Source organism: bacterium, from assembly GCA_024226335.1.
Classification (GTDB): Bacteria; Myxococcota_A; UBA9160; order SZUA-336; family SZUA-336; genus JAAELY01.
The window spans coordinates 1-56,422 of sequence record JAAELY010000494.1 but is presented as its reverse complement, the minus strand read 5'-3'; the positions used below and the strand labels follow the sequence as shown (position 1 = coordinate 56,422).

Genomic DNA, 56,422 nt, shown 5'->3' with positions numbered 1-56,422 from the left:
TGCGCTGCGTCGCGCGACCCTCTGCAGATCTACGGATCTGCGATCGGATCACGCTTCTTGCTCAGGCGGCGACTCCCGCTTCTCGCTCGAATCCTCCCTGTGCAGAGATTCCCTAGAGGGCCAGAGCTTCAGTGCATCTCGGCTTCGACGGGAAAACGTTCGAAGTAGAAGCCAAAGCGCTTGCGCAACTCATCGGGATCGATGCCGAAATCACCGCGCAGGTCGTAGCGGACTCGCCCGTACTTGCCGCGCGGGTTCTCGGCCATGTATCGAGCGAGCATCTCGCGGGCCGCGTTCGTCATCGGGTGTCCGGCCAACTCGTAGATGCGTTCGACCATGCCGATGTCATCGGCCATGAACTCCTTGAAAGGCACGTCGATGCTTTGCTCGGGCGGAAGCACGTGACGATCGCGCACACAACGGCTCAGGAGTGTTTCGATGCGATTGCACCAGTACGTCGAAATCGCGTCGAGGTCGACGCGTTTGCGCAGCAGGCGTGCGGAGTAGGCCTCCATGGTGATCGTGGAGGCGATCACCGACACCGGATCCCTTGCGGTGATCGCGAAGGTGGCATCGGGAAACGTCTTGTATAGCGGTACCAGCTGTTCCAGATGCTGCGGGGACTTCAGAACCCAGCGATCCGGCCCGCGCTGCCACTGGATGGCCTGGAGTACCTTCTTCATATAGCCGTAAGAAGCCGTCTGATCGCTCGCCAGGTAGGCGTCCCTCAGACGGGGAACGTGCGCAATCCACTCCAGCACATAGGAGGAGAAATCGATCGCCTGCAACTCGATCTCCTCGTGGATGTGCTCGGGAGTCATGTAGTGCATGGCGCGCACGTGCGGAAGCAGGCCGTCGGTTCGTTCGAAGCGCGCCCGGTTGCGGACGTGCCGGGGATCGCGTCCATCGGGCCCGGGCTCCTCTCCCTGGATCTGGATCGGTTCGACGCTCTCCCAGTAAGGCAGTGAACGCAGGCGAGTATCGGCCGAGATCAGGTTCAAGAGGTGGGTCGTACCCGAACGGGGCAGACCGATGATGATGATCGGGCGACGGATTTCGACGTCGAGGATCTCCGGATGTCGCGCGATCAAGTCCTCGACGCGCAGACGATTGAGCGCGTAGCGCACCGTGTCCGAGCGCGCGCCGAGTTGTCCCACCACGCTGAGATTCTCATCTTCCTCGAGACTCTGGCACCAGATTCGCAGACGCTCGCGAAAATCATCCGGGCCGAAGTTCGACAGACCCGTGCGCTGCATCGCTTCGCCGAGGATCGACTCTTCGTCAAACTCGACCTGCAAGCCACTCACTGCCGCGAGTACCTGCTTCTGTGCCTCGTCGAGTACGGGTTCCGCGAGGTCCGTGATGCGGATGTCGGGTCTGCGGCTCATCTTCGTTCCAATAGCTCGCGGTACGAGCGCTCAGACGAAACGCCGAAAATCCGGATCGCGCTTCTCGTTCAGAGCGGCGCCTCCTTCTTCGGATTCCTTCGTGCCGTAGTACAGGGAGAGACCGACGAAACCCATGCCTCCGATCCCGCGAATGCTCTCCGAATCCGCGTTGAAAGAACGTTTGGCCAGTGCAATGGCCGTCGGGCTGCGTTGGACCAGTTTCGCGCACCAGGCCGCGGCTTCCGCGTCGAGTTCGGCTTCGGGAACCACCTTGTTCACCAGGCCCATCTCGAGAGCTTCTGCGGCACTGTAGCGTTCGCACAGATACCACATCTCGCGCGCCTTCTTTTCTCCGATCACGCGGGATAGATAGGCCGTGCCAAAACCCGGATCGACCGAGCCCATTTTCGGTCCGACTTGACCGAAGATCGCATTGTCGGCGGCCAGGGTCAGATCGCATAGCGTTGCCAGGACGTTACCGCCGCCAATCGCATAACCGCGCACCTTGGCGAGAACGGGCTTCGGGACATCGCGGATGACCGAGTGAACCTCGTCGATCGGCATACCGAGGATACCGCGATCCCCCTCGTACTGGCCGTCGTGTTCGGACTGATCTCCGCCGGTGCAGAACGCCCGATCACCCGCGCCCGTAAGAACGATCGCCCCTATGTCCTTGTCGTAACCGGCGTCAGCCAGCGCGCGGACCAGTTCCGCACAAGTCGTGCCTCGGAAAGCGTTGTAGACCTTGGGGCGATTGATTGTGATCGTCGCGACGTGATCGCGTTTCTCATACAGAAGATCTTCGAAATCCATGGAGAGGCTCCTCATCCGTGCATGGTAAGACCGCCCGAGACGCTGATCGTCTGGCCGGTGATGAAGCCGGCGTCATCGCTGATCAGAAACGCGATGATGCCGGGATAGTCGTCGGGTCGCCCGAGGCGGCGCATCGGGATCGCGCGTTCCAATGCACTTGCCAGTCGTCCCGTCTCGTCAAAACGCGCGAACAGCGGAGTGTCACTGGGTCCGGGAGACACGATATTCAAGCAGATTCCGTGGCGGGCGACTTCACGCGCGACCGACTTCGAAAAAGCGATGATGCCGCCTTTGCAGGCCGCGTATACCGACTCGCCCGAGGATCCCACCCGGCCGGCATCGGAGGCCAGACTGACGATGCGTCCGGCGCCGCGTTCGATCATTCCGGGCAGAACGGCCTTTGTCAGATTCAGTGGACCGTAGAGATTGATGTCGATCACTTTGCGCCAGAAGTCGGGTTCGCTGTCGACGAAATCACAGGCGAGGTCCCAACCCGCATTGTTGATCAGCGCATCGACGGGCCCGAACTCGCTTTGAAATGCTTCGAGCGCGACTTCGACCGCCTTCCGATCGACGATGTCGACCTCGAAAGCCCGAGCACTCGAACCACTCGAGCGCAGGGTTTCGGCGGTAGCCTCGGCACCTTCTCCATCCAGGTCGAGGATTCCGACCACGGCGCCCTCTTCGGCCAGTCGTTGCGCGGTTGCGCGACCGATGCCGCTCGCGGCACCGGTGATCAAGACGCGTCTGCCCGTCAACCCCCGAAATCCCGGCATGCCTTCCCCGTCTACCCTATTGACGTTCTCACTATACGCGCCAGGGGCAGAACGAACGACATCGCACTTCAGCGGCGTGATCGGACCGGCGAGGTGATCGAAACCCGCTAGTATCCTCTCATGATCGAGCGAGAAGGGAAGTTCGGAATCGGCCAGGTGGTGCGGCACCGCGTGTACCCGTTTCGCGGCGTGATTTTCGACGTGGATCCGGAATTCGCCAACACGGAAGAATGGTGGCAATCGATTCCCGAAGAAGTTCGACCGCACAAAGAGCAGCCCTACTATCACCTGCTTGCGGTCGGCGAGCGCGGATCCTATGTCGCTTATGTTTCGGAGCAGAACCTGGTATCGGACCCGGAGGGAGGCCCTGTGGCACATCCGCAGGTGGACGAGATCTTCGGTGAGCTTCGCGACGGCTCGTATCAATTGCTTCGACATCGAGCAAACTGAGCGGACTCGGAATCCGGCGCGTCCGAGACAAGAATGATGCTCCGACCGCACTGGATCGCAATCGCTTTGATGCTGGTGGCCTTCCTGGCGCACGGACGCATCCTGAGTCACGATTTCGTCAGCTACGACGATGATACGTACGTCACGGGGAATGCGCGCGTTCTCGCAGGAATGACGCCGGAAGGAGTGCGTTGGGCTCTGACGTCGACGGCCGCCAGTAACTGGCATCCACTCACCTGGGTTTCCCATATGCTGGATGTCTCGCTCTTTGGGCTCCGGGCTTCGGGGCATCACGCAACCAGCCTGGCCCTGCATCTGGCGAATACTGGCTTGTTGTTTGTGTTGCTGATTGCGGGCACCGGCGCTACCGCGCGCAGTGCATTTGTGGCGGGGCTCTTCGCATTGCATCCCCTGCACGTCGAGTCAGTGGCCTGGATTGCAGAGCGCAAGGACGTGCTCAGTACACTGTTCTGGTTTCTCTCGATCCTGGCCTGGTTTCGCTTTGCTCGGATGCGTTCCAGTGCCGCCTACATCGCCGCACTGGGTTTCTTCACTCTGGGTCTGGCTTCAAAGCCGATGCTCGTCACCGCACCCTTCGCGCTGATCCTGCTGGACGTGTGGCCGCTGGGAAGGAGCGGACTGTGTGGACCCGCGCGCAACGATCATCCAATCGAAAAGCAAACGCTGATGTGGCTCGTAGCGGAGAAGATTCCTTTCCTTCTGCTCACGATCGCCTCGATCCTGATCACTCTGAAAGCCCAGGAACTCTCGATCGCGACGACGGAAGCGCTTCCGGTCGCCCAGCGCATCGCCAATTCGATCGTGGCCTATCCGCGTTATCTCCTGCTCACGATCTGGCCTCACGATCTCAGCGCGCTCAACCTGCATCCCAGCCACTGGCCGGCTCAAACGATCGCAATCAGTGCCTCGGTTCTTGCGGCGATCTCCCTTCTGGCCGTCGCCAGTGCTCGGCGCTACCCGTTCCTGATCATCGGATGGCTCTGGTTTCTCGGGACACTCGTACCGGTGATTGGCATCGTTCAGGTGGGAGAGCAATGGATCGCCGATCGCTACAGTTATGTTCCACTGACGGGTATCTTCATCTGCGTATCTTGGGGTGCCGCGGAGTTCTGGAAGCAACGCGCATGGCCGAAGACCTGGGCAATCGTTCTGGCCGCACTCGTTCTGGCAGCCTGCAGCGGCGCGAGTTTCGAGCAGGCGCGCCACTGGCGCGACAGCAAAGCCCTGTTTTCGCGAATGGTCGAGATCGATCCGGGAAATTCAATCGGGCACAATGGTCTCGGTCTTGCGCTGGAACGGATCGGGGCCGGAGATGACGCGCTGGGGCACTACCAACTCGCGACCCGCGGTGCTCCCTATGCGGATGGCGAGTACAACCTCGGTCGATTCCTGATGGACCGGGGCAAGACAGGGAGAGCCATTCCGCATCTCGAGCGCGCCAGCGATCTGGACCCAGACCGAGCCGAGACACATTTCTATCTGGCACTCGCATCGGTGCGCGAAGGTCGCGACCCCGATGCGGTTCGCCACTACGAAGCCGGACTCCTGCGAAAACCCGATGAACTCGGTGCGCGCGAGCAGTTCGTGCTCATTTTGCTGAGGCTTGCAGAGGCCAGCGCCAGAAGAGGAGAGTTTGAAGCCGCCGTTTCACTCGCGGAGCGGGCGGCGGGAGCGTCTGGCAATCCCGCACTCGACGATTTGAAGACCGAAGCCGAAACTCGGCTTGCGCTGTACCGCGAAGCCCTTCGGGAGATCGGATCGGTTCAAACTGAACGTGTATCCCGACCAAAGGCCGAGGACTGATTTCGAGTGAATGGATTTCGACGATTTCTGATCGGGTTGCCCTTCCTGCTAGTCGCGTGTTCGCTCGAGAGCGAACGCGGACGGGAAGAGATCGCCTATGTGAATGCGCGCGTGTACACACTCGATGCCGAACGACCTTGGGCAGAAGCGCTCGCGGTGAGGGATGGCACGATCTTCGCCGTTGGCTCCGAGGCGCAGGTACGGGCCGTCATCAGTGAGCGGGCCGAGGTGATCGACCTCGATCAGCGAATGGTGATTCCCGGACTTCACGACGTCCATGTTCACGCACTCGAGGCGGGTTTGAACCGCGCGACCTGTGAGTTCCCTCCCGTAGCCGAACTGCAGGACCTGGAGGGTATCGCCAGAGAATGCGCGAACGAGCAGGCGGGTCAGACCTGGGTGATCGGTTCGGGCGTTCATCTGACGGCTCTGCGGGAAAAACTCAAACCGGGTTGGAACCCGCTCGAGCGGGCCGTCCGGTATCGCCCCATGCTGGTCCTCGACGACCTCGGCCACGGCGCGTGGATGAACTCGCAAGGACTCGAACTCGCGGGCTTTCGTGCGAATTTCACTGATCCTCCCGGTGGCATCCTGGATCGCGATCCGCGAACCGGTGCACTGACGGGAGTGGTGTTCGAGAACGCCCAGCAAGCCGCCCGCGACGCCGCCCGGAAGCCCAACACCGAGAATCGCGCGGCCAGTTATCGGGGATTGCTTGGCAGCCTGCGCGAACTGAACGCAAACGGCATCACTTCGGTGAGCGACGCTGGAGGATTCTGGACTCGCGGCTATCACGAAGCCTGGAGGCGCGCAGCGTTGGAGGGCAGGCTGACCGTGCGCGCCAGCAATTCCCTGTACCTCTACCCCGATCGCCCGCTCGATGCGCAGGTCGCAGAACTACGGGAAATCGCGGAGAGTCAGGTGTTGAACTCGAACCCCGCGGGCGGACAGTTGCGCTTCGACCAGGTGAAGATCTATGTCGACGGCATCCTCTCGCAGGGAACCTCTGCGCTGAACTCGCGCTATCGGCGCAGGATCGGGCCCGCGTCGGTTTCCCCGCGGGGTTTCCTGTACTTCGAGCCCGATGCTCTGAAGACCTACGCGCGAGAACTCAGCAAAGCCGGTTTTCAGCTCCACTTTCACGCGACCGGAGACCGGGGAGTCGCGCTGGCTCTGGATGCACTCGAGGCCGCGGGAAAAGCAGGTTCGCGACATCGCATCTCCCACCTCTACCTGGTCGATCCCGCGGACTGGAAGCGTTTTGTCGAACTCGAAGTCATCGCCGACTTCCAGCTCTCGCCCGGTTCTTTTGATCCGGAATACCGCGCCCAGCTGAGCCGTATCCTCGGCCGGCGCCGCGCAGCGCAACTCCTGCCACTTGGAGCCGCTCTGGATGCCGGAGTCCACACCGTATTGAGTAGCGACTGGGACGCGGGTCCGCTTTCCCCTTTCGGCACGATCGAGCGCGCACTGCCGTTCTTCGAAACGCGCGAGCAGGGCATCGCACGGAGTCTGCGCATGCTCACACTCGACTCGGCCTATGTCCTGCACCAAGAGCAGCAGACCGGATCGATCGAAGTGGGAAAGTGGGCGGACCTCGCGATCCTGGACCGAGATCTTTTCACGACACAGGATCTCGATGGCACCCAGGTGGTTCTGACCCTGTTCCAGGGTGAGGTCGTGCATCGGGCCGAAGACTGTCTGTTCTCCGCTCCCTCACCCGAATCGGGCGAGGTTCGCTTCGTGTGTCCCGGCCCCTGATACGCGCATCAAGCGAGAAGTTCGAGAGCCCATGAGGCGCTCGGAACGCCGTGCTTCAAGCCAGAGCGATGATCTCGTCAAACGATTCCTGCAGGCATGCGTGCAGGCGCTCTGGTTCCTTGACAGCCAGTCGATCGGAGTTGATGCCTACCTGCAGCACGCCGTCGTAGCTGAACAATGTGACGTTGACTGCGGCTCCGGCCAGCGGTCCGAAGGGGAACATCTGTTCGATCAGCGCACCGCCCATGTACACGGGGAAGGGCGGACCGGGTACGTTGCTGGTCACGAAGTCGACCGCTTTCATCATTCCGCCGACAAAAGCGGTGGCCCCGAGAGCGCCGAGGCGATTGATGGCACCGGACACCTCGTCGATGAAGGGTAGACCCGGTTCTTCACGTTGCTCGCGCACCAGGCGCTGGACGGCTCGCATTCGTTCGCTCGGATCTTCCAGAGCCACGGGAATGATGATACGTGCGGGTACGAACTGATTACCCGCCTGGTCCCCCTTCTCGCCCGTACGCACATCGATCGGCATGCTCATGCGCAATTCCGGGGTCGCCTCACCGAAACTGCGATGGTAGCGATGGAGTCCGCCCGCAATCGCGGCCACGAAAGCGTCGTTCAGAGTCCCGTCCACGGTCTTTGCAGCGGCTCGAAGATCGGCGAAGGCCACCAGCAGGACGTCGAGGTTCACCGAGATCGAGCGGTCCGTCCAGATCGGCGATAGCGGCGCGCTCGCCGGTTTGACCAGCCTCCCGACTGAACCCGCGGTTTCGGCCAGAGAGCGCGCACCGTCCAGGGGGTGCTTCGCCAGTTCGATCAGGCCGCGGCGCAGGGCATCGCCGACTCGCAGACCGCGCTCGGCAGTCGTGCGCACCCGGTGCTGAATCGCCGAGGCGAAGTGTTCCATGTCACCGGTGCGGTTCTGCGGTCCGGGTTCCTCGGCGAGCGTCACGGCGCGTGTTCGCCCGGGGCGCGGCTCTCGCGTGCGTTCGATCAGTGATGTGGTCATGCGAACCATGCCCACGCCATCGGAAATCGCGTGGTGTAAGCGCATAACGACACCGGCCTTGCCGCCTTCGAGTCCCTCCACCACGTGGAATTCCCAGAGGGGGCGATCCTTGTCGAAGGCCTGGCCCGCGAGAGGTCTCGCGTAATCGAGCAGATCGCGGATGGTGCCGTTTCCCGCGGCGCGAACGCGGCGCACGTGAAAATCGCGATCGAAAAGCGGGTCGTCCTCCCAGCGCGGCGGCGAGACGCCGAACGGATCGGCAACCACGCGCTGTCTCAAACGCGGGATTTTCTCGAGCGCGCGGGAAAAGGTCGCGTCGAAGCGCTTGAAATCCGGAGACTGGTCCAGGATCCACACACTCGTGATCGTGGAGCGCAGGACCGGATCCCGTTCGATCTGCCACATCACGGCATCGCTGTCGCTCATCCAGTCTTCGAATACCAGGGCCATCTGCGCTCCGCTCTCTCAGTTGACGGCTCCATTCTACCTCGATTCTGCCTGAGCCATCGGTCTGAATCCGAAGCCGCAGGGACCGAATCGGGCTCCCAGGATGAATTTCCTGAATGAGTACTCCATGACCGGAGCCCGGATGAGCTCCCGGAAGCCGCCTGCCTCCACTTTCTTCTGATCGCCATTCTGGTGCACAATGCGATCTGGACGGAGCGGGATCCGAACGTGAGAAGGAGAGATGAGATGGCGAATGAAGGCGGATGCTATTGCGGGGCCGTGCGTTTCCAGGCGGGAGGCGACGCGCTTTTCCAGGGGCAGTGCCACTGTCGCGAATGCCAGTACGTCTCAGGCGGGGGCCCGAACTTCTTCATGGCCCTACCCGAGAGCGAGTTCGAGTTCACCAAGGGAAGTCCCAAGGACTTCCAGCGCGGGGATCTGGACAATCCCGTCACTCGTCAGTTCTGCGCGGAATGCGGCACTCATCTTCTGAGCAAGGCGCCGACCGTACCGGGAGCCGTGCTCATCAAGGTCGGGACGCTGGACGATCCAGGCGTCTTTGGTGCGCCGCAGATGGCGATCTATACGTGCGACAAGCAGAGTTTTCACCACGTACCGGACGGACTCGCCGCGTTTGAGCGCACTCCCGGCTGAGCCTTCGTCTCAGCCTCATTGCAGGTCTTTTCGCCGTCCGTCGTACTCCGCCAGATCGGCACGAACGGCGTGGGGGCGTATCATGAAAGGTATGCGACGTCTCTGGTTCCGGATCTACTGGCCGCTGCTTCAAGCGTGGGATCGCTTTCGCCTGCGGCGATTGATGCAGCTGCATCCAGGTCTCGAAATCCATCCCGAGGCGAGCACCAATCTGGTGCAGGCCGAGTTCGAACTCGCGCCCGGCGCCCGGCTGCGCATCGGCAAGGGTGTCGTTACCGAGCGCCGCCGCCACGCAGTTCGCTTCAGGATCGGAGAAGGCGGAGAGATCGATATCGGTGAAGACACCTGGCTCTACACGGATCTGGGAACCATGCATCTGCGCGCCTTCGACAATGCTCAACTCTTGATCGCTCCGCGCGGCTGGTTGCACGCGTGCCATCTGAGCGCCAAGAAGCGCATGGAAATCGGCGAGAACGCCTGGATCGGCCCCGGGAGTCGGGTGCTCGATTCAGATCAACACGCGCTCGACGATGCGAACCCGGAGCAGACGGCCGCCATCCGCATCGGAGCTCACACCTGGATCAGCTCGGATGTCTTTGTAATGAAAGGTGTCGAGATCGGAAGCCACTGCGTGATCGGAGCTCGCTCGCTGGTCAACCGATCAATTCCCGACCACTCGCTCGCATTCGGTACACCGGCACGCGTACACGGCCCGGTGGGGGATCGTTCCAAAGTCTGAGCGCGATTCGCATCGCGAATCAGGGGGAGGGGCGTTTGAAGTGCATCAGGAACAACACGTTCGTGTGACGGTGACCGTCCTCGATTCTTTGACTGAAGAGCGAGCCAATCAGCGGGAGATTCAGGACTCCCAGGTGCGAATCGTCTCCGTCTCTTTCCATCTCGAAAAGACTGGCGAGCGGCAGATCCAGGACGCGTAATTCGCGACGATCCGCGGAACGCCGGCTCTCGAAGCCTTTGATGAAGGGGACGGTCAGCACTTCGATGTGCGAATTGTCGGTTCCGTGTCGGCGCGCGTCCAGGAGCGAAACCAGGAAGAGATCCAGGACCTGGATGCGCCGCTCATCGGGGTTGGATTCCCAGTCGAAAAGAGCCAGGTCGAATCGGTGGCGGTGATCGCAATCGTGCCCCTTGTGACGATCGTGGAGCTTGCAGCGTTCGTGATCCCCGGTCTGCTTGCAGCGCTTACAGCGTTCGTGATCCCCGTGAAGCTTACAGCGTTCGTGATCCCCGTTCTGCTTGCAGCGCTCGCAGCGCGGTTCTTGAGCTTCTTTCTCGCAATCCACTTCTGCAAGTACTGCTGAGGGCAGGCCGGACAGGAGCCCGATGAGGCCGATGAGTAGTGCCAAGCGCATGCGAATCTCCTTCATGGTTCCGAGAGTTCGACCGAGCAAACTGCGTGCCGATTCGAAATGTCCGAACGCCGCCTCGCCCCCGATTCGAGTGCAGTGAAATGCCGACAAGTGAATGCCGGGGACTGCCGAGCCTAGCTGACCTCGCGCACGATCGCGATTGAATCGTCCAAGGGCATGCGTTCTCGTACGAAGCTCGCGATTGAATTCAGGGCTTCATCGGCCTCGGGAAGGTCCGGTGAAAAGACCTGGAAAACGTGTACCAGTGTGGGCCAGACTTCGAGCCTCACCGGCGAGCCCGCGGCGCTCGCCTTGTTTGCGTAGCGGCGCGCATCGTCGAAGAGCAACTCCTGCTCGCTCACCTGGATCAACGTAGGAGGCAATCCGGACAATTCGCCGAGCAGGGGCGAGACTTCCGGATTGTTCGGACGACAGCGATTGGACGCCGCCATGCCAACCAGCAGCAACGGTCGCGGAATGCGCATCAGCGGGCCGATCATGGGGCCCAGAAATGGATCGCTCGCGCGATTGCTGCGCCAACTGGGGCTGCGCATGGTGCCATCTGTCGTCGGGGCCATCGCGACCGTGGCGTTTGGCGCGCGCAACCCTCGATCCCGGATCCAGGCGTTGAGCGCGAGTGTCAGATTGCCTCCCGCGGAGTCACCGGCCACATACAAGCCCCGCGCTTCCGAGCGGCCCTCGGGTCCGTTCTCGAGTATCCAACGGTACGCCTTGCGGGCGTCTTCGTGGCACGCCATCAGGGGATGTTCGGGCAGCATCCGATAGTCGATTGCGAGCACCGACGCCCCCGTGAGGCGCGACAGACTGTCGGTCATGCCTCTGTGACTCTTCGGACTGCCGACGCGAAAAGCTCCACCGTGCAGGTAGAGCAAGCGCTGTTCCGAACGTGAGCCTTCGGCTTGCACCCATTCAGCGGCAACGCCATCGACATCGACCGGAGTCACCTGCGACTCGACCTCGCGCCCGAAGAGTTCCTCCGTGTGCAGTCGCTGGGCCGCGACGTCGCGAGGACTCGGCGCCGTCTCGTGGAAAACGCCGAGAGTCTTCACGACATCTTGATGCTGGGGACTGATCGCATGCGCCGGTTTGATCAGTTCGTGTCGAGGCCGGTCGTGCTGGCTGTGATCTGAGGAGTCCAGCAGAACCAGGACGAGCGCGACGACGCCCGCACACAGCAGTAGCACGATCAATCCGATCCACATGGGTGTCTCCTCGCCGATAGCGCCGATCGCTCGATGGACGACAGTGTACCAGCCGGGAGCACTTGGCTGGAAATTCCCATCTGAGCCACAATGCGTGTCACCGAGAGAAGGAAGGTGCCTTGAACCTGGTTTTCGAGTCGCAGTGGGTATGAGACGGCTGATCCTCGGTCTTGCGCTCTTTGGCTTTGCACTTCTGGTGGCCGATGTGTGCACCCGGGTCGATGATCCGTCGCTGCTCGGAGTCAATCCGTCGACGGATGCCTTCGAACCGCCCGAGCCACTTCCTCATTCCGAGTTGCGCAACGTCTTCTGGGGAGACTTGCACATCCACTCCAGCTATTCCTACGACGCGTACACCTTTGGCGTGCGCGCGATGCCCGATGACGCATACCGTTTCGCCAAGGGAGCTCGCATCGAACACGGGGCCGGCTACCCGGTGCAATTGTCGCAACCCCTCGACTTTGCGGCGGTGACCGATCACGCCGTGTATCTCGGCGTAGCCAGGCAGAAGGGGGATCGCGGCGACCGACCCCTGCACGAGATCCTGGCGACCGGCCAACCCTGGCGCATCACGCTGAACTATCTTCGCATCGTCCTGGGACGTCTGGCGAGCGTCGAGGCGCGCGAAGCTTCCTTTGGCGGAGAACCGGTCGGCGAGGTTTCGCTGAACGCCTGGCAGGACATCGTGACCACCGCGGAACGGCACAACGAACCCGGTCGCTTCACGACTTTCATCGCCTACGAGTGGACCTCGATGCCGAGGGCCGAAAACCTGCACCGCAACGTGATCTATCGCTCGAGTGCCGCGCCGAAGTTCCCGTTCAGTTCGCTCGATTCCGAAGACCCCGAAGATCTCTGGGCGGCGCTGGAGAATCAACGCCGCAAAGGCATGGAGACGCTCTCGATTCCACACAACGCAAATGTGAGCAATGGCCGGATGTATTCGCGGGTCCGCTTTGACGGCTCTCCCATGACGGCAGCCTATGCCGAGACTCGCATGAAGAACGAACCCATCAGCGAGATCCTTCAAGTAAAGGGTCAATCCGAGGTCCACCCGCTCCTCGCGAGCGACGACGAGTTCGCGGACTTCGAGATCTACGACCAGATCCTTTCGGCCGAAGGTACGTTCTCGCAGCCTCGCGGCAGCTATTCACGCGATGCCCTGAAGACCGGCCTCGAACTCTCGGCCCTCTACGCCTTCAATCCCTATCGCTTCGGTGTGATCGGCAGTAGCGATAGCCACAATGCCTCTTCTCCCGTCGAGGAGGGGCGCTATCACGGCAAGCTTCCACTTCAAGACGGCACGGCGGGATTGCGACTCGGACAGACGCTCTGGCTACCCGATCGTCAGAACCGAGGGGCACGCTGGAGTGCGATGGGCCTGGCGGCGGTCTGGGCCGAACAGAATACGCGGGAGTCGCTATTCGACGCCATGCGTCGCAAGGAAACCTACGCCATCTCCGGACCGCGAATCGTCGTGCGACTCTTCGGCGGCTGGCAGTTCGAACCGGCCCTGTTGCGCGATCCGGGATTCGTGGCCCAGGGTTATGCCCGGGGGGTTCCGATGGGTGGCATACTGCCGCCCCGCATCGGAGAGGCCGCTCCCCGGTTTGCGGTCGTCGCCCTCAAGGATCCGACGGGCGCGAATCTCGATCGCATCCAGATCGTCAAGGGCTGGCTCGACTCCGACGGAACGGCCCGCGAGCGCATCTTCGACATCGCCGCATCGGACGGGCGCCTGCCCGATCCGAAAACCCGGCGCGTTTCCCCCGTGGGCAATACCGTGAAGCTCGAAGACGCCACGTACAGCAATGAGATCGGTGCCGCACAACTCGAAGCCGTCTGGAGCGATCCGGATTTCGATGCCTCGGCCGAAGCGTTCTACTACGTGCGCGTGATCGAGATTCCGACACCGCGATGGTCGACCTATGACGCCGTGTTACTCGGTATCGAGCCGCCCGAACCGGCGACCCTGCAAGAACGGGCCATCACGTCTGCCATCTGGTACCAACCGACGCGCTGACGGGATCCTTTCGGACACCCGGGGCGCGCCTGAAGTCCGGCAGCGAGTCGGCCTATCGTGGCGATTCAGGCGTGGATAGCGGGCACCCTCTGGCTCCAGCGCACATCGTCCTCCAGTTGGGCAGCCAGACGAATCAGCAGGTCTTCGCGCTCGGTTCCTCCGATCAACTGCACGCCAATCGGCAGGCCTTTGGCGTTCTGGAATAGCGGAAGGGACATCGCGGGTTGCCCTGTGATGTTGAACGGAACGCAGAAACCGAGAAGTGCACCACTGCGCATGAACGCATCGAGTGGTTTGGCGGGATCGGGCAAGATTTCCCCAACGAGCGGGGAGGGCGCCGTGATCGTCGGCGTGACCAGTACATCGAAGCTCGACCACCAGGCCAGCATCTCGCGCCGGAACAGATTGTACGCCTCGATGGCAGCGAGATACTGAGTCGCCGAAATCGTCTTGCCCATTTCACTGACCAGCCAGTTGTCAGAGTCGACATCTCCTTGATCGAGTGTGCGGCCGATTGCCTGGCCCATGTTTTCCATATCGCGCGCCTGGCTGGAGCTGATCACATTCAAGACGTGTGGAAGCAGCGCGTCCGTGAATAGGTTTTCCGGGTAGGCAATCTCGACCTTGTGCCCGAGAGCTTCGAGTCGGCGCCCCGTGTCCTTCATCGCCGCGTCACAGTCCGGATGCAGTGGGCCGTCCGTCTGGCGATCGACGATGCCGATGCGCAGTTTGCCCGGATCCGCACCGACTTCGCTCTTGTAAGGTGTGGCAGGTGACGCCACCGCATAGGGATCTCCGGGCATTCCTCCCTGAACCGCGTCGAGCAACGCGGCGCAGTCGCGCACACTGCGCGTGACCGCGAATTCGTAGACCATTCCGGCCCAGCCCTCGGCCCCATCCGGTCCGAGCGAGACCCGACCGCGCGAGGGCTTCAGCCCCACGAGTCCGCACTGGCTCGCGGGATTTCGAATCGAACCACCGCCGTCGCTCGCATGTGCGAACGGAACGATTCCCGCAGCCGTGGCGGAGGCCGCGCCACCGCTCGAACCACCGGAGGCGTGGTCCGCATTCCACGGATTGCGCGTGGCCCCATAGGCGTCGGGTTCGGTGATCGACCAGGCTCCCAGTTCGGGGACATTGGTTCGTCCCACCGTGACCAGTCCTGCCGCATCGAACTTCTCGACCAGGTAGGAAGTGTTTGCAGCACAGAATCCGGCGTCCTTGAGGAAGCGCGTGCCCCAATGGATCGGGTCTCCGGCTCGAGCGCCAGAGCCGAGGTCCTTCAAGAGAAACGGCACACCGCGAAACGGACCGTCGGGAAGTTCGCCGCGCGATTGCTCGATCGCGCGATCAAAATGTCTGTGGATCACGGCATTGAGCTGTGGATTCAGTCGTTCGATCCGCGCGATCGCCGCTTCGACCAGTTCCACTGGCTTGACCTGTCCTGAAGCCACGGCTTCGGCTTGTCCCGTGGCATCGACCTTCGCCCACTCGTCCTGCATCTCTCATCTCCCTGTACGAATTCCCGGCCCGGGATACTCCTCGGGCGTTCCTGTCCGACGCAATTCCAACCCTAGCACGGGCCGTCCGGGACAAGCTCTGTTTACACAGGGGAAGACTCCGAATAGGATGGGCGGATGGCCATTTTCGACTACACCTCTCGAGGCTTCGATGTGCGCGCCGAGATCGCGCAGATTCACCGGACGAGTTGGAGCAGCATTGCGCGCGCCGGTTCCCAGTGGACCGGCTTCCAGCGCGTCGAAATTGCGCGCCAGGCTCGCGCCACGCGTGCTGCGCGAAACGAACCACCCTGGCTGCGCAAGGGACTCCCCGAGGCCGAGGAGTGCCTTAGCGACGAAGCCGTGGACGCCGCCCGCACGATTGCCGCCGATGCTCGCAAGATCGATCGCGACTGGGCGGCTGCAAAGATCGCCGCACTGGGCGAGGCCGCCTATGTCGAACTCGGTGCGATCGTCGCCACCGTGAGTGCAATCGATGCGTTCGCCGAAGCACTGGGTATCGCGCACGAAGCCCTTCCCGAACCGGTTGCGGGAGATCCAGACGGTGCAGTCCTGGACACGGCTGTGGATGCGGGCGCCTATGTTCACATGATGGATCCGTGGACGGGTCCCAACGTCGGGCGCGCACTGAGCCTGGTTCCGGAAGCCAATAGTCTTTTCATGGCCAATGTCATGGCGATGTACAGCAGCACCGGCGGAACCTTCTTCGATCTGGTCTGGGACGGCCCGCTATCACGCCCCCAGGCGGAACTACTCGCGTCGCGCGTAGCGGCCGTGAACGAGTGTTTCTACTGAACCACCTCGCACGTACTGCTGCTCCGTGAGAGCAGCGCGAAGATCGAGCAGAGCGTCGCCCTCGAGGCCACCGTGGGACAGGCCGGCGGTGGCGGCCTCGAGCACGGCGAGCAACTGGTGCGCTTTGGTGAGGCGATCACGCGCGGAAATGAAGATGCAGATGAAGCGCGAAGCGCTCTGCGTGCGGTCCTCGGTGAACACGGCTTCTTGGAAGCTGCGGGTATCGTGGGCATCTTCAACGGTCTCGTGCGTACCGCAGACCTGAGCGGCATCCCCATTGACGAAGGCACCCTGCACGGCTCGGCGAGCTTCGTTCAGGATCTGGGACTCGACGATTTCGCCGGTGCGGCCAATACCGATCTGGAAAGGGCTGACCCGACGGCTGAGCGCGGCCACCTGCTGGGCGCAATCGAAACCTCCTGACGGACCGCCGCGAACCTCGCAATCGTCTTTCGGAGTTGACGCCTAATTCGCGGCGAGTTCCGAATCGATCATCTTCTTGAGGTCCACGAGGCTGAGTCGAACGAGTGGCTTCTGGTTGACGAAGAAAGATGGAGTACCGGAGACCCCGAGCCTTTCGCCGTCGATTCGGTCGGTCGCGACCAGTCGCTTGTGGGTGCCGCTTTCGATCGATTGCACGAACGCGTTCATGTCCAGGCCGATTTCACGGGCGTAGCCGGGAATCAGTTCGGGCTTGGGCGCGTGATGGTCGCCCCAGGCCGGTTGATGTTCGAACAAGGTGTCGAGCATTTCCCAGTAGCGGTCTTGCGCCCCCGCAGCTTCCAGTGCACCGGCTGCGTAGACGGAGTTCGGATGGTACGGCATGTAACGCATCACGAGCCTCACTCGGCCGGAGTAGCCTGAGATCAACTGCTTGACCGGTGCGTGAGCCTTCCGACACGCCTCGCACTCCGGATCGAAGAACTCGACGACCGTGACCTCCGCATCTGCGGGCCCGATGAAGCGGCTATGGGGCCGGACGAAAACCGCAGGATCGCTCGTCGCCTGTTTCCGTACCTGCTCGGATCGCTCCTGATCTTGGCTTCGAGAGTAGATCGCGGCGGCGATTCCAAAGGCCGCGAGAAGTGCAATGGCGATCGCTCCCAGTCTGTAGACGTCTTTCATTGACTCGCTTTCGGCTGCGTTCGCTGGTGGGCGACAAGACTACCCAGGATCGCCAAGAATGCGACCAGAGACATCATGGGGATGCTCGCGAAACCCAGAAATTCGATCTGTTGCTCAGAACACGAGACGCCGCCGGTGCATGGGCTGAGCGCCTCGTCGATCAAACCGAGTTGGAGAAGATTGTGGTAGGTCGAGATCACCAGACCGGCGATCACCAGGGGCAGGGCGTAGGCGCTGATCCTCTGGTCGCGCAAAGCGATGCCGACCGCGAGCACAGCGGTCAGCGGAAACAGGCAGATGCGCTGGTACCAACACAGCGTGCAGGGCGGCAGCTTCATGATCTCGCCGAAGAACAAGCTGCCCAGCATCGCAACCAGGGCAAACCCGAACGCCGCATAGGCGAAGCCAAACGGGGGCGGGTCGCGATCGCTTGACTGTGCAGCGTTGCTCGTCATCGCTCGGGATTCCTCGGGGGTCGCTCGTGAATGCGCGACCTGGCCAGCGGCATGCAGAGTCGCCCTATTCCAGGTGAGTCCAGCTCGTGTGGCCTCGCTTCAGCAGGCGCGCGCTCGAGGCATAGCACGACTTGGAAACGAAGGGCTTCACCTCTTTGGCGCGGGTGCGACACAGATCGGCTTTCAGTTCGCGCGCGGCCACGACTTCCGGATCGTCCCCCGGTGCGAGCGCGATCAGGTCGATGACGTGCAGCGCCAGTTGCGTTTCACCGGAATCCGCCAGAGAGCGGGCTCGGACTAGCACGGCCTCGCGATCGACAATCGCCGAAAGGACCGCGCTGGCGGCCTCCGGTCGGGGCGCCGGGTGCAGATGCGTCGGATTTCGATCCCACCAGCCGTTCTCTTCGCGATACAGATCGCGAACGATGTACTCCGGAGCGCCGTAGATTGGCATCATCCAGGGGTGATCGAAGTGTTCAGCCGGAAAGTTCATGTCTGCCAGGATCTCGCTCTCGTCCATGCCCCGGTTCATGCGTCCCACAACCTCGTCGCGCAGCCAGTGCAGCGCGGCCGACATCGCCTCGAGCTGTTCGCGGACGGCTCGCGCTCCTTCGACCATTGGGCCGAATTCGGTCATCAGGCGTTCGGCGCCCAGGGCGGCCAGTCGATCGAGCGAATCGGCCCAGCGAATCGTGAAGCGCTGGGTTCGCAGCGGCGTGCCGATGTTGGGAATCGAGAGTCCCGGCGTCGCCGCACCACCGCACAACAGGCCATCGTCGGGGAGCCAGAGCGCCAATGCGTCGTCGACTTCCGACGGTGCCCAGATCAACTCCACGCGTCGACGGCCTCCCACTAGCGTCATCGTGTCGGCAAAGGTCTCGGTGGGATCGAAGAGTTTGAAGCCCGGTGCGAACAGCTCGATGGAAAGACCCTTGCGCCCGGGAAACTGGACCGCGGCCATGCGCCGTTGCAACTCCTCGGTTTCGCGATAGCGGGCGTAGCGCTTGGGCAGGTTCTCGTGTGCGACCAGTCGCAGGGGCGGGTCGCCGCGTTCGGCGTTGTGCTTCTGCCAGATATCGACTGTCGAGTTGTAGCCGTTGTGCCCGTGGGAATAGACGATCGCGTGAACCGGCTGCTCGGTGTGTTCGCGCAGGGCCGTGAGCATGCCTCTGACGTGCAGGGGACCGCTGACGTCGATCACGATGACTCCCGCATCGCTCTCGATCGCGAGTGAATTTCCTTGACCCGGGAGTACGAAGAGCCCGGAACCCAGTTCCTTCCCCGCCAGGGCACCAACGAGGATATTTTGATCGTCTGCCATGACGATCAGTATACGGGTTCCGGGTGCTCCTCAGGGTCCGGTCGGACTCAGTCGTCGTGAGCCCTGCCCGATCTGAGGTCGTGCTCGAGCCACTCGCGGGCACTTTCCCGGGTCTCTTGCCACGAGCCCAGCGGTGCGCCGTGATCCAGCAGATACAGCGCAGTCTTCGCGTGCTTGTTCTGCACCGCGCAGGTCAGCGCCGTTTCGCCGGTCCGGGTCACCGGGCTCAGATCCGCACCGGCTCCGACCAATACCTCGATCGCTTCGAGTTGGCCGGCGCGGGCGGCGTCCATCACACAGGTGTGACCGTTGGAGCGAGTCGCATTCACATTGGCGCCGTGCCCGGTCACGTAGCGCACGACGTCGACTCTGCCATGCCGCGCGGCGATACCGAGCGCGGTGTAGTCGGATGCGCTCTGCTGTTCGAGATCGCATCCGTCCTCGACCAGGCGCTGGACGGTAGCGAGATCGCCGGTCTTGGCCGCCGCCGTGAGTTCAGTATTGCCGTCTAGATCCGCTTCAGTTCCCATGGAGACCACTTCCTCCCAGTGAATTTGGACCAACTCCATTTTCGCATATCCGAGCGGTTCAATCAGGAGTTTTTCGCTTCAGAAGTGCAGCGCGGCTTGTAAATAGGCAAAGGTGGAACGATCCACCCCATTGGAATTGGGCGCATCATCCATGAACTCACCGGCGAAAAGCCAGGCGGCCCCGGCTTCGATGCGCAGATTTCCGGGTAATGCGTCCCATCGCACCCGCAGCTCGATCTGGGATGCGATGAAGTCTCCCGAGTCCCCGGCCGGATCGACAACGCCGCTCGCGACCCAGGCATCGTTGTCGGAAGCCAGCCAGAAACCGCGAATGCTGACCATGCCGGCGAGATCGGCGCACGGCTTTGCGCTCAGGCGCAACCCCGGCGTGCTGAGATTGGCACGCGCAAACGGCCCGTAGATGCCGGTCGGACCGAAGTCGAAGCGTCGGGCGCCGAAGAGCGTGTCGAAGCGCTCGTTGTCCGTGTCGCCGGGTGACGCGTCACCGCTGGCGTAGTCGTACTGAGCGACCAGGCGAGGAGACCCCGGCGAGTCGAAGCTGTAACCGATTTCGGCGTGATGGAAGTGCGCTTTGTGCTCGAGTTCGATCGCGCTGAGAGTCGAAGACCGCGAATGGCCGAACTGGAAGACCGACTCAAACTGATAATCCCAGGCCGCGCTCTCGGCGGGGCGCCAGATGCGGAATCCAGGTGTGTACAACTCGCGATTTCGAGTCGAACGATCGCTGTCGTCCTGTTCGTGCAGACCGAAGACGAAGAACTCGGCGCGATCCTTCCACGTCAGTTCCGTACGCGCGTATGCGCCCCAGAAGATCACGTCGAGATTCTCGCGATCTGCTCGGGCATCGTTCGCGCGAAGTTCTGCGCTCGAACCGGGACGCCTCTGCACGGGCAGGGTGTAGAAGCCGCGCAAGGTGTGCGGGCCGCGCCTCCACACAAGGTCGAGACCGGTGAACGCGTTGATCGTATTGCGGAAACGGTTGCGGGCAACGAGTCGTCGATCCCCGACATCCATCGTCATACGCCCGAGTCGGGCGCTCGTGTGGCCCTTGAACGGACCCTTGAGGTTCAGTTCCAGATTGATCTGCAACCAATCGGTGGTATTGACGATTCCGGAGGTGACAGGAGTACTGGCATCGTCTTGCCCGGCGCGCGAGTCCATGAACTCGACCACCAGTTGAAGTGGCTCGGCGAGTTGCAGTCGAGCCTTGAGAATCGTGCGCGCGACCAGGATCTGGTCATCTCCGCGCCGGCCGATGCGAAAGCGGTCGCTGAGCGTTTCGATGCGGGTGCGGTGCTCGCCCGAGAGTTCCAGACCCGAGAGCACTTCGCCGAGGCGCCACGGTTCGTCCGCGAAGCTCGAGCACGGAATCAGCGCGGCCAACGCGCACGCGACCGCGCAGATCCAACTCCAGCCGCCCCGCATTTCCACCCCTCATTACCCGCCGCTTCTCAGCCGTGCAGGCTCTGCGGGTGGATCATACAGAAGTTCGCTTCGCGAGTTCCCGCTCATCCACGGCTCGAAAATCAGTCCGGGACTTCATCTCCGTCGTATTGCGGAAGCCCGTCGCTCACCTCGAACCACTTCGCCTTTTCCGCCACGTTGAAGTGAGCCGAAGAGCGATGCACGGGGTCCTGGTCGATCAACCCGAGTCGCATGCTCAGCCAGTCTGGTAGGGAAGTGTGTCGGGCGTAGATCGGAGAACCGCAGACGCGACAGAAGGCGCGGAATTTTCCTGCTGAAGACTCGTATTCGCCAAGCGAGTTCCGCTCGGACCGCAAGTGGAGGTTCTGCGCGCGAACGGGTGTGTTCGCTGTGAATGCTGTCCCGCTCGCCCTCCGGCACGACGTGCAGTGGCAGTACGCGAAGGGCCCGAGTTCAGCGTCGATCTCGTAGCGGATGGCTCCGCACAAACAGCGGCCCGTAAACATGGGTGCGAGCATACACGATGTCTTCGAAGAGGCATTCTGGCGACGCTGATGGACCTCGCGGAGACCTGATAGGATTGCGATTGAAACCGACCCCAGGAGGATCCATGAAACTCTACACCGGGATGGGCCCCAACCCCCGCGTCGTCAATATCTTTGCCAAGGAAAAGGGTCTCGAGATTCCCTCCGAGACCGTCGACCTGATGGCCGGCCAGAATCGCCAGGAAGCCCATCTGAAGCGAAATCCCGCGGGTCAGCTACCCAGTCTTGAACTGGACGACGGGCGCTTCATTTCCGAGATCATCCCGATCTGCGAGTACCTGGAAGAACTCCAGCCGGAGCCGAGCTTGATCGGCACCAGTGCCGAGGAGCGAGCCACAACGCGTATGTGGGTGAGGCGCCTCGATCTGAACATCGTCGAGAACCTGGCCAACGGCTTCCGGTTTTCGGAGGGCATGGGCCTGTTCAAGGACCGCATCCACACGATCCCGCAGGCCGCGGATGACCTGAAGGCCATCGCGCAGGAGAAGCTCGCCTGGCTCGATGACTTGATGGGCGACAACGCCTTCATCACAGGCAAGAACTTCACACTGGCCGACATCCTGTTGTTCGGATTCCTGGAATTCGGCGCATCCGTCGGACAACCCCTCGACGGGAACCTGGGCTGGATCAAAGCCTGGTACGAGCGAGTGGCCGCACGACCTGGAGTGTCGGCGGGATAGCATCCGGGTTTGATTCGACGCTCTGGCTCACCCGGAATCCGGGTGAGCCAGAGTCATCGTTCAGAGTTCCTTGTCCGCGATCAGAGCCCCTTGTTCGGGTTGATCAGGTACTTCTCTCCGGTCGCCTGACGACCGTAGGTCTCCATCGAGTCCCGCTGAAGCACTTCGGCCAGCGAGACCTCGCGCGTGTAGTGACTGGCAAAAGTGGTCTTGATCTCGGCGGCTACGCGTTCTCTGAGTTGCTGAGCGCGCTCTTGCCCGATGCGCTGCAGGAAGGGCGGTAGCAACCAGCCACCAATGCCCCAGGCCATGCCAAAGCTCCGGTCGAGTTGGGTCGGCGTGCGATCGAGACCTCCGTAGATATAGACCTGCTTGTGTGTCGTCGATCCGTAGCGGCTGTACTCCTCGGCACCCATGCTCGCGGCGGCTTCCATGCAGGTGAGAATCCGGCTCGTGAGTCTCCCGCCCCCCGTCGCGTCGAAGGCGATCGTGGCTCCCGTCGCAGCGAGCGCTTCGGTCAGCTCTTCTGAGAACTTCGGATCGCTCGAGTTGCAGACGTATTTTGCTCCCAGATCTCGCAACAGGTCGACCTGTTCCTGCTTGCGCACGATATTGACCAGTTCAACGCCGTCCGCGATGCAGATCTTGTTCAGCATCTGGCCGAGGTTCGATGCCGCCGCCGTGTGCACCAGGGCTTTGTGCCCTTCGAGTTTCATGGTTTCGACCATGCCCAACGCGGTCAGCGGGTTCACGAAGCACGATGCGCCTTCAGCCGGTGTCGTCCCGTCTGGCAGGGCCAGGCACATGAATACGGGTACGCAGCGAAACTGGGAGTAGGTTGCACCGCCCAGGATTGCGACGGTCTTCCCGAGCAACGCCTTCGCGGCAGCAGAGCTTCCCGTCTCGACGACGACTCCAGCGCCTTCGTTTCCGACCGGCAGGGACTGATCGACCCGCCCCGCCATCGCCTTCATCAGCTTTTCCGGAACATCCGCTGTCACGACGGGCCGCTCGGCACTTCCGCCAAACTGGGCAGTCGTCATGTCTGCGGTGCCGAAAAGCAGGCCGAGATCGGACGGATTGATCGGCGCGGCTTCGATGCGCACGAGCACATCGTTCTCGCCTGGCTCTGGGGCGGTACCCTCGGCCAACGAGAGTTCGAGCTGGCCATTGCTGCGGATCTGGGAGCGGAGCTGGAGCGAACTGGGCGACATCATTTTCCTCCTTCTGTTCGCGTCGAGCATCGCACGAATGGACTCGAGGCGTCAGTACTCCGTTCTTGAACTCGGCATCGATTGCCTCGCACGGCTTCCGTTGTCGACCCAATACCGGGAATTCAGTCGTCCTCGACCGGTCCCGTGGGAAGATTTCGAGCGTGCACAAGGACGAAGAAAACGGGCATGAGGATGAGTGTGACCAGTGAGATCGTCACGACGCCGCCTACCATTGGAGTGGCAATACGGCGCATGGTCTCTGAACCCGTTCCTGCTCCCCACATGATCGGAAGCAAGCCGATTGCGTCGGAGGCCACCGTCATCAACAAGGGCCGGGCTCGGTAGGTCGCACCCTCGATCGTGGCACGCCACAGGTCCTGCACTGTTCGAAGAGCGCCCGAATCCAGAGCGCGATCGCGGGCCTGGTTCAAGAAGAGCAGCATGATCACGCCCGTCTCGGCTGTGAGCCCGGCCAGTGCCAGGAATCCCGCGCCGACGGCAACACTGAAGTCGTAGTCGAGCACCCAGAGCAGCAAGACTCCCCCCACGAGCGCAAACGGCAGGCAGGACATTACGAGCAGCGCATCGCGAGTGTTCCTGAAGACCACATAGAGCAGGAAGAAGATCACTCCTAGAGTTGCGGGGACGATCAGGGCAAGGCGATTCCGGGCGCGTTCCAGATACTCGTATTGACCGCTCCACTCCAGGGTATAGCCGGACGGCAGATCGAGACGGTCTCGAAGCACCTCGCGCGAGTCTCGCACATAGGTGCCGATGTCGATTCCATCCAGACTGATGAAAACCCAGGCACTGGGTCGCGCGTTCTCGGTCTTGATCGCCGGAGGACCTTTCACGAAGCTGAGCGAAGCGAGCTGTTCAAGGGGCACCTGTGCGCGACCCGGAGTCGAGACGAGGACGCGCCGCAGGGATGCGAGGTCGTCCCGAAGCTCTCGGCTGTAGCGCAGATTGACGGGGTAGCGTTCCAGGCCTTCGACCGTCTGCGTGATGTTCAGGCCGCCGACCGCCGTCTGGATGACGTCCTGGACGTCACGTACGGTAATTCCGTAGCGGGCGATCTGTTCACGATCGATGTCGATATCCAGATAGTTTCCAGCGAAAACCCGCTCCGCGTAGACGCTCTGTGTACCGGGAACCTCGCGCAGGATCGCCTCGACGTGTTCTCCGAGTTCTTCGAGAACCGAGAGATCGGGGCCGGAAATCTTGATGCCGAGGGCGGTCTTGATTCCGGTCGAAAGCATGTCGATGCGTGTCTTGATCGGCATCGTCCAGGCATTGCTCAGCCCCGGGAATCGGATCATTCCGTCGAGTTCCGCGACCAGCTTTTCTGGCGTCATGCCGGGCCGCCAGGCGCTTCGAGGTTTCAATGTGATGGTCGTTTCGATCATGCTCAGCGGCGCCGGATCCGTCGCGGTTTCAGCCCTTCCGACCTTGCCAAACACGCGCTCGACCTCGGGTACCGAGGCGATGATCCGGTCCGTCTGTTGAAGCAGTTCTCGGGCTTTTGCGATGGAGATTCCAGGGAGCGTGGTCGGCATGTAGAGCAGATCGCCTTCATCCAATGGGGGCATGAACTCAGAACCGATGTGCTCGAGTGGATAGACGCTCGCGAGAAGCGCGAAACCGGCGATCGTCACCACGGTGAAACGATGTCGAAGGGCCGCGCTGAGGGCAGGTCGATAGATCCACAGGATCAAACGGTTCAACGGGTTGCGCCGCTCTGGCAGGATCGTGCCTCGAACCAACCACATCATCAATGCGGGAACGACCGTGATGGAAAGAAGCGCGGCGCCGAGCATCGCATAGGTCTTCGTGAACGCCAGTGGTTTGAACAAACGCCCTTCCTGGGCTTCGAGGGCAAAGATCGGCAGGAATGAAATCGAGACGATCAACAGGGAAGCGAACAATGAGGGGCCGACTTCCACGGCTGCGTCGATCAGGATCTCGCGCCGTGGCTTTTGACCGCTGTCGCGTTCGAGGTGCTTATGAGCGTTCTCGACCATGACGATTCCCGCATCGATCATCGTGCCGATGGCAATCGCGATGCCGCCGAGCGACATGATGTTGGCGTTGATGCCCTGGTGGAACATCACGATGAAGGAGAAGAGAATGCCGAGGGGCAGAATCAGGATCGCCACAAGCGCACTTCGCATGTGCATGAGAAAGACCGCGCAGATCAGGGCGACGATGAGGGCCTGCTCCAACAGTTTCTCGCCGAGATTCTCCACCGCGCGTTCGATGAGCGGCCCGCGATCGTAGACCGGAACGATTTCCACACCGGGCGGGAGACTCGTCTCGACCTCGGCGAGTTTCTCTTTGACCTTTCGGATGGTCTCGAGTGCGTTCTCTCCGTAACGCATGATGACCACTCCCGCGGCGACCTCTCCTTCACCGTCCAGATCAGTGAGGCCGCGGCGCATCTCCGGGCCGATCGACACCGTCGCGATGTTCCGCAGCAAGATCGGCGTTCCGGACTCATCGGCACCTACGGCGATCTGTTCCAGGTCGCGGGTCGATCGGACGAAACCCTGGCTGCGCACCATGAACTCCGTCTCCGCCTGTTCGAAAAGCCGTCCGCCCACTTCGCTATTGCTGCGCTCAATCGCGCGGCGAACGTGGCTGAGCGAAAGCCCGTAGGCCGCGAGCGGGTTCGGGTCTACTTCGACCTGGTACTGGCGCACATGACCGCCGACGCTTGCCACTTCTGCGACACCGGGAACGGTCTGAAGGGCGTAACGGAGGTGCCAGTCCTGGATGGAGCGAAGCTCGGCCAGATCGTGTCTGCCGGTACGGTCGACCAGAGCGTATTCATAGATCCAGCCGACACCCGTGGCATCCGGGCCCAGTGTCGGCGTGACCCCGGCGGGCAAGCGCCCGGAGACGGTATTCAGCAATTCGAGCACACGGCTTCTCGCCCAGTAGAGATCCGTACCATCCTCGAAGATGACGTAGACGAAAGATGTGCCGAAGAACGAGTAGCCGCGAACGGTCTTGGCTCCGGGAACGGCAAGCAACGCCGTCGAGAGCGGATAGCTGATCTGGTCCTCGACGACGCGTGGCGCCTGGCCTGGATATTCCGTGAGTACGATGACCTGGACGTCCGAGAGGTCGGGAATCGCATCGAGCGGAGTGTGGAAGACTGCATAGGCACCCCAGGCCAGCAGTGCAGCCACGCCGAGCGCAACCATGACGGGGTTGTTGGCGGAGGCCTCGACGATGCGGCGGAGCACGACGTCTACTCCATGTCTCGGCTGCCGGAATCCCGACCATCCGAGTCCAGTGCTGAGTCTGCGTTCTCGCCGGCTCCGGCGGCCCGGAGTTTCCGGACCGCTTCTCGGAGTTTGCTCTCGCTATCGATGAGGAACTGACTGGAGATGACGATGTCTTCGCCCGATCGTAGACCGGAACGAACTTCGAACCAGCCATCTCCCGTGTCGAGTCCGAGTTGGATGTCTCGCGGTTCGAAACGTCCCTCGCCCAGCGAAACGACGGCGATCGCCCGGGTTCCCGAACGGATGATGGCATCGGTCGGGACAGCGATCACATCCGAATGAGGTGCACCCGTGATCACCGTATTGCCGAACATTTCCGGTTTGAGTTTGCCGTCCTTGTTATCGAGTTCGAAGCGCACTTCCGCCGTGCGAGTCTTCGCATCGAGAAATGGAGCGATGTAGCTGAGTTCGCCGCGCATCCACTCTCCGGGCAATGAACGCAGTTCGATCGCCGCTTGCTGGCCGAGCGCAAGCCACGGAAGTTCGTACTCGTAGATGTCCGCAAGCACCCAGACACGAGACAGATCGGCAATCGTATAGAGGTTCAGGTTTGGCCTGACCTCCATTCCCGAGCGCACACCGAGTTGAGTCACGACGCCCGAAGCCGGCGCGTAGAGGGTGAGGGTCCGTTTTACCTCGCCCGTCTCGAGAAGGCGTTGGATGTCGCGTTCGGGAACATCCCAGAGCGCAAGGCGTCGTTTCGTCGCCGCGAAAAGCGATTCACCTCCGCCTCGAACATCGTCGAAGGGACTGCCTTCCGTCGCGTCCCGATAGCGCGCGGCGAGCAGAAGCTCTTCCTGTGTTGCGACGAGTTCGGGTGAGTAGATCTCCAGAAGCGGCTCTCCACGCTTCACCGTCTGCCCGATGAAATCGATGAACAGCTTTTCGACCCAGCCCTGCACCTTCGTGTGCACGTGGGCGACGCGACGCTCGTCATACGCGATGCGGCCCACGGCACGCACCGAGCGCGCGAGGTCCCTCCGTTCGATTGTGAGGGTCTTCACGCCGATGTTCTGCACGGTAGCGGAATCGATGACGACACTGCGTCCGGGCGTCTCGCCGCTTCTGTCGGGACACTTCGGAACGAGGTCCATTCCCATGGGCGACTGCCCGGGTTCCTCCCGAATGAAAGTTGGGTCCATGGGAGCCACCCAGTAGAGCGGCGATGCGCCTCCGGGACACGGGCCTTGTGAGGTCGCACCGATGGCACTCTGATCGATCGGGGATTCCTTCGGGAACAAACCGCGCCCCCACCAGCCAGCGGCCAGGGCCAGGGGAAGCAAGACGAGCAGGAGAAGGAGTTGTCTCGCGTTCATCGCAGTTTCTCCCCGGCCGCAGACTCGAGCGCTGCGAAGGCCAGGCGTTTGTCGGCTCGCGTGCGAGCCAGGCGAAGTTCTGCACCCAGAAGCCTGACCTGACTATCGAGCAGACTCAGGAACCCGATTCGCCCGACTTTGTATCCCGAGCGACTCGATTCGAGGGATTGCTGTGCCTGTGGAACGAGTCCTGTCACGAGAAGAGCTTCTTCGGATGCAGCGCGGATCAGTTCCGCATGAGCGCGGCGGGTCTGGGATGCGAGCGCAGCGCGGGTAGCCCGATAGTCGGCTTCGGCACGGCGCAGAAGCGCTTTCTGTTCGGCTACCCGGGCGCGCCACTTCGAACGATTGACGGGAATGCGAAGAACGACTCCGGCGGAAAGAAAGTCGTCACCGTCTACCCTGTCTCCGGTGACGTTCGAACGCACTCGGTAGCCAATGCCCAGATCGACGTCGGGAAGCCCTTCGAGTTCGACCGCGCGCACCCGCGCACGGGCCGCTTCTACGCTGCGGCCCGCAGCGCGAAGCCGGGTGCTTCGTTCTTCGAGCGCGCCGAGAAGTGGCCGGAGCAGAGGTTCTTCGGTCGTCATCCTGAGTTCGGAGGTCCGCGAGAGCCGTGTAGTTGCGGGCAAGTCGAGGAGTTCGACCAGCCGGGACTCGGCTCGCTCGATCGCTTCCACACGACGCAGACGTTCGCGAAGCAATGCAGTCAGTTCGACCTGTGCGCGCAGCACGTCCTGTTGGAGACCGCTTCCGACGCGATACCTGGATTCTGCAGTCTCTGAAAGCTGCCGAAGCAGGCCGATGTTTCGACTCGTGATGTCGAGCGCTTGTTGGGCAAAACCGAGTTCAGCCCACGCCACTTCCACCGCACTATCGGTCAGGAATCCCTGATCCTCGACGAGCAGTGCAGAGGCCTGCGCGGCGCGCCTCGCCGCTTCTTCGCGCCGCGACAAAAGTCCGGGAACGGGGAGCTTCTGGCGCAACCTGAACTGGTGGCCCGATAGGGGCGTCGAGTGAAAGTCGAGGTCTCCCGTCGGAATATTGCTGGCCTCGTACGCGAGTCGGGGATCTTCCAGCGATCCGGCCGGTACGATGCGATGCCTCGCAGCAGAGGCTTGCGCGGCGACTCGCTGGAGTGTGGGATTCGCTTCGCGCGCTCGCTCGAGACACCAGGAAAGTGTCAGCGGTTTCGGAATCGCCGCACGGGTTGCTTCCGAATCAAACGATGTGGGTTTCTCGCCGCCTTCACTGGCCTGAGCCCAGGCTGAAAACGCTAGCAGCGGAAGCAGGGCGATGATCACGCCTGCTCCCACAGTGGTTCTGTTCTTCATTGCCGATCTCCCGAAGTCTCGATTCCGCTGCGCGAAGTTTCGACACAGCACCAGGGTTCCGTCGTGTCACGAGATCGCGCTGCGCCGACGGCTGATCCGTTCAGAGCGCAGCGGTGTCCTCGAAACGCGCAGAGCCGCGTGGGGACTTCGGGAAATCAGATGATGAGAATCGACTTGAGAAGAAGGATGTCGGGCGGTGGTATTCGCGCGACGTCGAGCCTGACGAACTCGCGATGGGCGGGTGGCGGAAGAGGGCGGAACACGACCGTGCTCGCGATCGCGGGCGTGGAGTCATTGCTGCGAGCGGTCGAAACCGTCTTGCCAGGTACCGCATCGAGTGTGGTGCAACAGGTGCACTCGGCGTCCGAATCCGACGGGTCTTGCGCCGGCTCGCCGGAATCGTGGCAAGCCGGTTCAGTTGAAGCGAGATCCTGGGCGACAAACGTTGCAGAGATGGAACTCGTGATCGCCAGACATGCAGAAGCGCAGACCGATCCCTGTAGCCCGATCAGGGCAATCAGGGAGATCATGAATCGCATTCGCGCTCGTCGGTTCACTTCTGCCGGTCTTTCCGTTGGCCTTCCCGTGCGCATTCAGAACGCATTCGGAAGGTCATCGTCTTTCAACTCACTCGTCGGTCATTTTCGCCGATGAGTTGATACCCTATGGGGGTATCCCAGGATACTCCTGGAGGCGACGGCCTGGCAAGAGAATATAGGCGAGGAGGCTCGAACATGAAGGAAGAAACTCGAAACAAAGCCTTGAATCGCCTCAGGAAAATCGCCGGGCAGGTGGAGGGGATCCAACGCATGCTGGCGGAGGATCGCTACTGTGTCGACGTATTGCATCAGGTGGCCGCCGTGGAAGGCGCACTCGATCGCGTGGGACATCTGGTCCTGTCGGCCCACGTCGAGACCTGCGTCGCTGGAGCCCTCGAAAGCGGAAAACCGCGCGAGAGAAAACAGAAACTCGACGAATTGATGGAGGTCTTCTCGCGCTTCGGACGGGTTCGGCCTTAGCGGGTGCTGAACAGGTCGCGATCGCGGGCATCGGCTCAAGATTCGATCTCTGAGCTTCGCGCCAGAAGGCCCTCTCAGGTCAGATACCAGTCTTCTCCGTAGAGCCGCGCTCCCAGTCTGCGTGCCACCGCTTGCGATGCTCGATTGTCCCATGACGTGCTGTACAAAGCCGTGCGCCCAGTGTTCTGAATGGCTCGCGCCCAGCACGCAGTGACTTCGACGGCGAGTCCACGACCCCGGTATTCCGGACGAGTTTCCACGCCGGCTTCCGCGGCACGGGTTGCTGCGCGCGCGGAGTGACACAAGGCCGCAGGTTCTCCTCCCACAAAGGCAAAGGCCATGGGTTCTTGCGGATCGATTTCGTCATCGGGTTTCCATGTCGGGAACGCCGCCAGGTACTCGCGTATCCGTTCGGGCGGGGCTTCGCGTGCGCGTGGGAACTCGGGGAGGGCGTCCGGCAGTGCGTAGGCTGGACCGCGGTGCTCGAAGGTGATGGGTGAAAGAAGTTCCCAGGCGTGCTCGCGGCAGGTCGGCGGAAGCGCCGGGTCGAGTTCGGCTGCTCGAGGCTCAGCTTCGCACAGATCCTTCAAGCGATCATAGAGGGTCGAATCGACGTCTTCGCGAACTGCCCAGATATGGGTTCCGGGAGAGTCGGTTTCAATAGAGCGACCCAGAAAGAGGCGCGGCACCGGACGGGCGTCGATGGCTCTCGTATTCGTGAGCCGACCGCGAGAGTTGCAGACTAGCAAGGTATCGAATTGAAGGGCGATCAGTTGGGCCATTTCACTCGTAGTCGAACACGCTGTCGTCGAGATCGATTGCGGGAATCTCGACCCTTTCCGCCCAGTAGTCCTGAGTGTGCTGCCACTCGCGCGTGTCGCCTCGCTTCGGCAGCAAGTGCATCTTGCGCATCATGTAACCCGGATTGAAATTCTCCGGGTCCAGCCAGGGCAGCAGTGGCATGCTCTCGTCTTCCGTCCGGAGCTTCGGCGTCACCCGTTTTGCGCCTACCGCATCCATGTGATTGAGAAGTCGACACACGAAGTCCGCGAGCAGGTCGACCCGTAGCGTCCAGCTCGCCCGGAAATAGCCAAAGATCCAGAGCATATTGGGCACACCGGTGAACATCATGCCGCGGTACGTGACGGTGTCGGAGAATTCGAGTGACTTGTCGTCGATGCTGAAATCAATGTCGCCCAGCACGTTGAGATTGAAACCGGTCGCAGTGATGATGACATCGGCTTCGAGCAGCTCGCCCGACTTCAGCAGGATTCCCTTTTCGCTGAAACGCTCGATCTCATCAGTGACCATAGAAGCTTTGCCCGATGTAATTCCCGCGAAGATATCGCCATCGGGCACGAAGGCGATGCGTTGCCTCCACGGTCGATAGGTGGGCGTGAAGTGCTTCTCGATGTCGTAATCCGGTTTCAGAAGGGCGCGAACGCCTTCGATCAACTCCTGTTTCACTTGCTCCGGTTCTTCGACCGCCCGACGCGTGAAGTCGGCCTGATCGTAGAGGATCTTCCGGCGCGTAATCTCGTGAATCCAGTCCTCGTCGACATCGAGTTCGCGCAACTGGTCCGCGAGTTCATTCTCATTGCGGCCCGGAATGAAGTAGGTAGGTGAACGCTGGAGTACGGTGACGTGAGAGCAATCGCCCGCGATTGCCGGAACGACGGTCGCCGCGGTCGCTCCCGATCCGATCACGACGACGTTCTTGCCCTTGTAGTCGAGGTCCTCGGGCCAGGTCTGTGGGTGAACGATGGAGCCGTGAAACTCCTCCATTCCCTCCCACTCGGGCGTGTAGCCTTCGGAGTGCCGGTAGTAGCCCTGGCACATCCAGAGGAAGTTCGCCCTGAAGCGAACCGGTTCGCCACTCTCCGCGTGATGGCCTTCGATCGTCCAGAGATTCTCCTCGCTCGACCAGTTCGCCGTGTCGATCCTGTGCTGATAGCGGATGTGCTGGGCGAGATCGTTTTCCTCGATGACCTCGCCCATATAGCTGAGGATTTCTTCCGCCGTTGCGATCGGCGGTCCGGTCCACGGCTTGAAGCGATAGCCGAAGGTGTAGAGATCGCTATCGGAGCGGATGCCCGGATAGCGGTGCATGAGCCACGTGCCGCCGAAACTCTCCAGGCCTTCGAGGACAACGAACTTCTTTCCCGGGCATTGCTGGGTCAGATGATAGGCCGCGCCGACTCCGGAGATTCCGGCACCGACGATCAGGACATCGAAGTGTTCGGCACTCTGCGCCGCAGCTTTCGCTTGGGTTTCCGCGCTCGTCATGGTTCGGGGCTCCCTTGGCGTCAATCGGGAAACAGGACGCTGATACTTTCGCGATTGTGAATGCGACGAATGGCTTCTGCAAACAGCGGGGCGACCGAAACCAGCTTGACGCGAGGGGAGAGCTTGACCGGTTGGGTCTCGACGGAGTCGGTCGTGATCAGTCGCTCGATGGGGCTCTGCTCGAGCCGCTCCATCGAACCCTTGGCAAACACTCCGTGGGAGACTGCCGCCACCACACGCCGCGCGCCCTTGGCCATCAACATCTCCGCGGCCTCGATCAACGTGCCCGCCGAGATCGTGAAATCATCCACGATCACGGCCGTGCGATCGGCGACTTCGCCGATGATGCCCAGCACCTCCGCCCGTTCGTCGTGCGCCTTTCGCTCTTTATCGGCGATGGCCAGTGGCGCGCCGAGTTCTGAAGCGAAGCGCCGCGCCTTCTTGGCGAAGCCGGCATCGGGAGATACGACTACGAGATCGCCCGAAGTCTCGGCCCGAATCGCATCGCATAATACGTTCTGTGCGTACAGATCATCGACCGGAATGCGGAAGAAGCCCTGGAGCTGTCCCGCGTGCAGATCGAGCGTGACGACGCGGTCGGCACCCGCTGCTTCAATCGCATCGGCGCAGACTCGCGCACGAATCGACACCCGGGGCTCGTCTTTCTTGTCGCCCTTGGCATAGCTGAAATAGGGCATCAGAACCGTCACAGACTCGGCGCTCGCGCGCTTGAGCGCATCGATCCAGAACAGGAGCTCCATGAACAGGTCATTGGCGGGAAAGACCGTGGACTGGACCACGTAGACCCGGCGCCCACGCACGTTCTCGTTGACGCGCACGAAGAGATTGCCCTCGGAGAAGTGGATGACTTCGCCCCGGGCGGGTTCGAGGCCGAGCTTCTCGCAGATCGCGGCCGTCAGGCGCGGGCTTCCGGACCCCCCAAAGATGCGGATTTCGTCTGCGTTCACGCGGACCATCCTAGCCCGGAATTGGACGGCGCGGGGGAACTCGCGGAGACTGGGCGCCCCGGCTCCGCTGAGTTTCCTATTTAACAGAATGCTCCTTATCGGAAGTTAAAGCGATGGGCGCCGGGTGGGCTGGGAATCCGTTCGGGCTGAGAACGTGGCTCTGAAGCCATCCTCCGCAGCCGTTTCCGGGCGTTTCTGCGTTCTTTCTAGACGATGACTCTCGGCGACAAGCCTCGGCGACGAGCTAGAATCGCTGCGTGACCCCTCGACTCGCAGAACTGTTCGAACTCGGCCGCCTGGATGCCGACGCGCTCGATGTACGCATCGAGGGCCGTGATCCGACCCTGCCGACGGCTTTCGATATCGGCGAAGCCGCAGCGGCTGCTCTTGGAGCTGTAGGCGCGGCCGCCGCCGAGTTTCACGCACTGCGCGGCGGCGAGCGCCAGTCCGTCCGAGTCGATGTGCGAGGCGCCGCGGCTTCGTTGTTGAGCTTTGCCCTCCAGAGCGTCGCCGGGGCTCCTACACCACGACCCGCGGGAAGTTTCGCCACCGTCGCCCAGTACCCCACGCGCGACGGGCGCTGGATTCACTTGCACGGCGGCTTTCCGAGATTGCGAGAAGGCGCGCTGAAATTGCTCGGCTGTGCAGACGACGCGGAAGCGATCGGCCGTGCAGTCGCGAGTTGGGATGCGCTCGCTCTCGAAGATGCACTCGCAGACGCCGGACTGTGCGGTGCCGTGGCGCGCACTGCCGACGAATGGTCTGCGCATCCCCAGGGCCAGTGGCTGGCTTCTCGGCCCGTAGTCGAGGTTCTTCGCATCGCTGACGCACCCCCTGAACGACCGCCGCTCGGTTCGCGGCCGCTCGCCGGATTGCGCGTGCTCGATCTGACCCGGGTTCTCGCGGGCCCGACTTGCGCGCGAACCCTGGCCGCGCACGGTGCCGAGGTCCTCAAGATCAGCGGCCCCGACCTGCCGTTCGTTGCACCGTTCGTGCTCGATACGGGCCACGGCAAGCGCTCTGCACATCTCGACCTGAACGATGTGCGTGGTCGTGAAGGACTCGCTGCGCTCGTCGCGGGCGCCGACGTGTTCTCCCAGGGATTCCGAGCGGGTTCGATCGAGCGGCGCGGTTTTGGAGAGTCGGATCTCGCACGACTGCGTCCGGGAATCGTGGCCGTTTCGATCAACTGTTACGGCAATGGGGGTCCCTGGCAGACGCGACCCGGATGGGAGCAACTAGCGCAGACCGCAAGCGGTATCGCGGTGGAGCAAGGATCGGCGGAATGCCCCGCACTGCTACCCGCAGCGGCCACTGACTATACGACCGGCTATCTGGCCGCGTTCGGCACCCTGATCGCTCTCGCCCGCCGCGCCGAAGAAGGCGGTAGCTGGGCGGTGCGCGCGTCTCTGTGTCAGACCGGCCGCTGGCTCCAGTCCGGACCGCGTGTCGATCCGTCGGGCGCGTCGGGTCTCGACCCAGACTCTCTGGCTGCGGAGTTCGTCGAGCGGGACACTCCCCAGGGTCGTCTGCGACATCTCGGACCGATCGTGCGTCTGTCGAAGACACCCGCCCGCTGGGAGCAGACCTCGGTGCCCCTCGGCAGCCATCCCCCGAATTGGCGAGAGGACGGATAGAGGGCTCAAGCCGGAGCCTTCGCAGCGCCGGAACTCAGCGAGTCGGCGACGACCCCGGGAAGACGATCGCGTCGCGGTTCTCGTCGAGGTAGGTCTTCAATCGTTCCAGCCCGCCGTGTAGTTCGTCGATCTCATTCGCCTTCCAGCCTCTGAAAAACTGATCTTGATCCGGCTCGAGCATCTTGATGAGCGCATCGCGTCGCCGCAAACCCTTCTTCGTGACGCGTAGCCAGCGCCTTCGCGAGTCATCGGGATCAATCCTCGCTGTGAGCAATCCGAGATCCAGCAAGCGCTTCGTGTTCTTGGTGATTCCCGGTTGTCGGGTTTCGAATGCAGCGGCCAGCTGCGTCACCGTCCACTCGCGCTCCGGGTCGTGACAGAAGTGGCGCAAGAGGACGAATTGCGGATAAGGCAGGCCAGCGTCTTTCAGGATGCGGTTGGCCCGGGTCCGCACGAGCTGCGCCACGACACCCGACCAGACCAGGATCTGCTCCCTCTTCGAGCGACGCCGCCGCATGCCGTCTCAGCGGGCCTCGAGGCGGAACAGCCAGGAAGCCTTGACGTGATCGTCGACTTCGATCTCGTACTTCGCGAGCAACGCAGCCCTGGCGGCCTCGAGTTCCTTCGGATCCTCGACGCGCACCGCTTTCAACTCGTAGACGTTTCCGTCGGCGCGCAGACGCACGCGCGAATCGGTGAGCACGTTCTGAACCCACTCGCGTTCGGTGGGCTCGTCGGCTCCAAGAATCAAAGAAGTCGGAATGTAGAGCGCACCGGCATACACCCCGCACCAGGCATTGATCGAGTACGGATCCGCGGGATTCGTCTCCAGCTGGATTGTTTCGATCGCTCCGACCTCCGACCAGTTCGCGGCCGGACTCGTGTGAACATCTCCGGAGAGCCGACCGCCCGCAATCGGCCCGATTGGCCCGCACCCCAGGAGCAGCAGTACGAGAATTCCGCCCAAAGTCGCGTTCTTCATCCATGCCTCCGGTTCATTTCTCGAAAAATCTATCACATTCCCGTGAATGCAATTACATTCCAAGGAATCTTTTTGAAGAAAGCTCCCCGCCAGAAAGAACAGTTGAACTCCGAACGCACGGGTCGTAGGCTTGGCCGTCCATGCCTCATCCCTCACCAGCCATTCGCGTACACGTCGTCGCCGGGGGTTTTCCCCGCGGTTCCTGGGCAGGTCACGACATCGACTACGCCCGTTTGAGAATCCTGCAGATCCTGCAAGAGAACGAGCGGGTGAACGCCAGTGTTTCCAGTGACTTTTCAGAAATCGACAGTTGGCTGGCGAAGAGCAGCCTGCTCGTGACCTATGTCGCGGGCCCCTACCCCGACGATCAACAGGCCAAAATGCTTGCGGAATGGCTCGATGCGGGCGGACGCTGGCTGGCGTTGCACGGCACGAGTGGCGGCCGGGCAATACCCATCCCAGACGGAAGTCCCGGGCGAACGATGTCGAGAGCCCAGCATCATCAGGTCCTGGGAGCCTTCTTTCTCAACCATCCACCCGTTCGCAAGTTCCGTGTCGACGTCTGCGATCGCGATCATCCGCTGACCCGCGGCCTGCCCGCCTCCTTCGAAATCGCCGATGAACTCTATCTGATCGAACTCACCGCACCGGCAGAAACGCGCGTGTTGCTGTCGACATCGGATCTCGATGCTCAGAACCCGGCGCCGCGGGAATTTGGTTTTACCTATGGCGAGGACACATCCGTGGGAACCGACGGCCGGACTCGCGTGCTCGGCTATGTTCGGAAGCACGGCGCGGGGGCCGTCGCCTATTTCGCTTCGGGGCACTGCCACACGCCCCAAACCAATACCCAGCCCTTCGTCGACAAGAGTATCGATGCCGCGGGTAAAACGCCTCTGCATTTCCGGGGTCCCTGGGAGACAGAGGCCTTCGAACGCTTACTTCGCAACGGAATCGAGTGGGGCCTGGAAGCTGAACGGACCGGTTGAAACCGTATGAGCTTCTAGGCGCATGAATAGTTTCGGAGCAGTCACAGATTCGAATTGACAATCGATCGAATTGGCCCGAAAGGACAAGCATGAATACCGATCAGTTCGGAGAGAACAGTCAGGTCGTCGTCGACCTCGTCATCGAATTGATGTCGACTTGGGGCATCAGTGTGATCGGCGCAATCGCGCTTTTCATCATTGGGCGAATCGTGGCGAACTGGGTTCGCAAGAGCGTCACCCGAGTCCTGACGAAGGCGAATACCGACGCATCGCTGATCCCGTTCTTCGCGAGCATGGCCTACTACGTCGCGCTCGCCGTCGTACTCATTGCGGTATTGAACCTCTTCGGGATCGAGACCACCTCGCTGATCGCCGTCCTGGGAGCCGCAGGCCTGGCGATTGGCCTGGCCTTACAGGGAACGCTTTCGAATTTCGCGGCGGGGGTGATGCTGCTCATCTTCCGCCCGATCCGCGTCGGGGATTTTGTCGAGGTCGCTGGACAGGCGGGTAGTGTTGCGGAGATTTCGATCTTCAACACGCTGCTCAATACCGGAGACAATATTCGCATCACGATCCCGAACGCCCAGATCTACGGCGACACGATCAAGAACTACTCCTTCAACGACACCCGGCGCATCGACCTCGTAATGGGAATCGGTTACGGCGACGACATCGGCCGCGCAATCGAGATCATCGAGCGCGTGATCACTTCCGATTCCCGAACGCTCCGCGATCCCGCGCCGACGGTCGCAGTTTCCGAACTGGCCGATTCCTCGGTCAATCTGGTCGTGCGACCCTGGTGCACCAAGGAGGACTACTGGGGACTGCGCTGGGATCTCACACGCGCGCTCAAGGAAAAACTCGAGGCCGGTGGCTGCAACATCCCCTTCCCGCAGAGAGACGTGCACGTACTCGAGTTTCCCGAAAAATCGGCCTAGCAGGCTGCTGAAAAAGCGTGTTCGAGGGGCGAGGCAATCGAGTCGGTCGGAAGCAACCCCCGCCAGACGTGCTCCGCGCGGTTCCGCCGAACGCCGCAGCGCTCTTTGGTGGCTCCGAAACGCCCGGCGGGGGTTGCTTCCGACCTCACCGTCGCGCTCCGACCCGTCATCGGGCCATCTCCAGATTCCTCAGACGGACCAGGTTGTACACGGCCGCAGTGAACACGATAGTGGATTGGTTCTATCAGGGAGACAGGGGTGCTATACTTCCTATTCGCAGCGTCGGGCCGGGTGACTCAATTGAGCCAGTCCCCGGGATTTCGGGTTTCTGGATTCAGCTTCCGTCTCAAGTAGAGTGTCCCAAGGTTCGGGGCGAGAGGAATCCATCGATCGGCCCGTGAATCCAGTGAAGGACCGAACACTCCAGACCGCCTGGCCCCAGGGAGCCGTGCATCGTGGCAGAGCCCGTCTCACTCGTCGTCCTTCTCGGTAGCGCTGCCGGTGCGCTCGCCAGCGGCGTGGCGGGCAACGAAGCCCACAGTCTGTTCCGGCACGCTCTGGACCGATTCGCCGACGAGTCGCTGGACGACAACGGTCTACCGCGGAACCACGACGTGTTCGCAGCCAGCGAGGACGCTCTACGTGAGGCGATACGCCTCCTTCTTTTGCAGCTCGAACTCGAGCTGGTCCAGCAGAAGCCCTGGATCCCCCGCCTAATCGACCTCGTACGCTCCGGCCAGCTGGGGCGCACGCCGTTTGTCGAGTATGGCGAGGATCCGTGCGGACGGTGGCTGGCAGTGGTCATCCGCGAATTGCCGAAGGTGACCTTCCGCGACCTGCACCTACGTGACCTCGACCTTGGCGAGGACCGGGTCCGGGCCTGCTTCGAGAAGGAGGGACTCGCAACCCTTTTTGGGGAGAGTGCGCACGATGCAATCCTTGGGTGGATAAAGCGCGCCGGAGAACAGTCCGGTGGATCGGAGCCCGCAAGTCTCGAGCGGTTCGTCCGGGATGGCTGGCCCGTTGGCGCGGGCAAGCGCCTCACTCTCATGCAGGCGTACGCTCTCTTCTTCCGCGAGCAACTGAAGCAACGACCCGAGGTGTTTCGGATCCTGACGATCGACTACCTCGCAGATGTCGCGAAGGATGTGAAGTCCCTTCCGGAACGGGTCAGGGACCTCTTCCGTCGCGAGTTCGGGGCTCTTGCAGGGCGACTGGACGAGGTGACGTTAGCACTGGGCGAATCCAATGCGGCGATCGAGCGGCTGCTGGCGGGTCGAATCGAAGCGCGTGCGGCCATCGCGTCCACGGCGCTCGATGAGAACGCGACGAGCCTTCAAGCGGATCTCCTGGACGCGCTGCGCAGTTATGAGAGTGCGTTCCGTGCCGCCGTGGATACGCTGCATCACATCCCGGTCCGTCGACCGGTGGTCCCAGCACTTCCCTCGCCGGGCCCAGAGGCGAATGACCTCGTGCTCCTGCACGCCAAGCAGCGCTCGATCCCTCTGCGCGGTCGTGACCGTGACTTGGCGGATTTGTGGCAATGGTTCGAGAGCGATGCCCCGGTCTCGGCCCGTTTGCTGATCGGCCGAGCGGGGGCTGGGAAGACGCGGCTCGCGTTCGAGCTGATCTGGCGCATCGCCGCCACCTACGGGAGCGAGTGTACGGCGGGCGTAGTCGAACGGACGGACCTGTTGGCGTACGAACGGAACCACGCATGGGCTGACTGGAGCTGGGAGAAACCGTCGCTCCTGGTGATCGATTACGCTCAACCGCTTTCGACATCGCTGTGCGGTCTGCTCAGGCGGCTCGCAGAAGTCGACCCCGAGAATCCCTCTCGGCCGAAGCTCCGCCTGCTCCTGCTCGACCGGTACGCAAGCGAACATTCTGGCTGGTTCAGCGATCTCCTGAATGACTACTCGGCGATTGCTGGTGGCCCGGTGTCGGCTTGCTTCGATCCACCCGTGCCCGTGCCCGTCACCGAGCTCGATACGACCGAAGTCCGGCTCGAGATGTTTCGGGACACGATGAATGCCCTGGCGCGGCTGCGCCGCAAGCCGCTCGCGCCCCTGTCACAGGAGGAGCGGGATGCGATCGAAGCCAACCTCGTGGCGGAGCGTTGGGAAGATCCGCTCTACCTGATGATGGCGGCTCTCGTTGCATCGGACGGCAGCGGGTTCGGGCGAGCGCTCGGGCTGGGTCGGACGGATCTCGCCCACGAGGTCGCGAGGCGGGAGGCACGGCGAATCTCCTCGTTCGTGCAGTCTGCGCCGGGAGATGACAAGGGGAAGCTGCTGTGCCACCTCGCGGCGGTTGCCACCATGCGCGGGGGCCTGTTGCAGGACGAACAGCTCGAGGCAGTCCAGGGTGAACTCGAGGCAGTGAGGAGAGAGTGGTCCGGCGGGACCGGGGCGCTTCGGGATGTGCTGCGGCTGGCGATGCAGGTTTCCGAGGCCGGAATGATTCCACCTATACAGCCCGACATCGTGGCCGAGGCGTTCACACTCGACCACCTGTGTGGTGGAGATCGTGCGGGTGCGGAAGCGGCTCTGCGTCGTGCCGCGGAGCTGGACCCCGGGCTCGTCTGTCGCCGAGTGTGCCATGCGATTCAGAACTTCGACTCCGTTGAGCCCACACGCGACAAAGAAACTCTGGGACGCTGGATGGCTGTCCTACTGGATGCGGCAATTGACGGTGCCGACGAAGTCCTCGACGCTCTCGCCGCTGCGATGCCGGAGTTCAGCCTGTCTCTCGCCTCGCCGGCCGTCGATGTGGCAAGACTCTTGGTGGAGCGGGCAAGGCGTCATCACCCTGTGTCTGAGGTAACAGAGGCAGAGGAGTCCCGCGCGACCCTGGCCAGCTCGCTCAACAACTACGGCACCAGGCTGAGCGCTGTCGGAAGCCGCGACGAGGCCCTCGAAGCCGCGCGCGAGGCCGTCGAAATCCGTCGCGAACTGGTGGATCGAAACCGCAAGGCCTACCTGCCGGACCTGGCAATGTCCCTTGGCGCGATGGGCACCGTGCTCACAGCTGCGGATCAATCGAGCGATGCCGCTGCCGCTTTCGCCGAAGGAGTCCGTTGCTTGACCCCTCACTTCCTGGCTCAGCCGGCTGCCTTTATTTCGCTGATCGCTGCACTCGCGAGGGACCATCTGCGAGCAGCCGAGCAGGCAGGCATTGAACCCGAGTACGAAGTGTTGGCGCCGATCGCGGAGCACCTCCAGCAACCGGGCGGCGACGACTGAGTGGCTCCGGTGAGCCCCGGCACCGCACTGGGCGGCGCGCGGTCGAAGCTCCCCCGGACACTCAGTCCTCGGTCTTCTCCCAGCGACCTTCCGCATCTCCGGTTTCCCTCGATCATCTTGAGGCCGTCGCAGCCCATCTCCAGCAGGGTGTCGACATAGCGGGCGAAGTGGGCACCGGCGTCGTCGGGTGCGATCAGTAGAGCAGATACGTCGAGCCCACCGAAGACGTAGACGCGCTCGGGAAAGCGGGCTTTCAGGTGTAGAGCATCCGGTACCAGGCTGAGCCTCTGGCGATCTGGGGTGCAAACCACGTTGAAGCGCGAAATGCCGAGTTCGTCGATGACCTGAACGAGTTCGGTTCCCAGGTCCATATGGGCAAAATGCACATGGCAGTCCGTGACAGGAAGATCCGCGAAGCCCGGCCCTGCAGCCCTATTTTTCATGATTTGCCCGGCTGTGTAGGGCAGATCCGCGTTTCTCGAAGCAGCGGGCGGATTTTGAATTTGACATGCATAATATCAAACCCGCAAAAGCGACATGCGCCAAACCGCGGGATGGATTTTACGCGTGTGTGATCTGTAGATTTGTCAGCTGTAAACTCAATCCGAACCCAGACTGGCCTCGATCTCTCCCATGGCCTCTTCGTAGCTCACCTTCGGTCGCCAGCCCAGTTCCTCGCGCAGCTTGCGCGTTTCGAAGCGATTGCTGTAGCCGATCAGATTGAGGAACTCGAAGGGGATGCTGGGCATTCCCTCCATGGCTTTGAGGTTCTCCGGATCCTCGTGTTCTCGGGCCGCGTCGATCAACGGTTCGAGCGGCGCTTGTGGCAGGGGTGATTTTCCGACCAGGGCCGCCAGATCGTTGAAATACCGCGCCCAGGTCACGTCCAACCCGTCGCAAGCGGTGTACACCTGCCCGACCGCCTTGGGTTCGGCCGCAGCCAGCAAAAATGCTTCCACGAGATTCGTCACATGCACGAGCCCGGCGTTGCCGGAGCCATCTCCTACGATTGGAAGCATGTCCAATCGGAAGAGACCCAGCAGACCATCGACCCACGGTCCGCTGCCGACGCCGTAGACATTCGCGGGTCGCACGACCGTCAGAGTCATGCCGCGATCCGACTGGTACTCCAGCGCCAACTTCTCCTGCGCCATCTTGGCGCGACTGTAGGCACCCTGGTACTTGCCGTGTTCGAGTCCTTCATGGCAGTTGAGGGTCTGAATCTGATGCCCGTATACGACGATGGAGGAAGCCAGGACCACCTTCGTGCCATTGGCGACCGCCGCGTCGAAGACGTTGCGACTCCCTTCGACCGTGACGTTCCAATGCACGTCGTAGGCACCCATCCCGACCACGGCCGCAAGATGGAACACTGTGCGAATACCCGACATGGCGGCTCTGACGTCTTCCGCCTTCGTGATGTCGCCTCGCAGGACTCTGACCTTGTCGGCCCAATGCTCAGAGATGGGTTCATCCGGCAGAGCGAAGCTGACCACTTCCCTGTCCAACTCGAGCAAGCGATCGATCAGGCGACGCCCGATGAAACCCGTTCCTCCCGTAACCAGAACTGGTCCGGCAATATCCAATAGCCCGTCTCCAATCAGCCGTTGCTAGAAAATCTCGAACAGGCCAGCGGCGCCCTGCCCGCCACCGATGCACATCGTGACCACGCCCCATTTCGCCTTGCGGCGCTGCCCCTCGAGCAGCAGGTGGCCGGTGCAACGGGCTCCGGTCATGCCGAAGGGATGGCCCACCGAGATCGAACCGCCATTCACGTTGTACTTCGCGGGATCGATGCCGAGTGTGTCGCGGCAGTAGAGGCACTGGCTGGCGAACGCTTCGTTGAGTTCCCAGAGGTCGATGTCGTCGACCTTCAGGCCCGCGCGATCGAGCAGACGGGGCACGGCGTAGATCGGCCCAATACCCATTTCATCCGGCTCACAACCCGCGACGGCAAATCCGCGAAACGCGCCGAGCGGCTCGATGCCGCGCTTCTTTGCCTCGCCGGCCTCCATCATCACGACCGATGCGGCGCCGTCGGAAAGCTGCGAGGCATTGCCCGCGGTAATGTAGTGTTCTTCGCCGCGCACCGGCTTGAGCTTCGCGAGGCCTTCGATGGTGGTGTTCGGGCGGTTGCACTCGTCCTTGGTGACGGTGTAGTCGACCTCCGAGGTCTCGCCGGTTTCCTTGTTCGTGACGATCATCCGGGTGTCCATCGGAACGATCTCGTTGTCGAAGATGCCACCGTCTTGTGCGGCGGCGGTGCGCTTCTGACTCTCGAGTGAGTACTCGTCCTGGTATTCGCGGCTGACTTTGTAGCGGTCGGCGACGATATCCGCGGTTTCGATCATGGGCATCCAGAGGCCCGGATACTGCTCCATCAGCGGTTTGTCGACCTGGAGAGTGAAGCCCTTGCCGGTCATGCTGTGGCTGATGGATTCAACGCCGGCCCCCACGACGATCGGTGAGCCATCGACGATGATGCGGCCGGCCGCGGTTGCGATGGCGTTAAGGCCCGAGGAGCAGTGACGACTGACCGTAACCCCGGTGGTCGTTACCGGGCAGCCGGCCTTCATCGCTGCGAGACGACCAATGTTATTGCCGGTCGTGCCTTGCGGAGTGCCGCAACCCAGAACGACCTCTTCCACCTCGGCCGGATCGATGCCGGCGCGTTCAATCGAGTGCTTGATCGCGTGGCCCGCCATGGCGGCGCCACCCGTGTTGTTGAATCCACCTCGATGGGACTTTGCGAGTCCGGTCCGCGCGGTCGAGACGATGACAGCTTCGCGCATGATCTGTTCCTCCTAAAATGGCTGCGGACAGTCGTCCGTCAGAGTTTGGATCCGACCCGATCGGGTCGGCAATTCGTTGATCGCGGACCAAAGGCCCATAGCATTCACTGCGATTTTGCGACGCGGACCAGTTGCTTGCCGAAGTTCTTTCCCGCGAGCAGTCCACGGAAAGCGGCCGGAGCACTTTCGATGCCCTCGGCGATGCTCTCGCGGTATTTCAGTTGGTCCTTCTGAATCCAGCCCGCCAGTTCTCGACTGCCCTCGAGCCATTCCTTGTGCCACTCCCCGACCAGGAAGAAGCGGTGCTCGGGAGGCTTCTCCATCGTCGCAAACAGGCTAAACGGAGTTTCGACGGCGGTGAGATCCTCTTCGCTGTTGTAGAGCGAGACGAAGCCGCAGATCGGCACACGAGAGCCATCATTCAATAGCTTTGCGACCGCACGGGTGACCGCACCGCCCACGTTCTCGAAGTAGATGTCGATGCCATCGGGACAAGCGGCCGTGAGGGCCTCGTCCATGGCTTCGGCCTTGTAATCGATACAGGCGTCGAATCCGAGTTCCTCGACGCAGTAGGCACATTTCTCGGGTCCACCGGCCACGCCGACGACCCGCAGACCGAGCAGTTTGCCGACCTGTCCGACGACGGAACCGACCGCACCCGAAGCGGCAGATACGACAAGAGTCTCTCCTGGCGACGGCTTGCCAACGCGTTGCAGCCCGAAGTACGCCGTGCGCCCGGGCATTCCGACGACACCGAGCCAGGCCGATAGCGGTACGAGACTTGTATCGGCGGGCAGAAGTGTGGAGGAGTCTCCGTCCACCACGATATGACTCTGCCAGCCCTGGTGAACCGTCACGGTATCACCGACCGACCAGCGATCACTCCTGGATTCGACGATCACTCCGGCACTTTCACCCGTGATCACCTCGCCGATCTTCAGCGGTTCGGCGTACGACTTGGTGTCGCGCATGCGGCCCCGCATATAGGGGTCGAGCGAGAGATAGTGAACCTCGACGAGCACCTCGCCCGCTGCGAGTTCAGGGACGGGACTTTCGCACAATTCGAAGCAGTCTTGCGTCGGTTCACCAACCGGTCGCTTCGCCATGACCCAATGTCGATTCACTCGCGCCGTCATGAAACCGTTCTCCTTGCGCAATACTTCGATCGCGCCCCGTCGTTCTTTCTCGACATTCTATCCCAACGGCTCCGATCCGTGGATCTGGCTAAGAACTCGCTTTTCCCAGATAGACGGAGTACTCGAACCCGTCCGCGAGCTTCAGCGTGGTCGATGCAAAGCCGTTTTGCGGATCCTGCATATGATCCACGTACGGGCGCAGGGATTTGCGGAAGGTGAAGATATTGTCGCCGAGAACGACCGCCCGCGTGCGGAGGCGTGGGGTCAGGAGTTTCACGAGCGGCAAGTAGAGTTCCTTCCACCCATCCATCAGCACGAGATCGAGCGGATCTGGTGTCTGCTGGAGTGTTTCCTGGGCGTCGCCGAGGCGGACGTCCACGAGATCGCCGAGGCCGGCTTCGGCCAGATTGGCCTGAGCCGTCGTGTGCTTCGCCGGTTCGATCTCGGTACCGATCACGAGACCACCGCCGTTATCGCGAACCGCGGCCGCGAGATAGATCGTCGAGATCCCAAACGAAGTCCCGTACTCGACAACGGTTCGCGCATCGAGCGCGCGCGCGGTGAGGTAGAGGAACCTGCCCTGCTCCGGACTGATCGGCAGGTACGCGTCCTTCATCGCTTCCGGGGTCAGGACCTCCCAGAGGCCCTTGCCTTGCGCGAAACCGGAAAGAAACTTCGGTGCCAGTTTGATGAACTGCGTAATGTCGCGCTTCGCCGCGGTGTGCAGTCGATCCAGAGTGTCGCGGACCGGACCGGTGTCGATGCTGGGGACCTCTGCCATGCTTCGATTCTCCTCAGGGAATCAGGAAGCACAACATTAGCAGGCTGCTAGGCCAATCTATGCACGGAAAGCAGATCCCGGGCAATGAAGAGGGACTGAGGCGCTTGCTTCAGTCGGCTTCGGAGGCCGCTGCGGGTGGCGCGGCCGGTGCAGCGGAACTCTTGCTCGTACGCTGTTCGAGCACGCGCATGCGCGTGAGCACGCCCACCTGCTCGGCCACTTCGGGTGAAACCGAAAGGACCTGCTCGTAGGCGGTGATTGCGCGCTCGTCCGCACCCGCGCGTTCGAAGTTCTGGGCGGCATTCAGGAATAGGAGCGCGCGCGCGGGATAGGCCTGGACCTCGGACGCGTACTGGTAGGCTTCCCCGGCCTCTACGTACTTGCCTCGCTCCTCGAGAGTGAATGCGCGCAGTCGCAGGGCGATGCCGCGACGCGGATCGTTCTTGTCGAGTTCTTTGGCGAGCCCGGTCAAGCGCGAATCAGCAGATTCGAAGCGACCCAGGTCGACCTCGTGTTCCGCCGCGCGAATGGTTGCCGCGATTGCGGCTTCACTACCGGAGCGCTCTTCGATCAGCGCGTCGAGCTGGCCGATCGATGCTTCGCGGGCGCGTTGGGCGACTTCCGGATTGGCCGGCTCGGGGATGTTCGACTGTGAAGGCGTCACGCCCATCGAGCGCGCGAAATCGAGTTCCACCTGCATCAAAGCGGTATGCGCTTCTTCAGCTGCGCTCTTCTGACTCTCGTAGATGCCAACGGCGATCAATGCGATCACCAGCAGACCGCCGCCAAACATTCCGATCATCTGGGCGTTGTCCTGGATCCAGCCAAACAGGTCGGCCATCGTGGCGTCGAGGCCGGTGAGTCGGGCTTCGGTGTCGCCGTGCTGTTGGTGGGGCGCAGTCATCTGAAAGTCTCCTCTGTCGGGATTCGCAACGCGGTCCAGGGCGCGGCCCCGACCCGGGAGGGTGTGAATTGGATCTGGAATCTTAGCGCTTCGGTCGACGGCTTTCGGGGGCTGAGCCCGATTCTTCACCGCGCCGGGCTCGGGCTCGCAGGCGCAGGCGTAGGGGGGCACTCCTGACGCCGAATTTCCGTCTGAAAAACGATGCGAGGTACTTCCGGTAGTTGTCAGCCAGAAGCTGCGGATCGTTCATGAAGACCAGAATCGTCATGGGGTGGCTCGAGGTCTGTGTGGCGTAGAAGAAGTGGGGGCGACGCCGACCGCGCATGGGCGGCGCGTAACTGTCCACCGCCTCTTCCAGGGCCTTGTTCAATTCCGCTGTCGGCACCGTGATCTCGAGCTCTGTCATCAAGTCGAGTGCCTGCGGCAGGATCTTCGAAACACCCGAACCGGTCTTGGCGCTCACCCTCAGGATCACCGGATCGGGCACGAAGCCGAGGCGCCGGTCGATCTGACGCTCGATCTCCCGGGCGCGCCGGGTCTCGGCGACCCGATCCCATTTGTTCAAGAGCAACACCACCGGGCGTCCTCGGTCCAGGCAGAGTCGAGCCAGCTTCAGATCCTGATCGGTGATGCCCTCCCCGGCATCGATCACGAGTAGCGCGAGATCGCCGCGCTCGAGCGAGCGCACCGACATGAGCGCACTGCCGCGCTCCACGCTGCGGGACCGCTTTGCCTGCCTGCGGATTCCAGCCGTGTCAATCAGGATGAGCCGGCGATCGCCGACCTGGATTTCCTGGTCCGTCGAGTCGCGCGTCGTACCCGGCTCGTCGGCGACGATGTTGCGCTCCTCGCCCAGCAGTCGGTTCAGCAGCGAGGATTTGCCGACGTTCGGCCGTCCGATGATCGCGAATCGGGGAACCCCGAGGTCGCGCTCGACCGGTTCCTCGCGCTCGGGAAGGCGCTCCGCAATGGTGATCTCCAGGTCGACCATGCCGCGCCTGTGTTCGGCGGAGGTCGGAATCACCGCATCGAAACCGAGCGCGTGAAACTCCGAGGCCTCGTCGTCTTGCTTGGGACTTTCGGACTTGTTCGCCACCACGATCACCTGCCGTCCGGCCCGACGCAGTAGATCGGCGATCTCCCTGTCCAGCGGCAGCAGTCCATCGCGCACGTCGACCACGAAGAGGATCACAGCGGCGTCTTCGAGCACCTGTTCGACCTGTGCCCGCACCGCTGCGGGGATTCCCTGTTCGGCTTCCGGGTCCAGGCCGCCCGTATCGACGAGCAGTACATCTCGCCCCTCGATCCTGGCGGCCGCGGCGATCCGGTCACGAGTGATCCCCGGACGATCTTCGACCAGCGCCCGACGGGTTCTCAGCAATCGGTTGAAAAGCGTGCTTTTCCCGACGTTTGCGCGCCCGATGAGAGCGACGACTTGAAGCTCTTGAGTACCCGTCTCCCGCATAGGGCCCTCACACTAACGGGTTTGACACTTGTTGCCATTTCAGCGACGCTCGGCTTGTTCGCTTCGCCTCAGGAGGGTTTCCACGATGCGCGTCCCGCTACGAATGATTTTGCTTCTGGTCGCCTTCGGGCTTCTTCTCGGGGCGACCCCCAGGACCGCCTCCGCGGATCCCTCGCAGCTATGCCGCTCGTTCTCCAGCATCCTGCTCGCGCCGACCGACCTGGTCTTCGCTCCCTGGATCGCAGCCCATGACGAGTACTACGGCCTGACCGAAATGGACGACGGGCTCGCCATGAAGGCCCTCACCTGGGCTCCCGGCTATGTCTGGCTCCTGGGTCTACAGGTGGGCGGTACGGCCTTTCGCCTGATCGGCGGCGTATTCGAGTTCCTGCCTGGACTGGTCACGTTTTTCCAGGAGGGTTCTCAGCCCGCGTTGTTCCGCAACCAGGACGAGACATGGGCGCTCTACAGGAATGACTTCGGGCCCTGTCCGGTTCGCATCGGATCCTCGTACCAGACGATCAACGAGAACTAGCCCCGTCGAGGAATTCGAGCGCGCGCTCCAGTAGCGCGTCCGGGGCCAGCCAGACCAGACCTGGTTCCGCGCGAAACCAGGTGCGCTGGCGCTTGGCATAGCGCCGAGTGGCCGTCGTGATGGCTTCGCGTGCTTGCGGTCGGTCGATTTCTCCCGCGAGCAACTGGCCGATTTCGCGATAGCCGATCGATTGCATCGACTTGAGTTCTCGCTCATAACCGGCCGACTGGAGGCACTCCACTTCCTCCACCAGTCCCGCTTCGAACATCTCGTCCACCCGGCGCGCCAGGCGCGCCCGTAGAGGCTCGCGGTCGATTTCGACGGCGAGCCACAGGACCTGGAACGGCTGGTCCGCAAAACCGTGCTCGGCGTGGGCACTCGAAATGGGAGAACGCTTCAGTTCCAGGACTTCCAGGGCTCGCACCGCACGGATTCGATCGTTGGGGTGGATCCCGCTCGCGGCCTCGGGATCGGCGGCTTCGAGCTTGGCGTACAGTTCTTCGCTCGCCAGCGCCTCGAGTTCAGAGCGAAGTCTCGGGTCGGCTTCCGGCCCGTCGATCAGCCCTCCGACGAACGCGCGTGCGTACAAGCCGCTGCCGCCACACAGGATGGCGCGCTTGCCGCGCGCCAGGACGTCTTGTGCCGCAGCACGCGCAATCGCCGCGTAACGACCGGCCGACATCGGATCATCGGGATCGACGACATCAATCGCGTGGTGCGGAACTCGTGCGCGTTGCTCGACAGAGGGCTTCGCGGTGCCGATATCCATACCCCGGTACACTTGCATCGAGTCGGCGCTGATCACTTCGGCGTCGCAACGGCCCGCCAGTTCGCAGGCCAGTTCGGTCTTGCCCGAACCCGTGGGGCCGACCAGGGCCAGAACGCGGGGACGCAGTTCCAAATCAGCGCCTCAGGAAACGCCGTTCCAGGTCGGCTTCATCCAGAATACTCACGAACGGTCTGCCGTGCGGGCAGTTCGGGAACCAGATCGTCTCGTCCAGCCCCCGAAGCAGCGCCTGGACCTCTTCGGGCTCCAGACGATCGCCCTTGCGCGTCGCAGAGTGACACGCCGCAGTGGCCAGGATGCCGTGTAGTGCCTGTTCCAGCCCGGTGCGTGAGGCGTCTTCGGATGGGTCTCGCAGCATCGCGGCAGTTTCTTCCAGAAGCTCGGAATAGTCGACCCCGGTGCGAGCCGCGAGGACAGCGGGCAGCGCGCGGAGGGTGACACGCGCCGCGCCGGTGAGCGTGGTCTCACCGAAGTCGATCTCGAAACCGGCATTTGCGAGTCCCTGTTCGGCTTCGGCCAGCGCACTGGCCGCACTGTGCGAGAGTTCGACGCGGATGGGCACGAGGAGGTTCTGTCGCTCCAGCTTCTTTTCGAACAACGACACTCGCAGGCGCTCGAAAAGCACGCGTTCGTGGGCAGCGTGCTGGTCGAGTGCCACGAGCTGTCCCTGGCGTTCGAACAAAAGGTAGGTGCTCATCGCCTGGCCCACGTAACGCAGTTCACGGAACGAGAACGGCGCAGCGCCCTCGCCCGCTGAGGGGGAGTCGAAGCCCGAGACCCGTTCGGCGTCCCCGTCGGCGGTGCCGAAAACCGTTCGCGCCAACCCGAATTCGCGCTGCTGCAGGAGCGGCTCGCGGCGAGCGTCGCTGATCGGCCGAAACTTCGAAGCGCCGCTTCCCTGCATCTGGGTCGCGCCCGCAACCCCCGGCCTTCCGTCAGCGCCCGGTCCCAGATCCAGTGTGCGGCGCACGTCCAGCGCCTGGCGCAGACTGCTCTTGAGCAGGCGGCGTACGTTTTGCGGATCGCGGAAACGCACCTCCTGTTTTGCAGGGTGCACGTTCACGTCGACTTCACCGGGATCGATGTTCAAAAAGAGCACGACGACCGGATGACGTCCGGGGGGCAAGGCATCGCGATAGGCTTCGCGCACCGCGTGCAGGAGCAGACGATCGCGCACGGGACGCGCGTTGACGTACACGTGGATATCGGCCGTCGTGCCGCGCATCACATCAGTCGGGCTGCAATAACCGGTCACTCGCATCGTCGGCAGTTCACCATCGACGGTCAGCAATTGCTGCGCGGCTTTGGCCGGCAGCACCGCCTTGAGGCGTTCACGCGGATCGGCCGTGGGGGGCAGTTGCAGCAGTATCTTCCCGTCGCGCTCCAGTTCGAATCTCACGTCAGTGCGCACCATGGCGATGCGCTCGATCAGGCGCACGATCTGCGTGGACTCGGTAACGGCGCTTTTCAGGAACTTGCGTCGCGCGGGTACCAGGCCAAAGAGTTCCGCAACCTCGACCGTCGTGCCTGGTGGGCACGCGACTTCGGCGACGCGCGAGATGCCCGCGCCCTCGCCTTCGAGTTCTACGCCGATGGGATCCGATGCTCTGCGGGTTCTTACGCGCACTCGCGCGACTGAAGCGATGCTCGGCAACGCCTCGCCCCGAAAACCCAGCGTGCCGACGGCGGCCAGATCGTCGGCGGTGCGCAGTTTGCTGGTCGCGTGTCGGTGAAAGGCCAACTCCGCATCAGCGCGCGACATACCCACGCCGTCATCGCTCACTGAGAGTCGGCGAATTCCCCCTTCTGAGATCGAAACATCGATTCGTGTTGCTTCTGCATCGAGGGCATTTTCGACCAGCTCCTTGACCACGGAGGCCGGACGCTCCACGACTTCACCCGCCGCGATCTGATTTATCAACTCGTCGGGAAGTATTTGAATATGGGGCATTTTTCCCTCTGTGCGGTAATCCCGCATCGGGTGAAGCAACGTCTGTTGGTGCAGCTGTGCACCCGCCCGTTTCTCAACATGCGGTTAAATTCCCTTGACAGGTAGGGACCCTGGGTCACCATCTTGCGTGCCAAGGGGGGGTATCGTATGTCAGGCTCGTCATCATTTGACCAGGTTGAAGGCCGTGGCTCGTCGGAGAGGTCCAGCAACGGAACCACTCAGACTAGCCGCAATCGTGGGGATCAGCTCGTAGGAACCAGCCGCGCGGTGAAACGCGCACTGGAGCAAATCGCCGTCGCTGGCCGAGGGCGTTTCGCCGTATTTGTCAGCGGCGAGGAAGGCGTCGAGAAAGAGCTGGTCGCGAAATTGATCCATCAAGCCAGCGAGTGGGCCACGGGCGAGTTCTTCGCCCTCGACGCCTCGCTGGTGCCCGAGACGCTCCTGGGGCGGGAGTTGCTCGGTTGCGAAGAAGGCGCGATCGCCTCGCTACCGGCCGCATTCGACGGAGCATTGCGTCGCGTGGCTGGGGGCACGGTCCTGTTGGACCATATTGCTTCGGTTCCCAAGGAACTGCAGCAAGCGCTTGCATTCGCACTCGAGGAGGGACGCTTCCGACGCATTGGAGGCTCGGAACTGCATCCGCTGGAATGTCGCTTGATTGCTTCGAGCACAGAATCGCTCGAAGCCCTTACCGCCAGCGGTCGCCTGCTGCCGGAACTTTCCGAGCGTCTGCGCCTGCTCGAGATCAGCATTCCGCCGCTGCGCGAGCGCAAAGAGGACATCCTGCCGATGGCCGCTCAGGTACTGAGCAGCGCGAGGGAGGAAAGCGAACGGGAACTGGGGCGTCCGTCACAGGTTCGCGGTTTCGCCCGCGAAGCTCTCGAGCGACTGCGCGAGCACAACTGGCCGGGCAACGAACGCGAACTGCGCGAGCAGATCCAGGCGGCAATGCGGTTGGTTCGCGGGGAAGAACTCGGACCCGAGGATCTTCTGCTCGGACTCGAGTCGACCGAAGAGATCCCCTCGTTCCGCGACGCCAAGCGGGCATTCGAGCGGGAATACGTCACGCGCGTGCTGCGACTCTGCAAGGGCAACATCAGCCGCGCAGCGCGCATCGCCAAGAAGGACCGCAAGGACTTCTACGATGTGATGCGACGCAACTCGATCAACCCGCAAGAGTTCCGGCTCTAGATCAATCCAGGATCCAGGGCGGCCCGCTCCCCCAAAGACGCCGGGCAGCCACTGGGTTCGAATCATCAAAGCGGCCTGCAGTCGCCGATTCGTCGGTCATTGCAGGCCGCTTCGCATTCAGGGATCGTTTTTGAAGATTCTTCTCTGAACAACCCGTTGCGTCGAGCCGTCCTTTTCCGAGAAAACCTGTGAAGGCGGAGAATCTACATGACGAGCGAGCGCAGTATTCGCGGGCACTGCCTGTGCGAAGGAATCCAGTTCGAGGTGAGCGATCTGGAGGGCCCCCTGGAACTGTGTCACTGCAGCCGTTGTCGACGCGGCTCGGGTGCGGCCTTCGTGGCGGGTATCTGGCTGAAGAGCGAGAACCTGCGCTGGCTCAGAGGACGCGAACTGATCAAGAGTTATGCGGCGCCAATCCTGAAGGCTCCGCCCCCCTATCGCAGGCACTTCTGTGGCACCTGTGGCTCCCCGGTGCCGAATCCGGATCCCGACTTCCACATGATTGAAGTCCCGGCGGGGCTGCTCGAGGAAGATCCCGGACTCCGCCCGGCCCACCACCTGTTGTTCGGTCCCAAGGCGCCGTGGTGGGAAATCCGCGACGGACTCCCCTAACTGGGCAGCGACGAGATTCGGGCTCTGCGCCAGAAGCTCTGGTTCGACGACGGCCGCTAGGGAATCTCTGCACAGGGAGGATTCGAGCGAGAAGCGGGAGTCGCCGCCTGAGCAAGAAGCGTGATCCAATCGCAGATCCGTAGATCTGCAGAGGGTCGCGCGACGCAGCGCAGGCGGATGCATCGCGCTTCGCAGCCGCAGCCTCCCTGTGCAGAGCTTCCCTAGTCCGCTTTCTCGAGGATGCGGAGAGCCGCCTGTTTGCCAGCTTCCACGCCCGGTTGATCGAAGGGATTCACCCCGTATAGAGATCCGGCCAGCGCTGTCTGCAACTGCTGGGTCATCAACAGCGCTCCGACGGCTTCGGGGTTGATGCGCTCCAGGAACATCTCGACCAGCGGGCGCTGCGCATCGCACAGGGCCTGGACCGTACCTTGAGCTTCGGCATCGAATACTTCTGACATCTTCGCACCGGCGATGACGGCGGGCTCCGCACCTCGCGAGATTTTCAGGTTCCTGCGCAGCTTTCTCACACGCACCACGGTGTAGAGCTTGTCGTCGGGGCCGTCGACATAGAGCTGAATCTGCGAGTGCTGATCTGTCGTTCCGCGCGCGACCACCGGCGTCGGACCGTTCCCTCCCTTGCCCAGACTTTCGGCCCATATCTGGGCGAACCAATGCCCGAGCGGGACCAGTGCATCGGAGTAGATCATCTCGACGTGGATCGGCCGTCCTTTCGCCTGCTGTAGATGGTGCAGCGCAGCGAGGCGCCCTGCGGGACCGAGCAAGGCATCGTCTCGGGCTTCCTGGAGCGCGCTGCGAGCTCCGGCGAGCACCCGTTGAACCGGTACACCGCAGAGCGCCGGCACGAGCAGGCCGCTGGAGGTGAATACCGAGAAGCGCCCGGACACGTCCGCGGGCGCGCGCAGGACGCGCGTCTGATAGCGATCGGCGAACTCGCGCAGGGTCCCGGATTCTCCTGTCGTGACCACGAAGTTCTTCCGGATCTGTGCCGGACTCGGCTTCCAGGCTTCGAGCAGCGCGTGGAGTTGTACGAGCGTCTCGAGCGTGCCACCCGATTTGCTGACCACGTGGACGAGTGTGTGCCTCGGGTCGAGTGTCTCGAGCAGTGCGGCAAAACTCTCGGGATCCACGTTGTCCGGATAGTGGAAACGCAAACCGGTTCGGGTCGAACTCGGCCTCTTGGAGCCCCGGGTCAGGGAACGTCGGCTCTGGAGGCGCTCGTTGTGCAGCGCGGGTAGCAGCGCTGCACAAAGCGACTGACCTCCGAGCGAACTGCCCCCGATGCCCAGTTGCACGACGTCGCGGATTCCGGCCGGCTTTGAGCGGATACAGGAGCGGATTTCTCGCAGGACGCCCACGTCCTCGATCACCCTCAGAAACTCGCCATCCGCGCCGGCGTCGAGTTTGGCCAGTGCCGCGCCGAGGCGCGCCCGATACCGCGCCAATTCCGCCTCGGTGACTCCCGCGTTTTCGAGCCGGACTTCCAACCGCGCCATCGATCTCCCTGGTATTCTATTGCGCGATGATAGCGGCCGTCGTTCAGATGACATCCGGTGTGGATCTGACCCACAACCTGGAACGCGCAGCGCACTGGATTGCCCGTGCAGCGCAGGCCGGGGCCGAACTGATCTCGCTACCCGAGAATATGCCGATCCTGCGCGAGGAAAACGATTCCGCACCCCACCCGTTTGCGCAGGACATGAAGGACGGCCCGGTCGTCCGCTTCCTTTCGGAACAGGCCAGGACACACGGAGTCTGGCTCGCCGGCGGCACGCTGCCCGAGCGCGTACCCGAAGACCCGGATCGCGTTTACAACACCGCCGTGTTGCACGCTCCGGATGGCGAGTTGTGCGCGAGTTATCGCAAGATCCACCTGTTCGACGTGGATGTGCCCGGCGCCGTGTTGCGTGAGTCGCGTGGGGCCGCCGCGGGCACCGAGGCGGTCGTCGCACACACCGTGCGGGCCGCGATCGGGCTGACGGTCTGCTACGACCTGCGTTTTCCCGAACTCTATCGAGAACTGGTCGCACGCGGAGCACAGATACTACTGGTGCCTTCGGCGTTCACCGTACCCACGGGACGGGATCATTGGGAGATCTTGCTGCGAGCCCGAGCTATTGAGAACCAGTGCTTCGTGCTCGCTGCGGGCCAGTACGGTGAACACAACTCGACGCGCCGTTCGTACGGCCGCTCGATGATCATCGATCCCTGGGGCGTCGTGCTGGCGACCGTTCCCGATGGCGAGGGCTTCGCAACCGCCAGACTCGATTTCGAGGCCCAGGCCGAGGTGCGTCGCCGACTCCCAGCGCTGGCTCATCGCCGACTCTGATCCCGGCCCACCGGCCCAGTATTTCACGGAGTTGCTCGCGGGCGCTAAAGCCCCCCGTACCGTCCGCCGATTTTGGAGACTCCGAAGTGTGCCTCTAGATGGGAGCAATGATTTGCGCGAAGCCTCGCTCATCGTGCGACGGGATGGACTCCCGGATCAATCTTTCGACATTCGCGACGCCGAAACCCTGATCGGGCGAACTCCGCGCAGTGACCTGCAGGTGGCCGACGAGGCCGTCAGCAGAGAGCACGCCGTCATCCTCTGGGAGGAAGGCGTCTTCACGGTCGAAGACCTGCAGAGCACCAACGGAATCCGCGTAAACGGCAAGCGCACGCGTTCGGCCGAGTTGCATCACGGCGACGAGATCGAGATCGGCCAGACCCGGATCCTGATGATCTTCCGCTAGGGAATCTCTGCACAGGGAGGATTCGAGCGAGAAGCGGGAGTCGCCGCCTGAGCAAGAAGCGTGATCCGATCGCAGATCCGTAGATCTGCAGAGGGTCGCGCGACGCAGCGCAGGCGGATGCATCGCGCTTCGCAGC

51 protein-coding genes are annotated in these 56,422 nt (G+C 62.4%); 19 read left to right on the top strand and 32 right to left on the bottom strand.

The window, feature by feature from the left end:
• Positions 1 to 128 precede the first annotated feature (128 nt).
• The 3 genes from GY725_24050 to GY725_24040 are packed head-to-tail and all read right to left on the bottom strand — an operon-like array spanning position 129 to position 2,977.
• Entirely contained in the window at positions 129 to 1,388 is a 1,260-nt protein-coding gene (locus GY725_24050) for a sulfotransferase (GenBank protein MCP4007269.1), read from the bottom strand.
• Between the two features lie 30 nt (positions 1,389 to 1,418).
• Complete coding sequence (locus GY725_24045) at positions 1,419 to 2,201, bottom strand: 1,4-dihydroxy-2-naphthoyl-CoA synthase (protein MCP4007268.1); 783 nt, start codon at positions 2,199 to 2,201, stop codon at positions 1,419 to 1,421.
• Positions 2,202 to 2,212: 11 nt separating this feature from the next.
• Positions 2,213 to 2,977, bottom strand: coding sequence for an SDR family oxidoreductase (locus GY725_24040; protein ID MCP4007267.1), 765 nt, complete (start codon positions 2,975 to 2,977; stop codon positions 2,213 to 2,215).
• Between the two features lie 120 nt (positions 2,978 to 3,097).
• On the opposite strand from GY725_24040, the gene hspQ reads away from it, so the two are divergent.
• Genes hspQ through GY725_24025 form a run of 3 tightly spaced genes read left to right on the top strand, consistent with a single transcriptional unit; the run spans position 3,098 to position 7,012 of the window.
• Positions 3,098 to 3,427 (top strand): heat shock protein HspQ, encoded by a 330-nt coding sequence (gene hspQ, locus GY725_24035; protein ID MCP4007266.1) that lies wholly within the window; start codon positions 3,098 to 3,100, stop codon positions 3,425 to 3,427.
• Between the two features lie 33 nt (positions 3,428 to 3,460).
• Positions 3,461 to 5,251 (top strand): tetratricopeptide repeat protein, encoded by a 1,791-nt coding sequence (locus GY725_24030; GenBank protein ID MCP4007265.1) that lies wholly within the window; start codon positions 3,461 to 3,463, stop codon positions 5,249 to 5,251.
• Positions 5,252 to 5,257: 6 nt separating this feature from the next.
• Entirely contained in the window at positions 5,258 to 7,012 is a 1,755-nt protein-coding gene (locus GY725_24025; protein MCP4007264.1) for an amidohydrolase, read from the top strand.
• A 55-nt stretch (positions 7,013 to 7,067) separates the two neighbouring features.
• On the opposite strand, the gene GY725_24020 is transcribed toward GY725_24025, so the two are convergent.
• The gene (locus GY725_24020; protein ID MCP4007263.1) at positions 7,068 to 8,474 is read right to left on the bottom strand and encodes a wax ester/triacylglycerol synthase family O-acyltransferase; all 1,407 of its coding nucleotides are present in this window, start codon (positions 8,472 to 8,474) and stop codon (positions 7,068 to 7,070) included.
• A gap of 243 nt (positions 8,475 to 8,717) precedes the next feature.
• Between GY725_24020 and GY725_24015 the strand changes: the two genes are divergently transcribed.
• Entirely contained in the window at positions 8,718 to 9,125 is a 408-nt protein-coding gene (locus GY725_24015) for a GFA family protein (GenBank protein ID MCP4007262.1), read from the top strand.
• An 82-nt stretch (positions 9,126 to 9,207) separates the two neighbouring features.
• Positions 9,208 to 9,864, top strand: a complete 657-nt coding sequence (locus GY725_24010; GenBank protein ID MCP4007261.1) for a hypothetical protein — start codon at positions 9,208 to 9,210, stop codon at positions 9,862 to 9,864.
• Positions 9,865 to 9,883: 19 nt separating this feature from the next.
• On the opposite strand, the gene GY725_24005 is transcribed toward GY725_24010, so the two are convergent.
• Both GY725_24005 and GY725_24000 read right to left on the bottom strand, forming a co-directional pair.
• Positions 9,884 to 10,498, bottom strand: coding sequence for a hypothetical protein (locus tag GY725_24005; GenBank protein MCP4007260.1), 615 nt, complete (start codon positions 10,496 to 10,498; stop codon positions 9,884 to 9,886).
• Between the two features lie 131 nt (positions 10,499 to 10,629).
• Positions 10,630 to 11,718 carry an alpha/beta hydrolase gene (locus GY725_24000; GenBank protein MCP4007259.1) on the bottom strand — a complete coding sequence of 363 codons (1,089 nt, stop codon included), beginning with the start codon at positions 11,716 to 11,718 and terminating at the stop codon, positions 10,630 to 10,632.
• A gap of 148 nt (positions 11,719 to 11,866) precedes the next feature.
• On the opposite strand from GY725_24000, the gene GY725_23995 reads away from it, so the two are divergent.
• Complete coding sequence (locus GY725_23995; protein MCP4007258.1) at positions 11,867 to 13,741, top strand: DUF3604 domain-containing protein; 1,875 nt, start codon at positions 11,867 to 11,869, stop codon at positions 13,739 to 13,741.
• A gap of 65 nt (positions 13,742 to 13,806) precedes the next feature.
• Here the strand turns inward: GY725_23995 and GY725_23990 are convergent, their stop codons facing one another.
• The gene (locus GY725_23990; protein ID MCP4007257.1) at positions 13,807 to 15,243 is read right to left on the bottom strand and encodes an amidase; all 1,437 of its coding nucleotides are present in this window, start codon (positions 15,241 to 15,243) and stop codon (positions 13,807 to 13,809) included.
• 135 nt (positions 15,244 to 15,378) lie between these two features.
• Here GY725_23990 and GY725_23985 point away from each other — a divergent pair, with 135 nt between their 5' ends.
• Positions 15,379 to 16,056 (top strand): hypothetical protein, encoded by a 678-nt coding sequence (locus tag GY725_23985; GenBank protein MCP4007256.1) that lies wholly within the window; start codon positions 15,379 to 15,381, stop codon positions 16,054 to 16,056.
• A 72-nt stretch (positions 16,057 to 16,128) separates the two neighbouring features.
• Positions 16,129 to 16,479 (top strand): hypothetical protein, encoded by a 351-nt coding sequence (locus tag GY725_23980; protein ID MCP4007255.1) that lies wholly within the window; start codon positions 16,129 to 16,131, stop codon positions 16,477 to 16,479.
• A gap of 42 nt (positions 16,480 to 16,521) precedes the next feature.
• On the opposite strand, the gene GY725_23975 is transcribed toward GY725_23980, so the two are convergent.
• From GY725_23975 to GY725_23950, 6 genes are all read right to left on the bottom strand, one after another.
• On the bottom strand, positions 16,522 to 17,181 hold the full coding sequence (locus tag GY725_23975) for a thioredoxin domain-containing protein (GenBank protein MCP4007254.1): 660 nt from the start codon (positions 17,179 to 17,181) through the stop codon (positions 16,522 to 16,524).
• Positions 17,178 to 17,636, bottom strand: a complete 459-nt coding sequence (locus GY725_23970; protein ID MCP4007253.1) for a disulfide bond formation protein B — start codon at positions 17,634 to 17,636, stop codon at positions 17,178 to 17,180. Before GY725_23970 ends, GY725_23975 begins: the two co-directional genes overlap by 4 nt.
• Positions 17,637 to 17,700: 64 nt before the next feature.
• Complete coding sequence (locus GY725_23965) at positions 17,701 to 18,957, bottom strand: MBL fold metallo-hydrolase (GenBank protein ID MCP4007252.1); 1,257 nt, start codon at positions 18,955 to 18,957, stop codon at positions 17,701 to 17,703.
• A gap of 47 nt (positions 18,958 to 19,004) precedes the next feature.
• A complete protein-coding gene (locus tag GY725_23960; protein MCP4007251.1) occupies positions 19,005 to 19,526 on the bottom strand; it encodes an ankyrin repeat domain-containing protein in 522 nt (173 codons plus the stop codon).
• Positions 19,527 to 19,565: 39 nt separating this feature from the next.
• On the bottom strand, positions 19,566 to 20,933 hold the full coding sequence (locus GY725_23955) for an alginate export family protein (protein MCP4007250.1): 1,368 nt from the start codon (positions 20,931 to 20,933) through the stop codon (positions 19,566 to 19,568).
• A gap of 101 nt (positions 20,934 to 21,034) precedes the next feature.
• Positions 21,035 to 21,451 (bottom strand): GFA family protein, encoded by a 417-nt coding sequence (locus tag GY725_23950; GenBank protein ID MCP4007249.1) that lies wholly within the window; start codon positions 21,449 to 21,451, stop codon positions 21,035 to 21,037.
• A gap of 92 nt (positions 21,452 to 21,543) precedes the next feature.
• Between GY725_23950 and GY725_23945 the strand changes: the two genes are divergently transcribed.
• A complete protein-coding gene (locus tag GY725_23945) occupies positions 21,544 to 22,158 on the top strand; it encodes a glutathione S-transferase family protein (GenBank protein ID MCP4007248.1) in 615 nt (204 codons plus the stop codon).
• 80 nt (positions 22,159 to 22,238) lie between these two features.
• Here the strand turns inward: GY725_23945 and GY725_23940 are convergent, their stop codons facing one another.
• The 5 genes from GY725_23940 to GY725_23920 form a co-directional block, all read right to left on the bottom strand.
• Positions 22,239 to 23,372, bottom strand: a complete 1,134-nt coding sequence (locus GY725_23940) for a zinc-binding dehydrogenase (protein ID MCP4007247.1) — start codon at positions 23,370 to 23,372, stop codon at positions 22,239 to 22,241.
• Between the two features lie 122 nt (positions 23,373 to 23,494).
• Positions 23,495 to 26,620, bottom strand: a complete 3,126-nt coding sequence (locus tag GY725_23935) for an efflux RND transporter permease subunit (protein ID MCP4007246.1) — start codon at positions 26,618 to 26,620, stop codon at positions 23,495 to 23,497.
• Between the two features lie 5 nt (positions 26,621 to 26,625).
• Positions 26,626 to 27,978, bottom strand: coding sequence for an efflux RND transporter periplasmic adaptor subunit (locus GY725_23930; GenBank protein MCP4007245.1), 1,353 nt, complete (start codon positions 27,976 to 27,978; stop codon positions 26,626 to 26,628).
• Positions 27,975 to 29,312 carry a TolC family protein gene (locus GY725_23925; GenBank protein MCP4007244.1) on the bottom strand — a complete coding sequence of 446 codons (1,338 nt, stop codon included), beginning with the start codon at positions 29,310 to 29,312 and terminating at the stop codon, positions 27,975 to 27,977. Before GY725_23925 ends, GY725_23930 begins: the two co-directional genes overlap by 4 nt.
• A 155-nt stretch (positions 29,313 to 29,467) precedes the next feature.
• Positions 29,468 to 29,851: a hypothetical protein gene (locus tag GY725_23920; GenBank protein ID MCP4007243.1), complete on the bottom strand. Its 384-nt coding sequence runs from the start codon at positions 29,849 to 29,851 to the stop codon at positions 29,468 to 29,470.
• Positions 29,852 to 30,046: 195 nt separating this feature from the next.
• On the opposite strand from GY725_23920, the gene GY725_23915 reads away from it, so the two are divergent.
• A complete protein-coding gene (locus GY725_23915; protein MCP4007242.1) occupies positions 30,047 to 30,331 on the top strand; it encodes a metal-sensitive transcriptional regulator in 285 nt (94 codons plus the stop codon).
• 74 nt (positions 30,332 to 30,405) lie between these two features.
• On the opposite strand, the gene GY725_23910 is transcribed toward GY725_23915, so the two are convergent.
• From GY725_23910 to GY725_23900, 3 genes are read right to left on the bottom strand one after another with little or no spacing between them, the layout of a single operon-like run.
• On the bottom strand, positions 30,406 to 31,113 hold the full coding sequence (locus tag GY725_23910) for a GNAT family N-acetyltransferase (protein MCP4007241.1): 708 nt from the start codon (positions 31,111 to 31,113) through the stop codon (positions 30,406 to 30,408).
• A gap of 1 nt (position 31,114) precedes the next feature.
• Positions 31,115 to 32,617, bottom strand: a complete 1,503-nt coding sequence (locus GY725_23905; protein ID MCP4007240.1) for an NAD(P)/FAD-dependent oxidoreductase — start codon at positions 32,615 to 32,617, stop codon at positions 31,115 to 31,117.
• 20 nt (positions 32,618 to 32,637) lie between these two features.
• Positions 32,638 to 33,585, bottom strand: coding sequence for a ribose-phosphate pyrophosphokinase (locus GY725_23900; protein MCP4007239.1), 948 nt, complete (start codon positions 33,583 to 33,585; stop codon positions 32,638 to 32,640).
• A 257-nt stretch (positions 33,586 to 33,842) separates the two neighbouring features.
• Between GY725_23900 and GY725_23895 the strand changes: the two genes are divergently transcribed.
• A complete protein-coding gene (locus GY725_23895; GenBank protein ID MCP4007238.1) occupies positions 33,843 to 35,222 on the top strand; it encodes an acyl-CoA hydratase in 1,380 nt (459 codons plus the stop codon).
• Positions 35,223 to 35,256: 34 nt separating this feature from the next.
• Here GY725_23895 and GY725_23890 read toward each other — a convergent pair whose 3' ends face one another.
• Positions 35,257 to 35,739 carry a winged helix-turn-helix transcriptional regulator gene (locus tag GY725_23890; GenBank protein ID MCP4007237.1) on the bottom strand — a complete coding sequence of 161 codons (483 nt, stop codon included), beginning with the start codon at positions 35,737 to 35,739 and terminating at the stop codon, positions 35,257 to 35,259.
• Between the two features lie 6 nt (positions 35,740 to 35,745).
• Positions 35,746 to 36,204 carry a hypothetical protein gene (locus GY725_23885; protein MCP4007236.1) on the bottom strand — a complete coding sequence of 153 codons (459 nt, stop codon included), beginning with the start codon at positions 36,202 to 36,204 and terminating at the stop codon, positions 35,746 to 35,748.
• Between the two features lie 140 nt (positions 36,205 to 36,344).
• Between GY725_23885 and GY725_23880 the strand changes: the two genes are divergently transcribed.
• The 3 genes from GY725_23880 (at position 36,345) to GY725_23870 (ending at position 41,376) form a co-directional block, all read left to right on the top strand.
• Positions 36,345 to 37,193, top strand: a complete 849-nt coding sequence (locus GY725_23880; protein MCP4007235.1) for a ThuA domain-containing protein — start codon at positions 36,345 to 36,347, stop codon at positions 37,191 to 37,193.
• Positions 37,194 to 37,342: 149 nt separating this feature from the next.
• On the top strand, positions 37,343 to 38,131 hold the full coding sequence (locus GY725_23875) for a mechanosensitive ion channel (protein ID MCP4007234.1): 789 nt from the start codon (positions 37,343 to 37,345) through the stop codon (positions 38,129 to 38,131).
• A 455-nt stretch (positions 38,132 to 38,586) separates the two neighbouring features.
• Complete coding sequence (locus GY725_23870; GenBank protein MCP4007233.1) at positions 38,587 to 41,376, top strand: tetratricopeptide repeat protein; 2,790 nt, start codon at positions 38,587 to 38,589, stop codon at positions 41,374 to 41,376.
• Between the two features lie 599 nt (positions 41,377 to 41,975).
• On the opposite strand, the gene GY725_23865 is transcribed toward GY725_23870, so the two are convergent.
• From GY725_23865 to der, 6 genes are all read right to left on the bottom strand, one after another.
• Complete coding sequence (locus GY725_23865) at positions 41,976 to 42,962, bottom strand: NAD(P)-dependent oxidoreductase (protein MCP4007232.1); 987 nt, start codon at positions 42,960 to 42,962, stop codon at positions 41,976 to 41,978.
• Between the two features lie 24 nt (positions 42,963 to 42,986).
• Complete coding sequence (locus tag GY725_23860; protein ID MCP4007231.1) at positions 42,987 to 44,168, bottom strand: acetyl-CoA C-acyltransferase; 1,182 nt, start codon at positions 44,166 to 44,168, stop codon at positions 42,987 to 42,989.
• A gap of 104 nt (positions 44,169 to 44,272) precedes the next feature.
• The gene (locus GY725_23855) at positions 44,273 to 45,304 is read right to left on the bottom strand and encodes an NADP-dependent oxidoreductase (protein ID MCP4007230.1); all 1,032 of its coding nucleotides are present in this window, start codon (positions 45,302 to 45,304) and stop codon (positions 44,273 to 44,275) included.
• An 88-nt stretch (positions 45,305 to 45,392) separates the two neighbouring features.
• Positions 45,393 to 46,085 (bottom strand): methyltransferase, encoded by a 693-nt coding sequence (locus tag GY725_23850; protein ID MCP4007229.1) that lies wholly within the window; start codon positions 46,083 to 46,085, stop codon positions 45,393 to 45,395.
• Between the two features lie 109 nt (positions 46,086 to 46,194).
• The gene (locus GY725_23845) at positions 46,195 to 46,989 is read right to left on the bottom strand and encodes a hypothetical protein (protein ID MCP4007228.1); all 795 of its coding nucleotides are present in this window, start codon (positions 46,987 to 46,989) and stop codon (positions 46,195 to 46,197) included.
• Positions 46,990 to 47,071: 82 nt separating this feature from the next.
• Positions 47,072 to 48,454 carry a ribosome biogenesis GTPase Der gene (gene der / locus GY725_23840; GenBank protein MCP4007227.1) on the bottom strand — a complete coding sequence of 461 codons (1,383 nt, stop codon included), beginning with the start codon at positions 48,452 to 48,454 and terminating at the stop codon, positions 47,072 to 47,074.
• Positions 48,455 to 48,539: 85 nt separating this feature from the next.
• Between der and GY725_23835 the strand changes: the two genes are divergently transcribed.
• Positions 48,540 to 48,989, top strand: a complete 450-nt coding sequence (locus tag GY725_23835; protein MCP4007226.1) for a hypothetical protein — start codon at positions 48,540 to 48,542, stop codon at positions 48,987 to 48,989.
• Here the strand turns inward: GY725_23835 and miaA are convergent.
• Complete coding sequence (gene miaA / locus GY725_23830) at positions 48,976 to 49,890, bottom strand: tRNA (adenosine(37)-N6)-dimethylallyltransferase MiaA (GenBank protein MCP4007225.1); 915 nt, start codon at positions 49,888 to 49,890, stop codon at positions 48,976 to 48,978. The genes GY725_23835 and miaA overlap by 14 nt on opposite strands.
• A gap of 1 nt (position 49,891) precedes the next feature.
• Entirely contained in the window at positions 49,892 to 51,727 is a 1,836-nt protein-coding gene (gene mutL, locus GY725_23825; GenBank protein ID MCP4007224.1) for a DNA mismatch repair endonuclease MutL, read from the bottom strand.
• A 267-nt stretch (positions 51,728 to 51,994) separates the two neighbouring features.
• On the opposite strand from mutL, the gene GY725_23820 reads away from it, so the two are divergent.
• Both GY725_23820 and GY725_23815 read left to right on the top strand, forming a co-directional pair.
• Positions 51,995 to 52,918, top strand: coding sequence for a sigma-54-dependent Fis family transcriptional regulator (locus GY725_23820; GenBank protein MCP4007223.1), 924 nt, complete (start codon positions 51,995 to 51,997; stop codon positions 52,916 to 52,918).
• A gap of 207 nt (positions 52,919 to 53,125) precedes the next feature.
• Entirely contained in the window at positions 53,126 to 53,530 is a 405-nt protein-coding gene (locus GY725_23815) for a GFA family protein (GenBank protein ID MCP4007222.1), read from the top strand.
• A gap of 221 nt (positions 53,531 to 53,751) precedes the next feature.
• Here the strand turns inward: GY725_23815 and GY725_23810 are convergent, their stop codons facing one another.
• Entirely contained in the window at positions 53,752 to 55,047 is a 1,296-nt protein-coding gene (locus GY725_23810; protein MCP4007221.1) for a glucose-6-phosphate isomerase, read from the bottom strand.
• A 26-nt stretch (positions 55,048 to 55,073) separates the two neighbouring features.
• Between GY725_23810 and GY725_23805 the strand changes: the two genes are divergently transcribed.
• Entirely contained in the window at positions 55,074 to 55,880 is an 807-nt protein-coding gene (locus tag GY725_23805) for a carbon-nitrogen hydrolase family protein (GenBank protein MCP4007220.1), read from the top strand.
• A gap of 88 nt (positions 55,881 to 55,968) precedes the next feature.
• Positions 55,969 to 56,286, top strand: coding sequence for an FHA domain-containing protein (locus GY725_23800; protein ID MCP4007219.1), 318 nt, complete (start codon positions 55,969 to 55,971; stop codon positions 56,284 to 56,286).
• Positions 56,287 to 56,422 lie beyond the last annotated feature (136 nt).

Excerpts from the sequence above, each read along its gene's own strand:
- GY725_23955 (MCP4007250.1), bottom strand. The coding sequence starts at position 20,933 with ATGCGGGGCGGCTGGAGTTGGATCTGCGCGGTCGCGTGCGCGTTGGCC.
- GY725_23835 (MCP4007226.1), top strand. The coding sequence starts at position 48,540 with ATGCGCGTCCCGCTACGAATGATTTTGCTTCTGGTCGCCTTCGGGCTT.
- GY725_24020 (MCP4007263.1), bottom strand. The coding sequence starts at position 8,474 with ATGGCCCTGGTATTCGAAGACTGGATGAGCGACAGCGATGCCGTGATG.
- GY725_23880 (MCP4007235.1), top strand. The coding sequence starts at position 36,345 with ATGCCTCATCCCTCACCAGCCATTCGCGTACACGTCGTCGCCGGGGGT.
- GY725_23910 (MCP4007241.1), bottom strand. The coding sequence starts at position 31,113 with ATGGCCCAACTGATCGCCCTTCAATTCGATACCTTGCTAGTCTGCAAC.
- GY725_23875 (MCP4007234.1), top strand. The coding sequence starts at position 37,343 with ATGTCGACTTGGGGCATCAGTGTGATCGGCGCAATCGCGCTTTTCATC.
- GY725_23970 (MCP4007253.1), bottom strand. The coding sequence starts at position 17,636 with ATGACGAGCAACGCTGCACAGTCAAGCGATCGCGACCCGCCCCCGTTT.
- GY725_23925 (MCP4007244.1), bottom strand. The coding sequence starts at position 29,312 with ATGAAGAACAGAACCACTGTGGGAGCAGGCGTGATCATCGCCCTGCTT.
- GY725_24000 (MCP4007259.1), bottom strand. The coding sequence starts at position 11,718 with ATGTGGATCGGATTGATCGTGCTACTGCTGTGTGCGGGCGTCGTCGCG.
- GY725_23950 (MCP4007249.1), bottom strand. The coding sequence starts at position 21,451 with ATGCTCGCACCCATGTTTACGGGCCGCTGTTTGTGCGGAGCCATCCGC.
- GY725_23995 (MCP4007258.1), top strand. The coding sequence starts at position 11,867 with ATGAGACGGCTGATCCTCGGTCTTGCGCTCTTTGGCTTTGCACTTCTG.
- GY725_23915 (MCP4007242.1), top strand. The coding sequence starts at position 30,047 with ATGAAGGAAGAAACTCGAAACAAAGCCTTGAATCGCCTCAGGAAAATC.
- GY725_24005 (MCP4007260.1), bottom strand. The coding sequence starts at position 10,498 with ATGCGCTTGGCACTACTCATCGGCCTCATCGGGCTCCTGTCCGGCCTG.
- GY725_23855 (MCP4007230.1), bottom strand. The coding sequence starts at position 45,304 with ATGACGGCGCGAGTGAATCGACATTGGGTCATGGCGAAGCGACCGGTT.
- GY725_24010 (MCP4007261.1), top strand. The coding sequence starts at position 9,208 with ATGAAAGGTATGCGACGTCTCTGGTTCCGGATCTACTGGCCGCTGCTT.
- GY725_23945 (MCP4007248.1), top strand. The coding sequence starts at position 21,544 with ATGAAACTCTACACCGGGATGGGCCCCAACCCCCGCGTCGTCAATATC.
- GY725_23940 (MCP4007247.1), bottom strand. The coding sequence starts at position 23,372 with ATGTCGCCCAGTTCGCTCCAGCTCCGCTCCCAGATCCGCAGCAATGGC.
- GY725_23905 (MCP4007240.1), bottom strand. The coding sequence starts at position 32,617 with ATGACGAGCGCGGAAACCCAAGCGAAAGCTGCGGCGCAGAGTGCCGAA.
- GY725_23810 (MCP4007221.1), bottom strand. The coding sequence starts at position 55,047 with ATGGCGCGGTTGGAAGTCCGGCTCGAAAACGCGGGAGTCACCGAGGCG.
- GY725_23805 (MCP4007220.1), top strand. The coding sequence starts at position 55,074 with ATGATAGCGGCCGTCGTTCAGATGACATCCGGTGTGGATCTGACCCAC.
- GY725_23975 (MCP4007254.1), bottom strand. The coding sequence starts at position 17,181 with ATGAAAGACGTCTACAGACTGGGAGCGATCGCCATTGCACTTCTCGCG.
- GY725_24045 (MCP4007268.1), bottom strand. The coding sequence starts at position 2,201 with ATGGATTTCGAAGATCTTCTGTATGAGAAACGCGATCACGTCGCGACG.
- mutL (MCP4007224.1), bottom strand. The coding sequence starts at position 51,727 with ATGCCCCATATTCAAATACTTCCCGACGAGTTGATAAATCAGATCGCG.
- GY725_23845 (MCP4007228.1), bottom strand. The coding sequence starts at position 46,989 with ATGACTGCGCCCCACCAACAGCACGGCGACACCGAAGCCCGACTCACC.
- GY725_23860 (MCP4007231.1), bottom strand. The coding sequence starts at position 44,168 with ATGCGCGAAGCTGTCATCGTCTCGACCGCGCGGACCGGACTCGCAAAG.
- GY725_23930 (MCP4007245.1), bottom strand. The coding sequence starts at position 27,978 with ATGAACGCGAGACAACTCCTTCTCCTGCTCGTCTTGCTTCCCCTGGCC.
- GY725_23850 (MCP4007229.1), bottom strand. The coding sequence starts at position 46,085 with ATGGCAGAGGTCCCCAGCATCGACACCGGTCCGGTCCGCGACACTCTG.
- GY725_23965 (MCP4007252.1), bottom strand. The coding sequence starts at position 18,957 with ATGGCAGACGATCAAAATATCCTCGTTGGTGCCCTGGCGGGGAAGGAA.
- GY725_24040 (MCP4007267.1), bottom strand. The coding sequence starts at position 2,977 with ATGCCGGGATTTCGGGGGTTGACGGGCAGACGCGTCTTGATCACCGGT.
- GY725_24050 (MCP4007269.1), bottom strand. The coding sequence starts at position 1,388 with ATGAGCCGCAGACCCGACATCCGCATCACGGACCTCGCGGAACCCGTA.
- GY725_23990 (MCP4007257.1), bottom strand. The coding sequence starts at position 15,243 with ATGCAGGACGAGTGGGCGAAGGTCGATGCCACGGGACAAGCCGAAGCC.
- GY725_24030 (MCP4007265.1), top strand. The coding sequence starts at position 3,461 with ATGATGCTCCGACCGCACTGGATCGCAATCGCTTTGATGCTGGTGGCC.
- GY725_23885 (MCP4007236.1), bottom strand. The coding sequence starts at position 36,204 with ATGAAGAACGCGACTTTGGGCGGAATTCTCGTACTGCTGCTCCTGGGG.
- der (MCP4007227.1), bottom strand. The coding sequence starts at position 48,454 with ATGCGGGAGACGGGTACTCAAGAGCTTCAAGTCGTCGCTCTCATCGGG.
- GY725_23920 (MCP4007243.1), bottom strand. The coding sequence starts at position 29,851 with ATGCGATTCATGATCTCCCTGATTGCCCTGATCGGGCTACAGGGATCG.
- GY725_23890 (MCP4007237.1), bottom strand. The coding sequence starts at position 35,739 with ATGCGGCGGCGTCGCTCGAAGAGGGAGCAGATCCTGGTCTGGTCGGGT.
- GY725_24015 (MCP4007262.1), top strand. The coding sequence starts at position 8,718 with ATGGCGAATGAAGGCGGATGCTATTGCGGGGCCGTGCGTTTCCAGGCG.
- hspQ (MCP4007266.1), top strand. The coding sequence starts at position 3,098 with ATGATCGAGCGAGAAGGGAAGTTCGGAATCGGCCAGGTGGTGCGGCAC.
- GY725_23985 (MCP4007256.1), top strand. The coding sequence starts at position 15,379 with ATGGCCATTTTCGACTACACCTCTCGAGGCTTCGATGTGCGCGCCGAG.
- GY725_23960 (MCP4007251.1), bottom strand. The coding sequence starts at position 19,526 with ATGGAGTTGGTCCAAATTCACTGGGAGGAAGTGGTCTCCATGGGAACT.
- GY725_23815 (MCP4007222.1), top strand. The coding sequence starts at position 53,126 with ATGACGAGCGAGCGCAGTATTCGCGGGCACTGCCTGTGCGAAGGAATC.